This window comes from Dehalococcoidia bacterium (genome assembly GCA_040902535.1).
GTDB lineage: Bacteria > Chloroflexota > Dehalococcoidia > DSTF01 > JACRBR01 > JBBDXD01.
Genome location: JBBDXD010000018.1, coordinates 171,573 through 227,589, shown reverse-complemented (window position 1 = coordinate 227,589; position 56,017 = coordinate 171,573). Strand labels below are relative to the sequence as shown.

58 protein-coding genes (2 of these 58 only partly in view) are annotated in these 56,017 nt (G+C 66.2%); 23 read left to right on the top strand and 35 right to left on the bottom strand.

Features of this window, described 5'->3' with window-relative positions:
* From WEB52_09255 to glnII, 3 genes are all read right to left on the bottom strand, one after another.
* A protein-coding gene (locus WEB52_09255) for an enoyl-CoA hydratase-related protein (protein MEX2226622.1) crosses the window boundary here: on the bottom strand, window positions 1-353 show its 5' portion. It extends 448 nt beyond the left edge of the window; 353 of the gene's 801 nt are visible here — the first part of the coding sequence; it begins with the start codon at window positions 351-353; its stop codon lies beyond the left edge, outside the window.
* 142 nt (window positions 354-495) lie between these two features.
* Complete coding sequence (locus WEB52_09250; GenBank protein MEX2226621.1) at window positions 496-2,157, bottom strand: cation:proton antiporter; 1,662 nt, start codon at window positions 2,155-2,157, stop codon at window positions 496-498.
* Between the two features lie 170 nt (window positions 2,158-2,327).
* Window positions 2,328-3,347 (bottom strand): glutamine synthetase GlnII, encoded by a 1,020-nt coding sequence (gene glnII, locus WEB52_09245; protein ID MEX2226620.1) that lies wholly within the window; start codon window positions 3,345-3,347, stop codon window positions 2,328-2,330.
* 285 nt (window positions 3,348-3,632) lie between these two features.
* On the opposite strand from glnII, the gene WEB52_09240 reads away from it, so the two are divergent.
* Together WEB52_09240 and dapB are read left to right on the top strand one after the other, a co-directional pair.
* Window positions 3,633-4,244 (top strand): hypothetical protein, encoded by a 612-nt coding sequence (locus WEB52_09240; protein MEX2226619.1) that lies wholly within the window; start codon window positions 3,633-3,635, stop codon window positions 4,242-4,244.
* Between the two features lie 113 nt (window positions 4,245-4,357).
* Window positions 4,358-5,146, top strand: a complete 789-nt coding sequence (dapB, locus tag WEB52_09235) for a 4-hydroxy-tetrahydrodipicolinate reductase (protein MEX2226618.1) — start codon at window positions 4,358-4,360, stop codon at window positions 5,144-5,146.
* Between the two features lie 51 nt (window positions 5,147-5,197).
* Here the strand turns inward: dapB and WEB52_09230 are convergent, their stop codons facing one another.
* From WEB52_09230 to WEB52_09220, 3 genes are all read right to left on the bottom strand, one after another.
* Complete coding sequence (locus WEB52_09230) at window positions 5,198-5,743, bottom strand: YfcE family phosphodiesterase (GenBank protein MEX2226617.1); 546 nt, start codon at window positions 5,741-5,743, stop codon at window positions 5,198-5,200.
* A gap of 207 nt (window positions 5,744-5,950) precedes the next feature.
* Window positions 5,951-6,163, bottom strand: coding sequence for a 50S ribosomal protein L28 (gene rpmB, locus WEB52_09225; GenBank protein ID MEX2226616.1), 213 nt, complete (start codon window positions 6,161-6,163; stop codon window positions 5,951-5,953).
* A 154-nt stretch (window positions 6,164-6,317) separates the two neighbouring features.
* Window positions 6,318-6,464, bottom strand: a complete 147-nt coding sequence (locus WEB52_09220) for a hypothetical protein (GenBank protein MEX2226615.1) — start codon at window positions 6,462-6,464, stop codon at window positions 6,318-6,320.
* A gap of 9 nt (window positions 6,465-6,473) precedes the next feature.
* On the opposite strand from WEB52_09220, the gene WEB52_09215 reads away from it, so the two are divergent.
* Entirely contained in the window at window positions 6,474-7,475 is a 1,002-nt protein-coding gene (locus tag WEB52_09215) for an acyl-ACP desaturase (GenBank protein MEX2226614.1), read from the top strand.
* Window positions 7,476-7,490: 15 nt separating this feature from the next.
* Here WEB52_09215 and WEB52_09210 read toward each other — a convergent pair whose 3' ends face one another.
* From WEB52_09210 to WEB52_09145, 14 genes are all read right to left on the bottom strand, one after another.
* Complete coding sequence (locus WEB52_09210) at window positions 7,491-8,507, bottom strand: hypothetical protein (GenBank protein ID MEX2226613.1); 1,017 nt, start codon at window positions 8,505-8,507, stop codon at window positions 7,491-7,493.
* A 99-nt stretch (window positions 8,508-8,606) separates the two neighbouring features.
* Complete coding sequence (locus tag WEB52_09205; protein ID MEX2226612.1) at window positions 8,607-9,020, bottom strand: VOC family protein; 414 nt, start codon at window positions 9,018-9,020, stop codon at window positions 8,607-8,609.
* Window positions 9,021-9,142: 122 nt separating this feature from the next.
* Window positions 9,143-10,264 carry a hypothetical protein gene (locus WEB52_09200; GenBank protein MEX2226611.1) on the bottom strand — a complete coding sequence of 374 codons (1,122 nt, stop codon included), beginning with the start codon at window positions 10,262-10,264 and terminating at the stop codon, window positions 9,143-9,145.
* A gap of 171 nt (window positions 10,265-10,435) precedes the next feature.
* The gene (locus tag WEB52_09195) at window positions 10,436-11,449 is read right to left on the bottom strand and encodes an alpha/beta fold hydrolase (GenBank protein ID MEX2226610.1); all 1,014 of its coding nucleotides are present in this window, start codon (window positions 11,447-11,449) and stop codon (window positions 10,436-10,438) included.
* Between the two features lie 156 nt (window positions 11,450-11,605).
* Window positions 11,606-12,103, bottom strand: coding sequence for a cupin domain-containing protein (locus tag WEB52_09190; protein MEX2226609.1), 498 nt, complete (start codon window positions 12,101-12,103; stop codon window positions 11,606-11,608).
* Window positions 12,104-12,271: 168 nt separating this feature from the next.
* Window positions 12,272-13,327, bottom strand: a complete 1,056-nt coding sequence (locus WEB52_09185) for an alpha/beta fold hydrolase (GenBank protein MEX2226608.1) — start codon at window positions 13,325-13,327, stop codon at window positions 12,272-12,274.
* A gap of 65 nt (window positions 13,328-13,392) precedes the next feature.
* Window positions 13,393-14,328, bottom strand: coding sequence for a cysteine synthase family protein (locus tag WEB52_09180; protein MEX2226607.1), 936 nt, complete (start codon window positions 14,326-14,328; stop codon window positions 13,393-13,395).
* A gap of 1 nt (window position 14,329) precedes the next feature.
* On the bottom strand, window positions 14,330-14,605 hold the full coding sequence (locus tag WEB52_09175; GenBank protein ID MEX2226606.1) for a MoaD family protein: 276 nt from the start codon (window positions 14,603-14,605) through the stop codon (window positions 14,330-14,332).
* 68 nt (window positions 14,606-14,673) lie between these two features.
* Window positions 14,674-15,861 (bottom strand): molybdopterin-synthase adenylyltransferase MoeB, encoded by a 1,188-nt coding sequence (gene moeB, locus WEB52_09170; GenBank protein ID MEX2226605.1) that lies wholly within the window; start codon window positions 15,859-15,861, stop codon window positions 14,674-14,676.
* 123 nt (window positions 15,862-15,984) lie between these two features.
* Window positions 15,985-16,941 (bottom strand): cysteine synthase A, encoded by a 957-nt coding sequence (cysK, locus tag WEB52_09165; protein ID MEX2226604.1) that lies wholly within the window; start codon window positions 16,939-16,941, stop codon window positions 15,985-15,987.
* On the bottom strand, window positions 16,919-17,347 hold the full coding sequence (locus WEB52_09160) for an Rrf2 family transcriptional regulator (protein MEX2226603.1): 429 nt from the start codon (window positions 17,345-17,347) through the stop codon (window positions 16,919-16,921). The genes cysK and WEB52_09160 overlap by 23 nt, the downstream gene beginning before the upstream one ends.
* 138 nt (window positions 17,348-17,485) lie before the next feature.
* A complete protein-coding gene (locus WEB52_09155; protein ID MEX2226602.1) occupies window positions 17,486-20,797 on the bottom strand; it encodes a zinc ribbon domain-containing protein in 3,312 nt (1,103 codons plus the stop codon).
* Between the two features lie 103 nt (window positions 20,798-20,900).
* Complete coding sequence (locus WEB52_09150) at window positions 20,901-21,806, bottom strand: hypothetical protein (protein ID MEX2226601.1); 906 nt, start codon at window positions 21,804-21,806, stop codon at window positions 20,901-20,903.
* A 56-nt stretch (window positions 21,807-21,862) separates the two neighbouring features.
* The gene (locus tag WEB52_09145; GenBank protein ID MEX2226600.1) at window positions 21,863-22,273 is read right to left on the bottom strand and encodes a hypothetical protein; all 411 of its coding nucleotides are present in this window, start codon (window positions 22,271-22,273) and stop codon (window positions 21,863-21,865) included.
* A gap of 206 nt (window positions 22,274-22,479) precedes the next feature.
* On the opposite strand from WEB52_09145, the gene WEB52_09140 reads away from it, so the two are divergent.
* The 9 genes from WEB52_09140 to WEB52_09100 are packed head-to-tail and all read left to right on the top strand — an operon-like array spanning window position 22,480 to window position 28,709.
* Window positions 22,480-23,139 (top strand): helix-turn-helix domain-containing protein, encoded by a 660-nt coding sequence (locus tag WEB52_09140; GenBank protein ID MEX2226599.1) that lies wholly within the window; start codon window positions 22,480-22,482, stop codon window positions 23,137-23,139.
* Window positions 23,140-23,172: 33 nt separating this feature from the next.
* A complete protein-coding gene (locus WEB52_09135) occupies window positions 23,173-23,436 on the top strand; it encodes a hypothetical protein (GenBank protein MEX2226598.1) in 264 nt (87 codons plus the stop codon).
* A complete protein-coding gene (locus WEB52_09130; protein MEX2226597.1) occupies window positions 23,437-24,093 on the top strand; it encodes a bifunctional precorrin-2 dehydrogenase/sirohydrochlorin ferrochelatase in 657 nt (218 codons plus the stop codon).
* The gene (gene hemA / locus WEB52_09125) at window positions 24,093-25,364 is read left to right on the top strand and encodes a glutamyl-tRNA reductase (GenBank protein ID MEX2226596.1); all 1,272 of its coding nucleotides are present in this window, start codon (window positions 24,093-24,095) and stop codon (window positions 25,362-25,364) included. The genes WEB52_09130 and hemA overlap by 1 nt, the downstream gene beginning before the upstream one ends.
* A gap of 6 nt (window positions 25,365-25,370) precedes the next feature.
* Window positions 25,371-26,318 carry a hydroxymethylbilane synthase gene (gene hemC, locus WEB52_09120; GenBank protein ID MEX2226595.1) on the top strand — a complete coding sequence of 316 codons (948 nt, stop codon included), beginning with the start codon at window positions 25,371-25,373 and terminating at the stop codon, window positions 26,316-26,318.
* Window positions 26,315-26,644, top strand: a complete 330-nt coding sequence (locus tag WEB52_09115) for a hypothetical protein (GenBank protein ID MEX2226594.1) — start codon at window positions 26,315-26,317, stop codon at window positions 26,642-26,644. Before hemC ends, WEB52_09115 begins: the two co-directional genes overlap by 4 nt.
* On the top strand, window positions 26,634-28,154 hold the full coding sequence (gene cobA / locus WEB52_09110) for a uroporphyrinogen-III C-methyltransferase (protein ID MEX2226593.1): 1,521 nt from the start codon (window positions 26,634-26,636) through the stop codon (window positions 28,152-28,154). Before WEB52_09115 ends, cobA begins: the two co-directional genes overlap by 11 nt.
* A 21-nt stretch (window positions 28,155-28,175) precedes the next feature.
* Entirely contained in the window at window positions 28,176-28,319 is a 144-nt protein-coding gene (locus WEB52_09105) for a hypothetical protein (protein ID MEX2226592.1), read from the top strand.
* Between the two features lie 18 nt (window positions 28,320-28,337).
* On the top strand, window positions 28,338-28,709 hold the full coding sequence (locus tag WEB52_09100) for a DUF1801 domain-containing protein (protein ID MEX2226591.1): 372 nt from the start codon (window positions 28,338-28,340) through the stop codon (window positions 28,707-28,709).
* A gap of 46 nt (window positions 28,710-28,755) precedes the next feature.
* Here the strand turns inward: WEB52_09100 and WEB52_09095 are convergent, their stop codons facing one another.
* The 4 genes from WEB52_09095 to purF are packed head-to-tail and all read right to left on the bottom strand — an operon-like array spanning window position 28,756 to window position 33,970.
* Window positions 28,756-29,847, bottom strand: a complete 1,092-nt coding sequence (locus WEB52_09095) for a hypothetical protein (GenBank protein ID MEX2226590.1) — start codon at window positions 29,845-29,847, stop codon at window positions 28,756-28,758.
* Between the two features lie 44 nt (window positions 29,848-29,891).
* Window positions 29,892-31,457, bottom strand: a complete 1,566-nt coding sequence (purH, locus tag WEB52_09090; protein ID MEX2226589.1) for a bifunctional phosphoribosylaminoimidazolecarboxamide formyltransferase/IMP cyclohydrolase — start codon at window positions 31,455-31,457, stop codon at window positions 29,892-29,894.
* Window positions 31,458-31,460: 3 nt separating this feature from the next.
* Window positions 31,461-32,537 (bottom strand): phosphoribosylformylglycinamidine cyclo-ligase, encoded by a 1,077-nt coding sequence (purM, locus tag WEB52_09085; protein ID MEX2226588.1) that lies wholly within the window; start codon window positions 32,535-32,537, stop codon window positions 31,461-31,463.
* Window positions 32,534-33,970, bottom strand: a complete 1,437-nt coding sequence (purF, locus tag WEB52_09080; protein MEX2226587.1) for an amidophosphoribosyltransferase — start codon at window positions 33,968-33,970, stop codon at window positions 32,534-32,536. Before purF ends, purM begins: the two co-directional genes overlap by 4 nt.
* A 226-nt stretch (window positions 33,971-34,196) precedes the next feature.
* Between purF and WEB52_09075 the strand changes: the two genes are divergently transcribed.
* The 3 genes from WEB52_09075 to WEB52_09065 all read left to right on the top strand — a co-directional run bounded on the left by WEB52_09075 (window position 34,197) and on the right by WEB52_09065 (window position 38,110).
* Window positions 34,197-35,048, top strand: a complete 852-nt coding sequence (locus WEB52_09075; protein MEX2226586.1) for a GNAT family N-acetyltransferase — start codon at window positions 34,197-34,199, stop codon at window positions 35,046-35,048.
* A gap of 93 nt (window positions 35,049-35,141) precedes the next feature.
* A complete protein-coding gene (locus WEB52_09070) occupies window positions 35,142-36,386 on the top strand; it encodes a glycosyltransferase family 4 protein (GenBank protein ID MEX2226585.1) in 1,245 nt (414 codons plus the stop codon).
* Between the two features lie 206 nt (window positions 36,387-36,592).
* Window positions 36,593-38,110 (top strand): PQQ-dependent sugar dehydrogenase, encoded by a 1,518-nt coding sequence (locus WEB52_09065; GenBank protein MEX2226584.1) that lies wholly within the window; start codon window positions 36,593-36,595, stop codon window positions 38,108-38,110.
* Window positions 38,111-38,206: 96 nt separating this feature from the next.
* Here WEB52_09065 and WEB52_09060 read toward each other — a convergent pair whose 3' ends face one another.
* The 4 genes from WEB52_09060 to WEB52_09045 form a co-directional block, all read right to left on the bottom strand.
* The gene (locus WEB52_09060; protein MEX2226583.1) at window positions 38,207-38,416 is read right to left on the bottom strand and encodes a hypothetical protein; all 210 of its coding nucleotides are present in this window, start codon (window positions 38,414-38,416) and stop codon (window positions 38,207-38,209) included.
* A 228-nt stretch (window positions 38,417-38,644) separates the two neighbouring features.
* The gene (locus WEB52_09055) at window positions 38,645-39,658 is read right to left on the bottom strand and encodes a CAP domain-containing protein (protein ID MEX2226582.1); all 1,014 of its coding nucleotides are present in this window, start codon (window positions 39,656-39,658) and stop codon (window positions 38,645-38,647) included.
* Between the two features lie 292 nt (window positions 39,659-39,950).
* Window positions 39,951-40,706: an anti-sigma factor gene (locus WEB52_09050; protein ID MEX2226581.1), complete on the bottom strand. Its 756-nt coding sequence runs from the start codon at window positions 40,704-40,706 to the stop codon at window positions 39,951-39,953.
* Window positions 40,703-41,236: a sigma-70 family RNA polymerase sigma factor gene (locus WEB52_09045; GenBank protein MEX2226580.1), complete on the bottom strand. Its 534-nt coding sequence runs from the start codon at window positions 41,234-41,236 to the stop codon at window positions 40,703-40,705. Before WEB52_09045 ends, WEB52_09050 begins: the two co-directional genes overlap by 4 nt.
* Window positions 41,237-41,503: 267 nt before the next feature.
* Here WEB52_09045 and fabF point away from each other — a divergent pair, with 267 nt between their 5' ends.
* On the top strand, window positions 41,504-42,757 hold the full coding sequence (gene fabF / locus WEB52_09040; GenBank protein MEX2226579.1) for a beta-ketoacyl-ACP synthase II: 1,254 nt from the start codon (window positions 41,504-41,506) through the stop codon (window positions 42,755-42,757).
* Between the two features lie 39 nt (window positions 42,758-42,796).
* On the opposite strand, the gene WEB52_09035 is transcribed toward fabF, so the two are convergent.
* Both WEB52_09035 and WEB52_09030 read right to left on the bottom strand, forming a co-directional pair.
* On the bottom strand, window positions 42,797-43,606 hold the full coding sequence (locus WEB52_09035) for a hypothetical protein (GenBank protein MEX2226578.1): 810 nt from the start codon (window positions 43,604-43,606) through the stop codon (window positions 42,797-42,799).
* Between the two features lie 15 nt (window positions 43,607-43,621).
* The gene (locus WEB52_09030; protein ID MEX2226577.1) at window positions 43,622-44,233 is read right to left on the bottom strand and encodes a hypothetical protein; all 612 of its coding nucleotides are present in this window, start codon (window positions 44,231-44,233) and stop codon (window positions 43,622-43,624) included.
* 278 nt (window positions 44,234-44,511) lie between these two features.
* Here WEB52_09030 and lon point away from each other — a divergent pair, with 278 nt between their 5' ends.
* Window positions 44,512-46,878 (top strand): endopeptidase La, encoded by a 2,367-nt coding sequence (gene lon, locus WEB52_09025; GenBank protein MEX2226576.1) that lies wholly within the window; start codon window positions 44,512-44,514, stop codon window positions 46,876-46,878.
* Complete coding sequence (locus WEB52_09020) at window positions 46,875-47,396, top strand: CvpA family protein (GenBank protein MEX2226575.1); 522 nt, start codon at window positions 46,875-46,877, stop codon at window positions 47,394-47,396. The genes lon and WEB52_09020 overlap by 4 nt, the downstream gene beginning before the upstream one ends.
* A gap of 187 nt (window positions 47,397-47,583) precedes the next feature.
* Here the strand turns inward: WEB52_09020 and WEB52_09015 are convergent, their stop codons facing one another.
* A complete protein-coding gene (locus WEB52_09015) occupies window positions 47,584-48,216 on the bottom strand; it encodes an MBL fold metallo-hydrolase (GenBank protein ID MEX2226574.1) in 633 nt (210 codons plus the stop codon).
* A 45-nt stretch (window positions 48,217-48,261) separates the two neighbouring features.
* Window positions 48,262-49,176, bottom strand: coding sequence for an A/G-specific adenine glycosylase (locus WEB52_09010; protein ID MEX2226573.1), 915 nt, complete (start codon window positions 49,174-49,176; stop codon window positions 48,262-48,264).
* A gap of 114 nt (window positions 49,177-49,290) precedes the next feature.
* Between WEB52_09010 and WEB52_09005 the strand changes: the two genes are divergently transcribed.
* The gene (locus tag WEB52_09005) at window positions 49,291-49,662 is read left to right on the top strand and encodes a four-helix bundle copper-binding protein (GenBank protein MEX2226572.1); all 372 of its coding nucleotides are present in this window, start codon (window positions 49,291-49,293) and stop codon (window positions 49,660-49,662) included.
* A gap of 1 nt (window position 49,663) precedes the next feature.
* On the opposite strand, the gene WEB52_09000 is transcribed toward WEB52_09005, so the two are convergent.
* Window positions 49,664-50,542 (bottom strand): transmembrane domain-containing protein, encoded by an 879-nt coding sequence (locus tag WEB52_09000; GenBank protein MEX2226571.1) that lies wholly within the window; start codon window positions 50,540-50,542, stop codon window positions 49,664-49,666.
* Window positions 50,543-50,673: 131 nt separating this feature from the next.
* Window positions 50,674-51,051 (bottom strand): hypothetical protein, encoded by a 378-nt coding sequence (locus WEB52_08995; protein ID MEX2226570.1) that lies wholly within the window; start codon window positions 51,049-51,051, stop codon window positions 50,674-50,676.
* Window positions 51,052-51,271: 220 nt separating this feature from the next.
* Between WEB52_08995 and WEB52_08990 the strand changes: the two genes are divergently transcribed.
* Window positions 51,272-52,192 (top strand): MBL fold metallo-hydrolase, encoded by a 921-nt coding sequence (locus WEB52_08990; GenBank protein ID MEX2226569.1) that lies wholly within the window; start codon window positions 51,272-51,274, stop codon window positions 52,190-52,192.
* A gap of 39 nt (window positions 52,193-52,231) precedes the next feature.
* On the opposite strand, the gene larC is transcribed toward WEB52_08990, so the two are convergent.
* On the bottom strand, window positions 52,232-53,413 hold the full coding sequence (larC, locus tag WEB52_08985; GenBank protein MEX2226568.1) for a nickel pincer cofactor biosynthesis protein LarC: 1,182 nt from the start codon (window positions 53,411-53,413) through the stop codon (window positions 52,232-52,234).
* A gap of 332 nt (window positions 53,414-53,745) precedes the next feature.
* On the opposite strand from larC, the gene WEB52_08980 reads away from it, so the two are divergent.
* From WEB52_08980 to hemB, 3 genes are all read left to right on the top strand, one after another.
* Window positions 53,746-54,417, top strand: coding sequence for a flavin reductase family protein (locus WEB52_08980; GenBank protein ID MEX2226567.1), 672 nt, complete (start codon window positions 53,746-53,748; stop codon window positions 54,415-54,417).
* A gap of 256 nt (window positions 54,418-54,673) precedes the next feature.
* A complete protein-coding gene (locus tag WEB52_08975) occupies window positions 54,674-55,651 on the top strand; it encodes a DUF4352 domain-containing protein (protein MEX2226566.1) in 978 nt (325 codons plus the stop codon).
* A gap of 30 nt (window positions 55,652-55,681) precedes the next feature.
* A protein-coding gene (gene hemB / locus WEB52_08970) for a porphobilinogen synthase (protein ID MEX2226565.1) crosses the window boundary here: on the top strand, window positions 55,682-56,017 show its 5' end (the start). 657 nt of this gene lie beyond the right edge of the window; 336 of the gene's 993 nt are visible here — the first part of the coding sequence; the start codon lies at window positions 55,682-55,684; its stop codon lies off the right edge, out of view.

Genomic DNA, 56,017 nt, shown 5'->3' with positions numbered 1-56,017 from the left:
CCGTATCCGGCGGCCGCGCCGTTCAGCGCGCAAATGACGGGCTTGTCCGTCTGATGCAGCACGATCGGCGGGCTGTTGGCCAGGTCGAATTTCGAGATACCCACGGCCGCGCCGTTGACGGTGTTGCCGTTCGAACTGTCGCCCTGCTCTTTCAGGTCGAGCCCAGAACAGAAGCCGCGTCCCGCGCCCGTGAGGATGATCACGCGCACGTTGCGGTCACGATCCGCTTCCCGAAATGCATCCGAGAACGAGGCGAGCATGCCGCCGCTAATCGCGTTGAGACGCTCCGGACGGTTGAGCGTGACCGTCGCGATGTTGTCGCTGACGTCGTAGAGAAGGTCGCGGTACTCCATGATGGTGACTCCTTGAACGATAGTGACGTGCGGTAAGCCTACCCCTTGCGAAGTCTCGTGGCTACGGGGAGCGCATCATTATCGACGCGCGGGCGGAGCACCGGGCCTTGCTCAAGGCTCCACATCTTGGGCGTGCCGGAGACTACCGCTGCCGCATCCGCTGCACGACCGCCAGCGCCTGCCGCTGGTCGACGCCGAACCGATGCAGGCTGTGACGCACCAGCTCGAGCGCCACCTCGCGATCGGCGACGATGGCATCGAAGGCGCCGGCAATCCGCAGCTTCGATGCCTCCTCTTCGTTGATCGCGCGCGAGATCACGTCCAGGTCCGGATACATCATGCGGGCGCGCTCCACCAGGCGCCGCGCCGCGAACGGATCCGGAATCGCGACGACGAGCACGCGGCAGTCATCCAGCCCCATCTCATCGATGATCGCCGGGTTGCTCGCGTCGCCGTTGATCACGCGAATGTTCTCGCCCTCCAACCCGCGCAACGCACGTGCATCCTCATCGACGACGACGACCTCGAACCGTCCGCGCAACGCGTCCACCACGGTCTTGCCGACGGTCCCGTACCCGGCGACGACCGCCTTTCGGCCAACGCGGCGCGGCCGGCGCTCTTCCGGCAGGTCGACCGCGGGCCGCCCTTCGATGGCGCGGTTCACGCGTGTCGCGCCCGCGGTGATCAGCGGCGAGAGGACGATCGACAGCGCTGTGGCCGCGACCACGACCGAGAAGAAGTCAGCACCCACCACGGCGTTGTCGACGCCCAGACCGACGAAGACGAACGTGAACTCACCACCCTGCGCCAGGAACGCTCCGCTCACGAGCGCCGTGTTCTGGCGTTCTCCCGCCAACCGCAATAGCCCAACCGTCAGCACGCCTTTGAACACGATGATCAGCGCCAGCACGACCAACAACGTGCCGATGTTCTCGCCGACCACATCGGGCTCGATCAGCATGCCGACGGACACGAAGAACAGCACGGCGAACACGTCGCGCGCCGGCAGCAGTTCACCCAGCACGCGGTGTGAGAGGTCCGATTCGCTGACCACCATGCCGGCAAGGAATGCGCCCATCGCGAGCGACAACCCCGCCTCCTGCGAAGCCAACGCCGTCCCCAGCGCTATCCCCGCCACGGCCAGCACGAACAGCTCGCGCGAGCCCTGGTCGGCGATGCGCGCGAGCAGCCACGGCACCAGCCGCACGCCGACGATGAGCAGAACGGCGATGAATCCGACGCCCCGCAACGTCGCAAACGCGACGCTCGATCCGACATCGCCCTCTTCCGTCACGGCGATCAACACCGCCACGACGATCAGCGCCGATAAATCCTGCACGATGCTCCAGCCCAGGCTGACGCGCGCGTGCTGCGTGCTCACCTCGCCCCGTTCTGACAGGAGCTTGCTGATCACCGTGCTGCTGCTGGAAGCCAGCGCCACGCCGATGAACAGCGATTCGTCCCACTCCCAGCCCATCGGCCCTGCGATCGCCCACGTGACGCCCACGACGATCAGCACCTGCGCGATCGCAGCCATGCCGATCTTGCCCCCCACCTTCGCCAGGTCGCCAATCGAGAACTGGACGCCGATGCCGAACATGATCAGCACGACGCCGATGTCCGCCAGGAATCGCAACCGGTCGATGTCGCCGACAAAGCCGGGCGTGAAGGGACTGATCACCATCCCGGCGGCCACGTAGCCGGCGATGGAAGACAGCCCGATACGCGATGCGAGCCACCCTCCGGCCAGTGCGACGCCCATCGCCGCTACCAGGTCGAGCAGCAGGCTCGTGTCGTTTTCCATTGTCAGTAATAGTATCCGTCGGCATTCCGCGCACCGTGCGCTTTACATATGTCGTCTACGCCGCCCGCGTCGCGTGCGAACATCCGTCGCGAAGCCGTCTCCCTCGACGGCTGCAACAAGAAGGGCGGCCGTTCGGGCCGCCCTTCGTCGCGTCGTGCTTCGGTGCGGCGCTACTTGGGACTCGATGACTCAAATGAGCTGCACACGGTATCCGTGATCAACCGCGTGACGACGTATGGGTCGCAGTTCGCGTTCGGGCGCCGGTCCTCGATGTAGCCCTTCTGGTCGCGTGCAACCTGCCACGGGATGCGCACCGAGGCGCCCCGGTCCGAGACGCCGTAGCGGAACTCCTTGTACGAGCACGTTTCGTGCAAGCCGGTGAGCCGCTCTTCGATCGCGTAGCCGTAGTTCTCGATGTGCAGGTCGTGTCGCGTGCTCAAGGCTTCGGCGGCCTTCACGCAATAGTCGTAGTTCGACCGCATCTCCTTCGTCGAGAAGTTCGTGTGCGCTCCGGCGCCGTTCCAGTCGCCCTTCACCGGCTTCGGGTAGAGCGTCGCGCTGACGCCGAAGTCCTCGGCGATCCGATAGAGGAGCCATCGCGCCAGCCAGAGCTGGTCGGACGCATCGAGCGGGCCGACGGGGCCCACCTGGAACTCCCACTGCCCCGGCATCACCTCGCCGTTGGTGCCGGAGATTGCGATGCCTGCCTGTAGGCACGCCTCGGTGTGCGCTTCGACGATCTCGCGCCCGAACACCTCGTCCGCGCCGACGCCGCAGTAGTAGCCACCCTGGGGCGCGGGAAAGCCGTTGTCCGGCCACCCGAGCGGCTTCGCGCCCTCGAAGAACGTGTACTCCTGTTCGATGCCGAACCACATGTCGTGCGACTTGTAGCGTTCGGCGATCTCCGACAACGCAGCGCGCGTGTTCGTCGGGTGCGGCGTCATATCGGTCAGAAGCACCTCGGTCATCACCAGCTTGTGGTCGCCGCCGCGCAGGGGATCTGGGCACACGAAGACCGGCTGTAACACGCAGTCGGAGTTGGACCCGGGCGCCTGGTTCGTGCTCGAGCCGTCGAAGCCCCACACCGGCGGCTCTTCGCCCGACGGCACGATCTTCGTCTTCGACCGCAGCTTGGCCGTCGGTTGCGTGCCGTCGATCCAGATGTATTCGGCCTTGTAGAACGATCCCATTGGTGGTCACCCCGCTGGCTGCAGGCGTCCGCCCGGACGCCCCTGCTCCCCTGACAATAGGGCTTGAGCTTACCGAACCTACGTTACATCCATGTTGCGCGGCGGCATAGCATTTCCTGCGCTCGCCCACCGCTGAATCTGCGCCTGAACGTGGAACGGGCGGCGGGCGGCGTGAGTAGGTGGAGCCGCGCGCCCGTATACCGCGAATCCCTCATGGGCACCGGGCGTGGGAACCCGCAAACTTGCCGGTGCATCGAAGGGAAGCGGTGCAGGAGCAGCGGCCTGATGAGACTCCCGGATGACCGACAATCAGAAGTCCGCGTCGAACTGGTGACGGCGTTGTTCGTCGCCGGCGGCACGCCTGAGGGTATCCACGACCTCGGCCGTTTCCTCGAAAACCTGAATAACCCCTCTGTCTCGCGCCAGGTCGAACTGCGCGGGCCCGCCGTCCGCCCGCTCTACCACGCGACGCTGCACGTCGACCTCGATGCGCCACTACTCGTGCGCCGCGAAGACATCGTCTTTGCCACGTTCGATGGCCCTCACTTCGCGCGCGGCGTCGTCAAGGCGCCCTGCGTGCCGGTGCGGGTGCTGCTGATGGCGCCCCCGTTCCAGATCTCCGGGACGCTCGAGATGCCTCCGAACGCCGACCCGACGCAAGCGCTCCGTACGGCCATGCCGCCCTTCTTCGCCCTCAGATTCGCCCGCGTCTTCGATACCGACGGCGTGCAACTCGGCGAGGGTGAGCAGATCATCGTCAATGGCGCCGCCGTGCAGATGCAGAGCGCCACACGCAAGCACATCGAAGCCGCCCATGCGCCCGCCGCACAGGCGAAGCGCGCCGAGCTCGAAGCCCTGCCCGTCGAGGAGACTGAACGGGTGACCCGGGCGGCCTGACACACCAACGCCCCGTTGGATTGTGGTTGTGGAGGAGCGGACGCACGGATGCGGCCGCTTCTTCGCGATCAAACAACTACCCACACGCGAGCTTGGCCCGTTACCCTACGCCTATGATCCGCGTGCTGATCTCCGGCAGTGGCAAGATGGGACGCGCCATCGTTGACGCGGTCGATGCAGAGGCCGACCTCGATCCTGTCGGCGTCGTCGATGGCCTCGTGACGCCCGGGTCGTGGCGTCTTCCTTCCGGCAGCGACATCCCGCTCTTCGCCGACGTCGACGCCGCGTGCACCGGGAGCAAGCCCGACGTCGTCATTGACTTCACGAACGCCGCCTGGACGCCCGTCCTCACCGACGCGGCGCTCGCCCACGGCGTGCGTCCCGTCATCGGCACGTCCGGGCTCGCCGACGACTACGTGGCGCGCCTCACCAAGCAATGCGCCGAACAACGGCTCGGCGGCGTCATCGCCGCGAACTTCGCTATCGGCGCCGTGCTGATGATGCATATGGCGCGCGTCGCGTCGAAGTACTTCGACGCGGCGGAGATCATCGAGTTGCACCACGACCAGAAGGTCGATGCGCCGTCCGGCACGGCGATCGCGACGGCGCGCGGCATGGCGGCGGCGCGCGGCAAGCCCTTCGAGCGCAACGTCCCCGATGCGACGCCGATCGCCGGCGCCCGCGACGCATCCGTCGAAGGCGTGACGGTGCATAGCGTGCGGCTGCGCGGGCTGGTGGCGCACCAGGAGGTGATCTTTGGTGGCCTCGGGCAGACGCTTACGATCCGCCACGATACGACCGGCCGCGAGTCCTTCATGCCCGGCATCATCCTTGCCACCCGTGAAGTGATGCGGCGGCAGGATCTCGTCATCGGCCTCGACCGCCTGATCGGCCTCGACTGACGCTATGGCGTGTTGACAAGCAACCAGCAACCAGCAACCAGCAACAAGCAACTAGCGACCAGCGACAAGCTGGTGGATCGACGCCCGTACCGATCCGGCGTGCACTTCCAGGAAGCCCACCGTACCGAGCCGCCGGGCGTGGTTGCGGGGAAAGGTCGGGCTGCCAGGGTTCACCAGCAGCACGCCGCGCATGTCCTCGACCTGCGTGACATGCGTATGGCCGTGCACGAGCACGTCGACGCGGCCGCCGAAATGATGCTCCATGATCGATTCGAGCGTGCGATGCGGCGGCCACTCCGGCAACGTCGCATCGTGCACGAGTCCGATGCGTACGCCCTCGATGTCCAGCGTTTGCACCGGCTTGAGACGCGGGTCCTCGGCGCACAAGGGACGGCCGCCGCTCCCGTCATCACCGTTGCCGCGGACGCCGATCACCGGCGCGCCACAGCGCTCCTCCAGCCAGTCGAGCACCGCCACGACGTGGAGGTCGCCTGCGTGCAAGATGACGTCGACGCCGCGCAGCGCGTCGTACGCCTCATCCCATAGCGGTCCCGCCTCCGGGTAGTGCGTGTCGCCGATCAGCCCGATCCGGTACATGCCTGAATTCTAGACCGCTCGCCGACCGACGGTCGCACACGAAGGAACCACAGCGTCGTGACTGCGGGTCGTTTACCTTCTTTGCTGTTTGCTGTTTGCTGTTTGCTGTTTGCCGTTTGCCGTTTGCTGTTTGCTGTTTGCCGTAGCGAAGGACAAACCCTCGGCGCATTCACCGAGGGTCAGCTAAGAGACTCCGCCGAAGCGCCCCTACGCCTTGGACTTCGACGTCGTGCGCAGGCAGCGCGTGCAAATCTTCACCCGGATCGGGTCGCCATCGACGAACACGACCTGCTTGTGCAGGTTCGGTCGGAACGTGCGGTTCGTGCGCGGCGCCTTCCGCACCCATCGCCCCGAGTGCTGGTGGCGGATGTTGCGCCCGAACTGGGTACCCTTGCCGCAGACAGCGCAGATCGCCGGCATGTGCTTGCTCCTCGTCTGTGCGGGCGCCTCGCCCGCGAAGAAGCGCGCTGCGAGCGCGCTTCGGATCAGGAATCCCTGCCCGATTTCAGGCTCCGCATTCTATCGAGCCGCCGGAGCCGAAGGCAACGCGGAGACCCTCTTGAATCCGTGACTTCTATTTCTTCGCCCAATTGGCGATACTGAGTGCGTCGTGCGGGAACTCCCGCTCCACGCCGGACATCCGGCGGCCGAGCCCCAACCGACCCAAAACGTCGACCATCGACGCCGCGCCGTCGCGCGCCTGTTCGCGATGTGACGCCAAGGAGTCCGAGTGTCCAAGCTTCCCCTCAAGACCAGTTATCCGTTTACCGGCCACCAGCCGGCCCTCACCGCTCTCGAACGCCGCACCGTCCCCAGTCGCGACGACGTCATCGAGTTCTACAAGACGCACGAGCGCATGAGCTGGAGCCTCACGGAGATGCTCGACGTCTCCCCCTCGCAGATCGCAGTCGACGCGCTGACAGAGGCCGACGTCTACGTCGTCGAGTCGACCATGCTCGTCGAGAGCAACAACCCTGACTACGTCGCCAACCTGCTCGAGTACTTCGCCGCGGACCAGCACGCCTGCGACTTCATAATGATGTGGGCGGTCGAGGAGTGGAAGCACTATTACGCGCTCCGCGACTACCTGGCGAAGGCGCGCGTCGCGCTGCACGAGAGCAACGCGACGAACGGCGCCCCGGCGCGGACGCAGCTCCATCTTCGCGATCTTGTCGAAGCGGCGTTGGCCGAACAGATCGACGACGTCCGCGCGAACAGCGCCGAGAACTGGGGCATTCCGCTGCACTACCTGCCGGTGCAGGTCGTCGCGAACACGACGCTCCAGGAATTCGTGACGGCCGAGTTCTATCGCAACCACGCTCGCCAGACGCGCGAGCCCGTGCTCAAGAAGCTCGAGCATCTCCTCGCCAAGGACGAGTCGCGCCATGAGATGTTCTACGAGCAGAAGATGCACGACGTCCTGAATGCGCAGCCCGAACTCATGTCCGACGCGATCGCCGCGCTCAAGGAGTTCGGCATGCCCGGCGCGTACCTGGTCGACCGCTACGACGAACGCCGCACGGCCATGGAGAACGCCGCGTTCCCGACGGTCAGTGCCAAGCGCGGCGCCTTCGCTCGCCTCTTCGCCAAGCTCGAGCGCATGGTCGGACGCGACCGCGCGATGGAAGTCCTGACCGATGGCAATTACCTGTCGGACGGCGAAAACGATCGGCGCAAGCGTCCCAGCCAGGCGCTGATCTCCCGGCTGATCACGTCGAAGATCGCCGGCTGACCAATCCGCCAACGGTTACCGCACGATGCACTCGCAGATGCGGACCGACCGGAAGATCTGCATGGCGATGGCTTGCTCCGCCGGCGTCAGGTCGTTGCCGGTGACCGTGATCGCCGTCGTGAAGAATCGCCCCTGCCGAATGCGGTCGATGTGGATGCCGGTCACGCCGCCCGCGGACCGCGAAGCGACGATCTTCGCCGTGCGGCCGCCTACGGTCTCGAAGTGCACCCGATAACCCGCGTCGCCGTCGTACGGCATGTCGCTCGAGAATGCGCCGTAGTCGAACTGCAGCGAGACCGCCGGTCCGACGAAGTTGCCGACGAACGAATCGATGCCCTGCAGCGGCTCGTAGCGCCAGTCCGGCGGCAACAAGACGCGAAACTGCCCCAGGTCGTGCGATCTCCACGACGTTGCGCCGAGCGGGCAGCACTCGGTGTACGGCGCGCTCAGCAGTCCTAACGCGTGGTAGCGAATGTCAAACGACCCCGCCGGCAGCGATGCGAAGTGCATCGTCAATTCGATCGAGTCTCCGACGGCAAGCTGTGACGGCAGCGAAGGCCCGTCCGCGCGCCCGACGCCGTGTACATCGCCCTCGGCCGTGCGAATGATCCCGCAGACGGTGTACTCGGCGTACGCGCCCGGGCCGTTGTTCGTGAGGCGGATGCATACCGTCTTTGCCGCGAGGTCCCGCGACAACTCCTCGACGTACAGGCCGTCGCCGCGCGCCTGTCCCGTTCCGATCGGCGGCTCGCCGATGCGGTCGAACTCCGCCCCCAGCGGCAGCATCGGGTCCCTGAGGATGTAATCGGGGGTCATGTCCTCGGTCGGGACGAACAGCGCGAACGCCCCACGTTCGCCCGGCAGCAGCTTCGAAGGACAGGAGAACACGCCGATGCGCCCCGGGTAGACCTCGCGGTCGAGCGCGTCGAACACGCGCGCGGCGGCGATGACCGCATAGACGGCCTGGTCGCCGGTGTTGACGACCTCGCCGACCCATGGCCCCTCGTCGCCGCGCTGCGGCACGTTCGACACCACGTGCCGCCAAGCAGCACCGTCGCGGCGACGAGCAGGGTCAGGCTTCGGACGAGGTTCACGACATGAAGAACGCCGCCAGGTGAAGAAGGTTAACCCTCAACCGGACGGCTGCATCTGCCAGGCGCCGATGACGTTACCGGCCGGGTCGCGGATCGTCGCCACCCAGAGGCCGCCTTCGTCGTAGCGCGGCCGGACGATCTTGGCGCCGTTGGCGGTCGCCTTCGCGAGTGTCGCGTCGACGCTATCGACGTACACGAACGGCAGGATGCCCGGCTCGCGGGAGATCCGGCGCCCGGCGACGAACGCGCCGATCACGTAACCGCTGGCGTCGCCGAAGCTCACGTGGTCGCCTTCGCCGCGCTTTGACCAGCCGAAGACGCTGGCATAGAAGCTGGCGACGGCGCTCGGATCGTCCGCGGGGATCTGGATGTACGTGATGCTGTTCGGGCGGGCGATCTGTGGCTCGACGCCGCCGTCATCCTGTATCCCCGGTTCGTTGTTCTGGGCCATGAAGGACTAACCTCCGCGGTAAGGGCAGTCTGGATCAGAAGGTTTACGGTCATCAAGATTACCAGCAGCAAGGTGCCGGCGGCGCTAGACTCACGCCGCGGGAAGCGCTGCGCAGCAAGCAGTCACCGTGATTGGCTTGCGAGTGGGTGCTGCATCCAAAAGTCCCAGAGCAAGCGTGTGGCGTCGATCTCTTGTGTGGGCTGGATGCCCGTGGACCTACAGTTCGGACACGCCTCGTTGAATGTCGCCAGATTTGCACCAGGCCACGCGTGTTGCCCGTCGCTAATCACGTAAAACTCGACGGCTGACCCTTCGGCGCACCCGAGGAACGTTCGCAGCTCAACGTGCTCCGAGACCTGCGTAGTTTCCGGCTCGGGCGTGCAGCCATCTGCCGCGGCCCACTGGGCGACGACTGTCTCGACAGGCTGAAAGCCCTGTGTGTCGGCGGGCGGAGCAGTCGGCGGAGGCGGTGCGAGCTCGGCAGGGTGGGTGAAGTTGTAGCCGATGCCGCCATAGTATTGCACCGAAGTATCGAGCTTCCCGTGAAAGACCATGACCGGCAGCGGACGCGAGAGCTGGCAGGTGGCATCGTAGGCAATGCCGGACACCGCACCGATGGCCGCGATCCGATCGGCGAGGTGACACCCCACTGTCGAGGCAACTCGGCCGCCCCACGAGATCCCTCCCGCGAAGACGCGCGCCATGTCGATACACAAGCGCTGCTCGCTTGCATCAAGCACCGCCTTGAGGAACGCCGGGTTCGTGTTGTTACCCGGCGCTGAGGCGGGCCCAATCCCGTTGGGGGTCAAGATGTACGCGCCTTGCTGCTCGCCCAACGTCTCAAAGCCGTGGACCAACGCCACTCTCTCAACCGCGGCACCGAAGCCCGGGACGTCGATGATCAGCGGCAACGGCTCGTTCTCGACGGCCGCCGATGGAACCATCTCACGGTACGTACCCGCGTCTGCCCCAACCCCGATTGTCTGCTGTGATATGCCGGCGGGCGGAGCGGCCTGACTGCATCCTGGCGATGGTCGCGGTGCGACTACAGCGGCTGACGCGCCGCCCGCATCCTTCGGCGACTCAGTCGCACTGCTGGTAGTCCCGCCTCGATCGGTCCGGTCGCCGTCACTGCTGCAGGCGATGACAAGGATCGTGTAGACGAGTGCGGTGGCGAACGACACTGAACGGATCCTGGGCACGCGGGCAACGTTCGGCACCGCGCGAACTGTCATCAGCTTCATGGTCGCGTCTCCTGCCAGGGCCGCTTCTTCGGACCGGGCTTCCGCCGGGTCGACCTCGCTGGAAGATCCGGCGAATTGCCCGGCAATGCGGAGGCTATCGCCATGTGAACGAGATGGCTTCCGTCAAACTACGGATCTTCGCGATGGCGGAAAGTACGCAGCGGGCGGCGCCTAGACGAGACTTCGACGCAGGGCAAAGCCCGTGAGCTGGGCTCTCCCGTGTGTGTCCGTTTTCCGGTAAATGTTCGCGACGTGCCGCTCAACCGTGCGCGGACTGAGGATCAATGCAGTTGCAATCTCGCGGCTGCTCTTTCCCACCACGATCAGCCGCAGTACTTCCATTTCGCGAGCCGTAAGGCCCGCGGTGCCGGAAGCATGCGGCTGACCCACGCCGAGGAAGTCTTCCACCACCCGCGTCTCCTCCTCTGTCCATCTGTGGCTCGCGATGGTCACGAAGTGCGCATCTGGAATCGCCGACGCCAGCTCGCGCGACCATTCCAGCTGCGGCATGTTGCTCGGCAGCGCAACCTGCATCACAAGCGTCGGTGCGGCGACCAGCGGGAGGAGCGCGGTCACGTCGATGGTGATCTGCGATTCGAGGAACGCGCGTACCGAATCCGGTGTCATCGATTCGCGGTAGAGGGCGGCAAGCTTCCTCCCCCGCTCGCTATCTGTGAAGAACGTGTTGGAGTTGGCGATAGTGAGCGTGTAGGTCGTCCAATGTTCGTGAGCCCTCTCTACCCACGAGTCAAAGTGTCGAAAGGCGTGCCGGTTATCGCTTCCGCGGGCGTAGGAACCTAACAGGATGAGGTGGGATACGCGCTCCGGGTGGCGCACCGCATATGCAATAGCCGCGGGCCCGCCATGCAACGGCCCAAGGATCGCGAATCGCTTCAGCTTCAACCGCTCCACGACGGCTTCAAGGTCGCGTACGCGCGCGTCGAGGCTGAAATCGAGGGAATCCCGGCCGGACAGCCCGGTGCCACGCGCGTCATAGCGCACGATCTCCAGACCGCACCCGAGCCCTTCGGGGTTGTCGGTCGGGTGATACTCGGCGAAGGGTGGCAACTGCAGGTGACTCCAGAGCACGGTGGAAGTCACTACGAGGGGTTCGCCCTCGCCCAGCGTGTAATAGGCGATGCTGCCGCCGTCGCCCGTCGTGCAGTACTGGATGTCGTGTTCCATCGCCCAGAGTATAGGCGCCATGGGCAGGGCACAGTGGGTGGCCCGCCCCAGAGGCGCACGCGTGCCCCGGAAGAGCGTTGGCGGCGCGGGGACGCGGAAAGGGGGCCCGGGTGGCATCTGCAACCGGGCCCCCACCCCACCCTTGAACGCGTGCTTTCAGAGAGGGCACTCCGGCCCCGGCGAGGGTGCGTCGAGACGGATGGGGAGCGGCGGCGTCGTCTTCGGCATGAAGTACGTTGCGAAGAAGACCAGCGTGTCCGTCCCATTGTTCCTCGCCAGGTGGACCTGATCGGGATACGTCGGAAACGACGATCCCTGGCCATAAGCGATGCCGTGCTCGCAGTGCTCGGCGTGATAGAGCGTCAGCGTGCCTCGCGAGATGACGTTCACGTTGGGGCCGGGATGCGTGTGCCAGCCCGTCGTACCGCCGGGCGGGATTTCCACCCGCTGTGTAACGACCTCGGTCGGTCCGCGCGTCTTGATCTTCACGCTCGCGCCGTGGCCGAACCTGGCGTTCACGTTCAGCGAGCCGTCGAGTTCACCGCGTGCCGTCTCGACGGTGAGCGGGCTGCCCGGCGTAGCGAGCGCCGTGGTGACGAACACCCCGAGGATGCCGGCGAGCGCCAGTACTGCGATGCCGATCCTGAGCTTCATGGTTGTGCCTCCTATTCCGGTTTCCTGCGAAACCGGGCTCCGCCGGGTCGACCTCGCTGGCGGATCCGGCGAATTACCCGGCACCCAGAGGCTAGAGCCAAATTGTGCGGCGTGGCTTCCGTCAAACTACGGATTTTGAGCGTGGCATAAAGTGCGCACCCGGGATGCCTACACGAGGTTCCGGCGCACGGCAAACCCGACGAGTTCGGCTCGTCCATGCGTGTTCGTCTTGCGGAACAGGTGCGCGACGTGGCGCTCAACCGTACGCGGGCTGAGCACCAGTTCGTCAGCGATCTCGCGTCCGCTTTTGCCGGCAACGATCAACCGCAGCACTTGCAACTCGCGGGGAGTCACGGACACCCGTGCTCCCGTCCCGAGCGTCACCATGCGTGCTTCTGCCGCGCGCGGCGTCTCGTACAGGAATTCTTCGACCGCATCAATCGTCTCACGGCTAGTGTCCTCCGTCGCGAAGACGAGCCCTTCCCGGTCGAGGATGCGCAAGCGGCTATTGGCGATGTTCGCCGCGACCTCCCGCGCGACATCCGTCGTGACGAGACGGTCGCGCTGGGCGTGAAGGATCAGCGTCGGCGCTGCTACCCGTTGCAGCAAGCTGGCGACGCTCGTCTTGCTCAGAGCTTCGATGAAGCGGGCGCACATCTCGCCGTTTGTTGACTCCAGGTTCCATTCGCCCGCCATGTGAAGGCCACGCACATGCTCTCGGGGCCAGCGACTCCCGGCGCCGGCGATCGCGTGAGCCGCCGCGCGCCAGTCGGAGCGTGCGAGCGCGGCGAATCCGGTCATGGCCTCTGGCGCAAAGACGCCGGAACCCGATGCATGCGCTTCGTGGAGGACGAGCTTGCGCACACGCTGCGGCCGCTCGGCCGCATACCCAATCGCCCGCATGACGCTCCCCAACGGCGCCCAGACGTCGATTGACTCGATCCCCGTGGCCGTCACCACCGCGTCCAGGTCGCGAATCAAGCCTGCAAGGGAAAAGTCTGCGACGTTGCGGTCCGAGAGACCGGTGCCTCGCATGTCGAAACGGACCAACCGCGTGTTGCGTCCCAGTGCGTGCATGAACTGTTCAAAGGCCGGCACCATGTGGTCGAGCGCGAATGACTCGATGAACAGGGGGCACGCGAGGAGCGGCGGGCCCTCTCCCGTAACGGCGTAGGCGATGCTGACGCCGTCCTCCGTCGTGCAGTACCGGACGTCGTGTTCCATGTCCCGAAGTATGGGCCATTGCCCGGCGCCCTGCACTCCGAAGGGGCCGCGTGCGCGGCCGGCGGTCACCACCAGATCTTGTCTTCGATATCCTCCGGCAGGTCTTCGTAGTTCGTCGTCCATAACTGCGTTGAGAGGTATTTCCAGCCGGCGTCCGCGAACAGACAGACGATATTACCGGCGTCGAGGCGCTCGGCGACCCGCTGCGCCGTCTTCAGCACGGCGCCGGCCGAGATGCCGGCGAAGATGCCCTCGACCTGCGTCAACTCCTTCGCCGAAGCGAACGACGTGTGCGAGTCGATCACGATCTTGCCATCCAGCAGACTCTCGTCCAGCACGGGAGGGATGAATCCCTCGTCGAGGCTGCGCAGCCCTTGCACGAGGTCGCCCGGATGCGGCACCGCCGCGACGATCTTCACGCCGGGCTTCTGCTCCTTGAGGTAGCGCCCGACGCCCGTCAGCGTGCCGCCCGTGCCCATGCCCGCGACGAACACGTCGATCTCCGGCAGGTCGCGCAGGATCTCCGGCCCCGTCGTCTCGTAGTGCGCGCGCGGGTTCATCTCGTTGCCGTACTGGTACGGCATGAAATACGCCGGATCCTCGGCCGCGATCTGCTGCGCCACTTCGATCGACCCGTTGGTGCCACGCGCGCCGTCCGAGTACACAATCTCGGCGCCGAACGCGCGCAACAACTCGGTCCGCTCCGAGCTAACGCTTTCCGGGATGACGACCTTGAGCTTGTAGCCCTTGAGCCGGCAGATCATCGCCAGCGAGATGCCCGTGTTGCCCGACGTCGGCTCGAGTACGGTGCGATCCTTCGTCAGCACGCCGCGACGCTCGGCGTCCTCGATCATGTACTTCGCGATGCGGTCTTTGACGCTGCCGCTCGGGTTCTGACCTTCGAGCTTCGCGTACAGCCGCACCGACGCCTTCGGGCTCATGCGCGGCATCTCGACGAGCGGCGTATTGCCGATGGCGTCGATCATGCTTTCGTACAGCACGTCAGCTCCGGCCGCCGGCAAGCGCGGGCAGGATCGACACCGAGTCGCCTTCCTTCACGCGCGTGTCGAGTTGATCGAGATACCGGATGTCCTCGTCGTTGAGGTAGATGTTCACGAATCGGTGCAGGCTGCCGTCCTGCATGATCTGGTTCTTGAACCCCGGATATTGCGTATCGAGGTTCGAGAGCAGTTCCGAGACCGTGCCCCCTTCACCCCGCACGACCTTCGCGCCGGTGATCTTCTGCAGCACGGATGTGACTTTCACTTCCACGGCCATACGTCGTTTCTTCCCCGCCCCTGTGAATTCGTGACGGCCCGGCCGCGCGCGACGACCCGCGCCGTCTGCTACGCGTTCATCGAAGCGGCGGATTTCTCGCGCAGCTTCGCCGCGGCCTCGGCGGCCTTCTGCTCTTCTTCGTTGGTATGTTCGAACGCGCCGCCGCACCACGCGTCGTAATCGATCAATTCCGTGACGGTCGGATTCTCGCCGCAAAGCACGCAGTTGGGGTCCTTGCGGATGCGCACCTGCCGAAACTCCATCGCGAGTGCGTCGTAGAGCAGCAAGCGTCCGTGCAGCGAGTCCCCGACGCCCAGGATGAGCTTCACCACCTCCGTCGCCTGGATCGTGCCGACGGTGCCGCAGAGCGCGCCCAGCACGCCTGCCTCAGCGCAACTCGGCACCATGCCGGGCGGCGGCGGCGACGGGTAGAGGCAGCGGTAGCAGCCCTTGTCGGGCAGGTACACCGTCACCTGCCCGTCGAACAGCAGGATCGAGCCATCGATAAGCGGCTTCTTCAGGAAGAAGCACGCGTCGTTCACCAGGTACCGCGCCGCGAAGTTGTCGGCGCCGTTGATCACGTAGTCGTACTGCTCGATGATCTCCAGCGCGTTATCCGACGTGATCGGCACGTCGTGTACCACCACGTCGACATCCGGGTTGTACGCGTTGATCGTCTCCTTCGCCGACACGGCCTTCGACTTGCCGATGTCGTCGTTCTGGTGCAGGATCTGCCGCTGCAGGTTCGACAGGTCGACGGTGTCGAAGTCGACGATGCCGATCTTCCCGATGCCCGCGAGCGCCAGGTACACGGCGATCGGCGAGCCGAGGCCGCCGGCGCCGATGATCAGGATGCTCGACTCCATGATCTTGCGCTGACCGGAAGGCCCCACCTGCGGCATGATGATGTGCCGTGAATAGCGGTTCACCTGGTCCGGCGTCAGCGCGCCTGCCGTGCGCTTCGCCGGCTGCGCGGCGTCTGCGCCGCCGGCCATCGCCGGGATCACCGCCACTTCGTCGCCGTCCTTCACCTTCGTCGCGATCCCTTCGAGCGACGCGATCTCCTGCTTGTTCAGGTAAATGTTGATGTGCGCCGGCACTTCCTGGCCGCTGCCGAACACGAGCTGATGAAAGCCCGGGTACTGCTTGTCGACGTTCGCCAGCACTTCGGCGACGTCCTTGCCCTCCGCCTCGACGTTCTGCCGGTTGCCGGTGAGCTTGCGGAACGGCGTCGGGATGTAGACGGATACAGGCATGCGCCCTCCTCCGCGGTATGCGGGTTGCGGGAGATGCGACGCCGGACTCACGACGCCCGTCGCGCGGTCGATGTGCAGATGTCCGTGGTCCATGCGAATCTCTCGCTTTCTCGTTTCGTCTACTTAAAGGCTAACACTCAGATATCGCTCGCCGGTATCGCACAGCATCGTCACGATGCGCTTGCCCGGGCCGAGCCGCTTTGCCACCTGCAGCGACGCAAATACGTTCGCACCCGAGGAGATGCCGACGAGCAGCCCCTCCTCACGCGTCAGCCGCGACGTCATCGCAAACGCGTCTTCGTCCTTCACCGCGATCAGCTCGTCGTATATCTGGCGGTTCAGCACGCTCGGGACGAAGCTCGCGCCGATGCCCTGGATGCCGTGGATGCCCGCCTTGCCGCCCGCGAGCACGGGCGACTTCTGCGGCTCGACGGCCACGACCAGGAGGCCCGCGTGCTCCTTCTTCAGCACTTCGCCGATGCCCGTGATCGAGCCGCCCGTCCCCACCCCCGCCACCAGCGCATCGACGCGCCCTTCGGTCTGCTGCAGGATCTCGCGCGCCGTCGTGCGGCGGTGGATCTCCGGGTTCGCGGCGTTGTTGAACTGCTGCGGCATGAAGTGCGACTCGTTCTTCTCGACCAGTTCCTGCGCGGCGTACACGGCGCCCGTCATGCCCTCGATGGCCGGCGTCAGCACAAGCTGCGCCCCGAAGCGCGTCAGCAGCCGCCGCCGCTCGACGCTCATGTCCTCCGGCATCGTCAGCACGAGCTTGTAACCCTTCACCGCCGCCACCATCGCCAGCCCGATGCCCGTGTTGCCCGACGTCGGTTCGACGATCGTATCGCCGGGCTTCAGTTCGCCCGCTGCTTCCGCCGCCTCGATCATCGAAAGCGCGATGCGATCCTTGACGCTGCCCGCCGGGTTCAGCGACTCCAGCTTGCCCAGGATCTCGGCCCCGTCGGGCGGCGCGATGCGCTTCAGGCGCACCATCGGCGTGTTGCCGATCAGCTCGAGCACGCTGTCCGCGATGCCGCCGGTGACGATCGCCCGCGCCGGGCTAGATGACGTAGCGTCCGCCATTGCGGTCGTACTCCAATTCTCGAGCGGCCAGATCGCCGATCGTTACGCCGTCCAGGATCTTCTCGGTTGCGGTTTCGACGGTGTGCCAAACCTCGTGCGCGGCGCGGCACTGGTATCCCTCGTCGTGCAGGTGCGATACCGGCGAGAGCGAGCCCTCGAGCGTGCGGATCACCTCGCTCAGACGCACCTCCTCTGGCCGGTGGATCAGCGCATGGCCGCCCTGCGGCCCCCGGACGCTCCGGATGAATCCCGCCTTCCGCAGCGTCGTGAGGAGCTGGTCCAGGTACGGCTCCGGGATCCGCTGGCGGGCGGCAATCTCCGCGCTCTGGATCGGCCCCTCACCATAATGATGAGACAACTCGATGAGGGCGCGGACGCCGTAGTCACCTTTGGTCGAAATACGCATAATTGAATCTGGAGCGGGGATAGTCCCTAAAGTTAAGCGATTACATCAACAATTGTAGATCGCCCGCCGCGAGGCGTGCAAGCGCGGCAGGGCGCCGCCGCGTGGAGGCCGCCCAGAGGATCCTAACCCACCCGCCGCCTATGCGGCGCCGTCGTTTGTACGTGGGCCGCCGCCCTCGCTCGTCCACCACCCCAGCACCGTCTCCTGCCACTGCATCCAGCGGTCGCGGGCGATCAGCACCGCCATACCGGCGCCCAGCAGCAGCGCGCCGCCGAGCATCGCGACGATCCAGTTCGGCAGCGCGTTGACCGTGTCGAAGACCGCTCGCCCCGCCACCAGCACCAGCGCCCCGAGCGCCGCCGCAAGCATGCCTTGGCGCCGGAACGCGACGCTCAACACGACGAACGCGATCGCCTCGGCGAACAGGATCAGCTGGTACGTCCAGCCGCCGTCGAGCGACTGTACGAACGACGGGAACATGATCGTCGCGGCGCCGAGCGCTTCGAGATACGTGCCGGATGACTCCATGCCCGGGACCAGGCGATAGCGGCTGAGTCCCACCGCCCCCAGCAGCACCACGTACGCGCCGATGACCAGCGTGTACGCCTGCACGTTCTCCGGCTCGAAGCGCGCGATCTGCAGCAGCAACGACAGGACGAGCGTCGCGCTCGCCGGTACGACGATCCAGCGCCGCCCCGAGAGCGCCGCTTCGACGATCGCCAGGGCCCCCGCGACGGCGACGGCGAGCGTCGTCCACTGGTACAGCGCCGTCTGTCCAACGTTGGCGTCGCCCTGTTCGATCGTCATCGCCGCGAAGCCCGCTATCGGTGCGATCAGCGCGTATGTGGCGCCGCCGGTCCGCAGGGCGACGCTCCACTCGTGTTGCACCTTCCGTATCGCGATCGCCGCGGCGAACGCCGCCACACCGATCGCCGAGAATGCGATAGGAAGCAGTTCCGTCGATGCATCGAATTGCTCGCGCCACGCCAGCACCGCCAGCACGCCCAGGACCGCCGTCGGCGTCGCGACGATCGGCGCATCCTCGTACAACGCCAGCGCGGCGTATAGCGCGACGAACGTCGTGAGAAGCCATGCGAGCGCCAGCGCATCGGGCGCCATGGAAAGCGACACCAGCGCGACGAGCAGCGACATGATGTACACGTGACCCCGCACCGCCGGCCGCCAGCGTCGCAGACCCGCGCCTGCGAACGCGAAGCCCGCCGCGAGCACCGCGAACGGGATCGCGAGCGTGCCCGCCTCCGCGTTTTCCGCCGCCGGCATGCTGCGCAGCGCGAACACGTAGCCGACGGTCAACGCCAGGCCCGACGCGTAGAGCCACACACTGTTGGGCGTGAAGCTGAATCGCAGCGCATCCGACCCGTCGCGAGGCGCGCGGGAGATCGCCGCCAGCGCAAACACAAGCGCCGCTACGAAGTGCACGGCCGCGCCGATGCGGGGGTCGCCATCGGCGTACGCAACCTCGAACGGCACGGTCGCAAGCACGAGTGCCACGACGGCCACGCCGTCACGTACGCGCGCGTCTAACCATGTGACGTTTACCGCGCGCAGCGCAGCCAGGGCGACCGCCGCCGCCGCCAGCGCCGCCCCGTAATGCGTAGCCGGCGCGTCGTACACGTACGGCACGCTCGCGATCGTCGCCGCAACCAGCGCGCAGGACGCGATCGACGTCTCGACGCGAGGCAGCCGCGACGCGTCGATGGCGGCGACCAGCGCGGCGAGCGCGAGCGCGACGGGTAGGAACGTCGAGAATTGCGGTTCGTACGCCGTGTCCGGCAACATCGACTCAACCGCGGCGCCGAGCGCGATCGCAGCACCCGCTGCCGCCGCCGCGCGCGGCGCCCACGACGCGTCGTCGCGCCACTCGTTGTGTAGCTTGCCGGTCACGTCGCCGTCAGCCGCCCAGCGCACGAACGCGATGAGCGCGCCCGCCGGGACCAGGAAGAAGAACGCGTAGTACTCCGCCCGCGCGTCGAGCGCCCACGCCAGCGACGGCAGCAGCACGCCCACGCTCACGAACGTCCCGGCAAGTCCCGCACGCGACCGCACTGCGAACGCATCGATCGCGTAGAACGCCGCGACGAGCGCAGCCGCCGATGGCAGGTACCACCGCGTCGACAACTCGTACGTCGAAGCTTCGTCCAGCGCCGTCTGCAGCACCAGGAATGCCGCCAGCGCCGCGATCACCGTCGCGCCGATGCCGAATCCGTACAGCACTTCGTCGAACGCGCGCGGCAGCACGCGGGCGATGTCGGCGCGCCGTGCGGCAAGCCGCGCCACGCCGAACGACGTCGCGACCGCCGCCAACGCGACGGCGTAGGCTTCGGCGGGCAGGTCGAACGGGTACAGCGCGGCAAGCGCTATGCCTCCGGCACCCGCGATCGCCTCAACGCCAAACTCGGTGCGCCGTGTACGCAGCATGGGCGCGGCGGCGAATGCCGTGAATGCAACGAGCGTCGCGGGCAGGAACCAGCGTGTCGAGATCTCGAACGAAGGATCGTCAGCGGCCCACCCTGCGACGCCCAGCGCCCATGCGACGGCGCCGATCGCCGCGGCATGCGCGTGGAACTGCCAGATCTCGCCGATACGCCGTTTGGTGACGTCGTCCGCGAAGAGCAGCGGCGCAACCAGCAACGCAGCTGTCGCGATGCCGACGAGCGGCGCCCACTCGCTGGGCACGTCGAATGCGACAATCGCAGCGATCGCGGCGGAGATCAGCGCGACACCCGCGGCGACGGCATAGCCGCGCCCCAGGCCGATGCGCGCGATGGCCGTGTAGAACGCGGCGGAAACGACCGAACCGGCGAACCACATGGATTCCGCGCCGAGGTCGCCGCCGCCGAAGATTGATCGCGCGGCGGCGAAGTTCATCGGCACGAGCACCGCGCCGACGCCCAAAAAGACGTGACCCGCCATGACGACGCGCGGGGAACGCAGGCACGCGGCGCCGGCGGCGATGAACGCCAGCGTGTAGCCGGCGAGCAGCGTCATCTTCAGCGCGCCGCTCACCGCCTGCTCTGAGTAGCCGACGTAGATTAGCGCCGCGACGATCGTCAGGAACGCCCCCGCGAAGAGCAGCAGGTTCGCCTGCTGATCGGCGAGCCAACTCCAGTCCATCGGCTCTCGTGGCTTCGCCGCCACCGCCACCGTACGACGCGCAGGCGCAGTGCTCTGCCGCTGCGGTGTACTTCGCGGCGCGACGAACGTCTCCAACTCGACCGTGTAGTGCGCCTCCAGGCCGGCGTGTGCCTCCGCAGGAATAGCGCTGCGCATCGTTGGCGCGCTCAGTTCGTTGAGGATCGTCGCGACCTGCCGCACGCGCTCCTTAGGCCCGGCGACGGCCGGCCAACCGCACTGATTGCAGTACGGGCTGCCAACCGGGACACCGCGCCCGCAGTTCGTGCAGTAGTGAATAGGGTCGATCTGGCTCATCGCGACAACCTCCGTCTGGGGTTAGTGTCGTCGGATGGCCGTCAAGCCGGGCAGGTACGGATGTACCACAACCCGTCGGCGGAGGGACTATCTTTCGCGCGGCCTACGAAGCCGTGGCCGCCACCTCCGTAGCTTCGGCCGCGGGCTCGGATTCGGTCATCTGTACGATCTCGTACGCCGCCGTGACGTCTGCATCGAGGCGCTCCGGCGGCGGCCGAAAGCCCGCAAACTGTACCGCGTCGCACTGCTCCAGCAGGTTCGCCGTCACGCGCGCGACGAAGCGGTCGATGCCCGCCCGTGCCATGCCGCGCTCCATCTCCCGCCGCGTCATCGCGTAGCCCGGAAACCCGAAGCGCTCGCTCAGGTAGGCGCGCACGATCTCCGCCAGCCGCGCGTAGTGCTCACGTACGTCGCGGACCGCGACGCCCGACGCGGCGAGTTCGTCGAGCGCTGCGCGGCCGCGCTCGGCAGGCGTTAGTTCGCGTTCGAGGGCCGCCGGTGCAGCGGGGCGCGCGCCGATCGCTCGCCGCATCAGCCAGTACCCGAATGCCGTCAGCACAACAAACGCCACGATGAACGCGACCGGCACGATCGCGGGCGGCGCTTCGTCGGCGAGCGAGAGCTGCGGCTTCAGTGGGCGCAGGTCCTCGTCGCCCGGCGCCAACACCGACTGCACCTGTACGGTGCGGGGCTCCGTCATCAACGACCCGGCGCCGCCTTCGCCGCGCCAGCGCACTTCAAGCGCCGGAAGCACGATCTCGCCGGTCTCGAACGCCGCGAGCGTGTACTCGATCGTCGTGCTCGTGTCGGCGCGCAGCGGCGGCGGCGCGTGGACGATCTCGAATCCGCCGAAGCTGTCGCCAAACCGTGGACCTTCAATGGTGATGCCCTGCGCGTGCTCCACGACGATGCGCAGGACCAGGTGATCGCCCACGGTGGCCGTCGCCGGCGTCAGCGACGTTTCGGTGATGCGCGGCTCCGCGTCCTGCGTCGCTCCGGCAGGCAGCATCACCGTGGACGATAGTGCAAGCGCTGTCAGGATCGCTGCTATCAGTCGCACCGCGGTCAGACGGAGGCGCCGCCCGCGTCGGCGCGTTCGAGCAGAAGTTCCGTCAACTGCGAAAGGGCGTTGGACGCCAGGATGATGTAGTCGCGCGGGTGCAGGTCTTCGAGTTTCTTCAGCGTCTCGTCGCGCGCCTGGACGATGTCGACAGCGTCGCTGAAGTCGTCGCCGAAGTCGATCTGCAGTTCCAACTCGTACAGTTCGCCGTCTTCGCCAACGACGATGCAGCCCAGGTCCGGCCGCTCGACGCCTTCGAGGTTCACCTCGACGCCATACGTGAAGAACGCCCCGGGGAAGGGTGGAAACGGGCGCAACTCCAGCGCGGCCTCCTTGAGCAAGATACCGAGTTGCTGCGCCGCCCGTTCGATGATCAGGTCAGCCTGAGTCTTGCGCGCAAAGGGGTCGGACTTCATGCGACCACTGTAGCAACGCAACGGCTGCTGGTCGCCGCGGCGGATGGCGGCCGGCCGCCGCGCGCCCGCGCGCCCGCCCCGAAACACGCCGCGGCCACCTATCGATCGCAAAAACCTTCACAAATCGCGCCCACCACGGTTGACCGTCATTCCCGCGGCTTCTAGAATCTAGGTGGTTGCATCTCACTTAGCGGGATTACCAAGATTTGCCCACGTTTGTACCCTCGAAGCAGGCCCAGCCCAACGGCGCCGCCGTTCCAGAACAAGACCGCTGGCTCACGCTCGGGCAGGCCTGCAAGCTCCTGAACGTCGATGAGTCGACGCTTCGCCGCTGGGCCGACGCCGGCCAGGTGCGCACGTTCCGCACCCCCGGGGGCCATCGCCGCTTCGCCGAGACCGACGTGCGGTCGATCGTCGAGGGCCGGTCGGCGCGATCGTACTCCGACGTCGGCGACCTCGCCACACGGCGCATTCGCCAGCAGTTAGGTCGCAGCCACAATGCCGATTGGTACAACACGGTCGATGAATCGCATCGCGAGAAGTTGCGGCCGCTCGGACGTCGCCTCATGGCGCTCGTCGCTGACTACCTGAGCAAGAAGCGCCGCAAGAACTCGCTGCTCGAAGAAGCGCGCGTGACCGGCGCCGAGTACGGTTTCGAACTCATGGAGACAGGCATGTCCTTGTCGCAGGCCATGCACGCCTTCACGTTCTTTCGCCGCAGTCTCGATCAGTCGGCCAAGCAGGCGCTCGCGAAGAGCGGCACACCACACGGCGATGCGGTCGAGGTGTGCGAACAGATCATGGCGCTCGCCGACGAGGTGCTTCTCGGCATCGCCGGCGCCTACGAACGTCCGGGCGCGAAGTGAGAGTGCGACGTGGCGGACCGAACGGAAACCCGCGTGAGTGACGAACGCCTGAGACAACCCGGCCGCATCGGTCCGTGGCGCTTGCTCGACATCGTGCAGGCGACGATGCCATTTCGCGGGGCGATGTGGGGTGGCGGCATGACGGTGCCGGAGTTCGGACCGGCCGATGCCCCGCACATTCCCGAGCCGGGCGATGAGTTACCCGGGTCCAACATCAGCGAGAGTGAACGGGATGCGGCCGTACAGCGCGAGCGTGCACGCCGCTTTGTGCGCGCGCGGAGCCACGGCGGAGGTTAGATGGCGCTGTATCCGATCTTCGTGGAGTGCAAGGGACGCCGCGTACTCGTTATCGGCGGCGGGCACGTCGGCGCCGAAAAAGTGCGCGGACTGATGAACGCCGAGGCCGACATCACGGTGGTCGCGCCGCAACTCAACGAGGAAATGCAGGGCTACAAGTCAGACGGGCGCTTTGCGCACATCGAGCGCGAGTACCGCGAGTCCGACCTGGACGCTGACTGGCACTTCATCATGGTCGCCACCGACGATGGCGCCGTGAACCGCGAGGTGCGCGAGGCGGGGAACCGCCGTCGCATCTGGGTGAACGCCGCCGACGATCCGGCGAACTGTGACTTCATCCTTCCGTCGGTCGTGCGCAAGGGAAAGATCACCCTCGCCGCATCGACGTCCGGTACGAGTCCGGCGCTGGCGCGTCGCCTCCGCGAGGAACTCGACGCGTACCTCACCGAAGACATGCCGGCGCTCGCGGACCTGCTCGCCGAGGTGCGACAGGAAGTGCGGAAGCGCGGCATCAACGTCGAGAACGACACCTGGCAGGAAGCCATCGATGCACCGCTGCGCGTGCTGCTCGCCCAGCGGCGATACGACGAGGCGCGCGCGAGGCTTGTCGAGCGCCTCGGCATCGACCTGGCGCCGGTTGCGGAAGCGGAAGCGTGATGCAGATCTCGCTCGTCGGTATCTCGCACAAGACGGCGCCGGTGGCGGTGCGCGAGCACTTCGCGTTCGTCCCCGACGAGATGCCCGAGTTGCTGTCGAGGCTCGGTGAACGCTTTGCCGGTGCCGCCGTCGTCTCGACGTGCAACCGTACGGAGGTATACGTAGCCGGTGCGCGCGGCATCAGCGACCCGCGGCCCATCGTCGCCTTGCTGAGCGAATTCAAGGGCGAGCTGGCCGTCGAAGGGGCGCCGTTCTTCGTCCTGCCCGAGAAGGAAGCCTCGCGGCATTTGTTCCGCGTCGCAGCCGGCATCGACTCAATGGTCATCGGCGAGTCGGAAATTCTCGGGCAGGTGCGCCACGCCTTCACGCTGGCGACCGCCGCGGGCACGCACACACCGGCGCTCTCGCGCCTCTTCCACACCGCGATTCGCGTCGGACGCAAGGTGCGCACGCAGACCGCGATCGGCCGGCACGCCGTCTCCGTGAGTTCGACGGCCGTCGCGCTCGCGAAGAACACGCTCGGCGACCTGGTCGACAAGACCGTCTTCGTGATCGGCGCCGGTGAGGCGGGCGAACTCACGGCGCGCAATCTCGCCGGCATCGGCGTCGCGCGCATCATCGTGACGAGCCGGCGCACCGAACGCGCGGCGGCGCTTGCGACGGACCTCGGCGGCACGCCCGTCGCGTTCGAAGACCGCGAGCGCGCGATCGAGGATGCCGACATCGTGATCAGTTCGACCGCCGCCAACGACTGCGTCATCGACCGCGCGATGGTCGAACGCGTGATGGCGCGGCGGAATGGACGCCGGCTGCTTGTCATCGACATCGCTGTCCCGCGCGACGTTGATGCGGACGTCGCAGGCGTGCCCGGCGTGCACCTGTACGACATCGATGCGATGCAGGCCGTCGCGCAGCAGAACATGCATCTGCGCCGCAAGGAGTTGGCCCAGGCCGACGCCATCGTCGACGAAGCCGTCGTCAAGTTCGCCGAGTGGCTCGGCTCGCTCGAAGTCGTGCCGACCGTCACGGCCATGCGTGCGCGTGCCGAAGCCGTGCGGCTCGAAGAGCTTAGGCGCACGCTCTCAAAGACGAACATGAGCGATGCCGACCGCAAGCGCGTCGAGGCGATGAGCGCGGCGCTCGTGAAAAAACTGCTGCACGCGCCCATCAACAAGCTCAAGTCGTCCGGCGGCGGCGAGCGCTACGTCGAGTCCGCGCGCGCGCTCTTCGGGCTGGACGATGACGGCGTCGACGCGCCTGAAGCGGACTGACCCGCCATGAGTCGCACCTATGTCATCGGCACGCGCGGCAGCCGGCTCGCGCTGCGCCAGGTGGAGATGGTCGTCGAGGTGCTGCGCGCCGCCGCCCCCGACGTTGCGATCGAGGTGCGCGAGATCAAGACCGAAGGTGACGGGTCGAACGCCCCGCTCAGCGAGATCGGCGGCCTCGGCGTCTTCACCAAGGCGATCGAAGACGCGCTGCTCGCAGGCACGGTCGACATCGCCGTCCACAGCCTCAAAGACCTGCCACCCGATCTGCCGCAGGGCCTGACCATCGGCGCCGTGCCGCCCCGTGGCGACGTGCGGGATGCGCTCGTCACGCGCGGTGGTGCGAAGCTCGCTGACCTGCCTGCCGGTGCGCGCATCGGCACCGGCTCCGGCCGCCGCGCCGTCATGTTGCGCGCGCTGCGCTCCGACGTGCAGCCCGTCGAGATCCGCGGCAACGTCGACACGCGTATCCGTAAAGTCGAGTCCGGCGACTACGACGCCGCCGTGCTGGCGATGGCCGGCCTCGAGCGGCTCGGACTGCTCGAGAAAGCCGCTCAGATCTTCGAGGCCGACGAGATGACGCCCGCCGTCGGCCAGGCTGCGCTCGCGATCGAAGTGCGCGCCGACGACGCGGATGCGCTCACGCTCGTGGGCACGATCGATCACTGGCAGACGCGCGCCGCCGTGGAAGCCGAACGCGGCTTCCTGCGTCGCCTTGGCGCCGGCTGTCGCCTGCCTGTCGGCGCTTACGCGTGGATCGACGGCGAATCCCTCTTCATGCAGGGCATGCTCGCGACGGACGGCGCCGAACCGATCGTCGCCGACTACCAGTCGTCGTTCGTCGCCACGCAGCGGATCGACGACTACAAGCGCGTCATGTTGCGCGAAGCAGCGCAGGTCGGCGCCGACTTCGCGGACTACATGCTCGCGCAAGTGGCGGAGCAGGCGCAGGCATGAGCGCCGAGCTTGGCCTCTACCTGTACCCCCACGACGATAGACGCGGTGTGAGTTTCACCTCCGAGCCCTTGTTCGTGCCCGAGGAACTCGTGAGCGACTGGCGGGCTGCACCGAGGACGGGCCGCATACAAGACATCCTTTCGACGGAGCGATATCTCGTCGTCCCGTGCGACGAGGTGCACGAACTGCAAGCAGATCTCGACGCCTTGCGATCATCCGTGACCGCGGAGCCAGCGGCGGCAGCCGCGGCGAGCGCCATCGACTTCTGTGAAAGTGTGAAGCAGCGACATCTTGGTGTCAGCCTGAGGAGAGAAGATGGCTTCTAGCGGCTTCGTATCGCTCGTCGGCGCCGGCCCCGGCGATCCCGAGTTGATCACTGTCGGCGGCGCCGCGCGCATCGCTGAAGCCGACGTCATCGTCTACGACCGGCTCGCCAATCCCGCGTTGCTGCAGCACGCGCGCGCAGATGCAGAGCTGATCTATGCCGGCAAGCTCCCCGACCGCCACACGCTGTCCCAGGACGAGATCAACGCGCTGCTCGTCGAGCACGGGCGCGCCGGCAAGCGCGTCGTGCGACTGAAGGGCGGCGACCCGTTCGTGTTCGGGCGCGGCGGCGAAGAAGCCGAGGCGCTCGTCGCCGCCGGCATCCCGTTCGAAGTGCTCCCAGGCGTTACGTCGGCCATCGCCGCTGCGGCATACGCCGGAGTGCCTCTCACGCACCGCGCGATGGCGTCGTCGTTCGCAGTCGTCACTGGCCACGAGGATCCGGCGAAGGACGACACCAGCATCGATTGGGCGAAGCTGTCGACGGGCGTCGATACGCTCGTCTTCCTGATGGGCGTCGGCCGCCTGCGCGAAATCGTCGCGCGCCTCGTCGAACATGGACGCGCCCGCTCGACGCCCGTCGCCGTCGTCGAGTGGGGCACGCTGCCGCGCCAGCGCACGCTGACCGGCACGCTCGCGACGATCGTCGATGAAGTGGCGAAGGCCGAGATTGGCGCTCCCGCCGTGACCGTCGTCGGCGAGGTGGCCGGGCTGCGCGATGAGCTGCGCTGGTTCGACCGCAAGCCGCTGTTCGGCAAGCGCGTGCTGGTGACGCGCGCACGTCAGCAGGCCAGCGAACTGTCACGCGCGCTAGCCGCGCAGGGCGCCGAGCCCGTCGAACTGCCAACGATCGAGATCGTGCCGTGCGCAGACCAGCGCGAAGTCGACGCCGCCCTCGCAACACTTCGCACCGCGGGCTACGACTGGGCGATCTTCACGAGCGCCAATGCGGTCGACTCATTCTTCGGACAGCTGCACGCTGCATCGCTCGATGCGCGAGCGTTCACGTCGGTGCAACTCGCCGCGATCGGCTCCGGCACGTCGGCGGCGCTCGAACGTCATGGCCTGCGCGCCGACATCGTGCCGAAGCGCTACGTTGACGAGGGCCTGCTCGAGGCGCTCGCGGGTCGCAACCTGCGCGGCCAACGCATCCTGCTGCCCCGCGCCGCCGACGAGCGTGAGACGCTTGTCGAAGGCCTCATCGCGAAGGGCGCGCGCGTCGACGAGTTGAAGCTGTACCGCTCCGACATCCCGCGCGACTCGGGCGCCGAAGGCCTGCGCCGACTCCGCGACGGCGAGATCGATATCGTCACGTTCGCCAGTTCCTCATCCGTGCGCAACCTGATCGAGATGCTGAACGGCGATGCATCACCCCTCCGCGACGCGACGATCGCCGCGATCGGCCCCATCACCGCGCAAGCCGTCCGCGAGGCGGGCCTCGAACCCGCGGTCGTCGCAGCGACGTACACGATCGACGGACTCGTACGGGCGCTCATCGAAGCGTCATCCTGAGCGAACGCGAAGGATCCCGTCGTGCAACGCACATCATCTCGCGGCCCGCCCGCCCGCATTGCCGTCATCCTGAGCGAACGCGAGGATGCCGTCGTGCAACGCGCCTACCGTATCAACGCGTATCGCGCCTATTGCTCGCGACCAATCGCCGGCCATACGCTCTAGCGCCAGCAGGAGGACATCATGGCCACGAAGCCAACCGACACCGACGCGTACCTCTCGAACGTACCGGAAGACGCACGCACAACGCTCAAGGAGGTGCGACGGCGGATCAAGGCCGTCGCACCCGACGCAGTCGAATCCATCGCCTACGGCCTGCCGGCGTTCAAGTACAAGGGTCGGCCGCTGGTGTACTTTGGTGCCGCCAAGAACCACTGTGCGCTCTACGGACTCATGACCGACCGGAAGGATGACGCACTCGCCCGCTACGACACTTCGAAGGGCACCATACGTTTTCCGACGGGAAAGCCGTTGCCGAAGTCACTGGTGAAAACGCTGGTCAGCGAGCGGATGGCCGCGATCGATGCTGCGGCGGCCAGCAAGCGTAAGAAGTAGCACGGCCAGATCCCGCTTCCCGCGTCTCGCATTCCGCTTCCGGCAGCTACGCCTGCATGTGATCCCGCAGCGCGCGCGACAGTGCGAATGGATCGCTCGACACGACGCTCGCCGCGTACAGCTCCATCGCGCCGAAGTCCGCCGTGCGGCTGCTCGGGTCGCCGCGGTCGACGATGCGCACGATCACCGGGAATCCCTCCCAGTTCTCGGGCGTCTGCGACCACGGCGGTGTGTACATCACCAGATTGAATGAACTGACGCCCATGCGGTCGCGCAGGCACTCCAGCGTCTCGAAGATGCGGTCCTTCAACGAATCGTTGACGAACGGCGCGAAGAGGAGCACTTCGTTCTCCTTCTTCGGCGCAATGTTCGCCAGGACGCGCGTGCCCTCTTTCTCGAACGCGCAGCCGATCGATTCGTGCGCCAGGAACAGGTCGCTGAAGTAATTCGTCCGATGATGGGCCTGGTAGACGGCGGCGCAGCGTCGCAGGTACTCGACCGCCGCGTAGTGCATCCCGTGGCCCATGATCACCTGCGCGTGCCCGTGAAGCAGCGATGCGCCGGCCCGCCACAAACAGTTCCACAGGAACATGTAGTACTTGGCTTCGGGGTCGGACGCGTGGGCCAGGTCGCCCCAGCGCCCGCCGGTGTCGATGTAGTCATGCAGCATCTCGCGCGTGAAGCGCAGCGGGTGCCGCTCGTTGAAGACGACCAGCCCGTGGAACCCATCGAACTTGGCGATGTTGCTGGCGGTGACGCAATACTTCCCGCGCACCCGCCCGAAGAGGTCCTCCGGTGTGCTGTTGAACGGGTCGGCCAGCGGGTCACCGTTCGTCGTGTCCAACTCGTCGTCGAGGGCTATCTCCTGGCGCCACATCGGCCGGCTCGAACGCAGCCAGTTGAAGAGCACGCCCTCCAGCGTGACGACGTTCGTCACCTTGATGATCTTCTGCTCCAGCGTCGCCTCGACGCTGCCGAACTGCTTTTCGATCCACGGCTTCATCGCATCCGGCGGCACGATGCGCCCGTAGGTGCTCGTCACTTCGAACAGGCGGTGGAAGCGCGAATGCTCCTTGTGATCGAGCGCGTTGATCGCGTCTTCGATCTGAACGATGTTCAGGTCGTGTTGTACTGCCATATCCCTTGCTCCCGCACGAAGCGGAAGCGCTCTCCTCCACTCCTCTAATGCCTGAAGTGCCGCACACCCGTCGCGACCATGGCCATGTCGTGCTGGTCGCAGACGGCAACGGAGTCTTCATCACGAATCGAGCCGCCGGTCTGGATGATGGCGGTGACGCCTGCCCGGGCGCACGTCTCGACCGTGTCGGGGAATGGTATCAGTGCGTCCGATGCGGACACCGCCCCTCTTGACTTTTCCCCGGCCGACTCGACTGCCAGCCGGGCGCTCGTGACGCGATTCGGCTGCCCTGCCCCCATCCCGACGAGCGCGCGGTCCTTCACCAGTACAACGGCGTTCGACTTCACATGCTTCACGCAGCGCCAGGCGTACCGCATATCTGTCAGTTCAGCTTCGGTCGGCTGCCGCTTCGTCAGGACCCGCATCTCACGTGGATCGTCAGCGATCCGGTCCATCTCCTGTATGAGCATTCCCCCGACGATCCCGTGATGCTCGAAGCTCCGCGACGCCATATCCACCGGCGGCGCCTCAAGGATCCGCAGGTCCTTCGATTTCACGAGCAGCTCGATGGCCCCGACCGAGAACTCAGGCGCCACGATGATCTCGACGAACAGGCGCTGGCCGCTGGTCGGGTGCTTCGTGCCGCGGATCGCTTTCGCCAGCCTCTCGTCGACCGGGCGGTTGATGGCGATGATGCCGCCGAAGGCCGAGATCGGGTCGGCCTCGAACGCGAGCGCAAACGCAGCGGAAAGATCGTCCCTGCTGGCGATCCCGCACGGAGTCATGTGCTTGACGATGACGATCGTCGGCTCGGCAAAGTCGCACGCGGCGACCCACGCCGCGTCGGCATCGAGAATGTTGACGTACGAGAGCGCCTTGCCGTGCAACTGGCGCGCGTTGACGACGCCCTGCGGCGGCCCCGCGTTTGGGTCCACCGCGCGATAGAGCGCCGCGCCCTGGTGCGGGTTCTCGCCGTACCGCAAATCGCTCGTCTTCGCGTACGCCAGCGTAATCGCGTCAGGGAAGGGCTCTTCGGCGCCGCGCAGCCACGTCGCGATCGCCGTGTCGTACGTCGCGACGTGCTGGAATGCCTTGACAGCGAGCTTACGCCGCCACGCGAGCGGCATCGAGCCGTTGCGCAACGCGTCGAGCAGGTCGTTGTAGTCCGCCGGATCGACGATCGGCAGCACGTGCCGGAAGTTCTTCGCCGCCGCGCGCAGCATCGTCGGCCCGCCGATGTCGATGTTCTCCAGCGCCTCATCGAGCGTCACGCCGGGGCGGGCGACCGTCTCCTGGAACGGGTACAGTCCGCCGACGACGATGTCGATCGTCGCCAGCCCGTGTTCCTCGAGTTCTGCCATGTGCGCCGGCTTGTCGCGCCGCGCGAGGATGCCGCCATGCACCCCCGGGTGCAGCGTCTTCACGCGCCCATCCAGGATCTCCGGAAAGCCGGTGAGGTCGCTGACCTGCCGCACCGGCACGTCGTCTTCGCGCAGGATGCGAAACGTGTTGCCCGTCGCGTACAGCTCGACCTGCAGGCCGGCGAGGCCGCGGGCCAGTTCTACGAGTCCGGTCTTGTCATAAGGAGCCAGGATGGCGCGAAGAGGCATAGGTCAGCCGACGATCACCCTTCGTCCGTCCGCCTGCTTCACGATGCGGCCGACGGGCTTCGCCTCGCGAAGCTGCGCGCCGATCGCGTCGGCGTCGGACGGCGCGACGATCAGCACGATGCCCAAGCCCATGTTGAACGTGTGATACATGTCGGCGTCGGAGACGGCGCCCTTCTCCTGGATCAGCGAGAACAACGGCGGCACGCGCCACGAGCCCAGCTCGAACCGTGCCGCCAGCCCTTCGGGCAGCACGCGTGGCACGTTGTCGGTGATCCCGCCGCCGGTAATGTGCGCGATCCCGTGCAGCCGCGTCAGCACCGGCTTGAGGTCTCCGTAGTACGAACGGTGTACCGCCAGCAGCGCCTCGCCAAGCGGCTCTTCGAGCGGCGGATACGTCCGTTGAAGTGCCGCGCGATCCGCCTCGATGTCACCGCCCGTGCCGATGCCGAAGATTGTCCGCACGAGCGAATAACCATTTGTGTGCAGTCCGCTTGAAGGCAACGCGAGCATCACGTCGCCTTCCCGCACGCGCGCCGGATCTATGACGTGCTCGCGTTCCACCACGCCGACGATAAACCCGACCAGGTCGAAGTCGCCCGGCGCGTAGGTCCCGGGCATGTCGGCCGTCTCGCCGCCGATGAGCGCGCATCCGTGCGCTTCGCATGCCCGCGCCATGCCGTCGATCACTTCGAGCTTGCGATCGTCGCTGAGGTCAGACGATCCGATGTAGTCGAGAAAGAACAACGGGTGCGCGCCCGACGTCAGGATGTCGTTCACGCAGTGGTTCACCAGGTCCTGCCCGACCGTATCGTACCGGCCCATGATCTGGGCGATCCGTAGCTTCGTCCCCACGCCGTCCGTGCTTGAAACCAGCACTGGCTGCCGGTAGCGCGCCAACTCGAACGCCGCACCGAAGCCGCCGACCCCGCTCAGTATCTCCGGCCGGGAAGCCCGCTCCGTGACCTTCTTGATCCGCTCGACGAGGTCGTTTCGCGCCGACAGATTCACGCCGGCGCGCGCGTACGCGTCGGGCACTTGTTCGTTGCGTCCTGCCGATTGTGCGGACACGCTTCCCGTCATCGAGGCAAGTATTCGAGTTCGTGCCGGTCGAGGGCGCCCTGCGCGGGTTCCAGCGCAAGCTTCTCCATCTGCAGCGGCACCGGCCCCGGGTACTCGCCGCTGAAGCACGCGAGACAGAGCCTGCTCTTTGGCATCGTCGTGGCGGTCTCCAGGCCTTCCTTGCTGAGATAGCCAAGTGAGTCCGCGCCGATGTGCTCGCAGATCTCATCCACCGTCTTTTTCGCCGCGATCAGCTCCCAGCGCGTGCCCATGTCGATGCCATAAAAGCATGGGTGCGTGATCGGCGGCGATGTCACCCGCATGTGTACCTCGCGCGCGCCTGCCTTCCGCAGCATCTGGATCACCCGCGTCGACGTCGTGTCGCGGACGATGCTGTCATCGACGAGCACCACGCGCTTGTCGTGAAGCATCTCTCGCAGCGGGTTGTACTTCAGGTGCACGCCGACTTCGCGCAGACGCTGGTCCGGCTTGATGAACGTACGCCCGACGTAGCGGTTCTTCACCAACCCTTCGACGAACGGGATCCCCGATGCCTGCGAATAGCCGATCGCCGCCGCGGTCGCCGAGTCCGGCACGCCGATGACGATATCACCGGATGGCGCCGGGTGCTCCTTCGCCAGTTCGCGGCCCAGGTTCAGCCGTACCGAGTACAGGAGCTTGCCATCGAGCACGCTGTCCGGCCGCGCGAAGTAGATGTACTCGAACACGCAGAACGCCTCGCGCTGCGGCACGTCTTCGACCGGCTTGAAGCTTTGCAGCCCTTCCGCGTCGATGTAGATCACCTCGCCGGGCTCGACCTCGCGGATGAACGTCGCGCCCAGGTGGTCGAAGGCACAGCTCTCGGACGCGGCGACCCAGCCGCTGTCCAGCTTCCCGAGACACAGCGGCCGGTTACCCATCGGGTCGCGCGCCATCATCAGCGCGTCGGGCGTGATCACGGCGAGCGAGTACGCGCCGTTGAGCTTGCGCATGACGTGGCCCCAGCGCTCCTTCCAGTCCAGCCCGGGAGCATTGGCGAGCATCTGCGCGATCACTTCGGAGTCGCTGCCAGTCGCGCAGGCGATGCCATCGCGCTTCAGTTCGTCGCGCAGGACCGCCGCGTTGACGATGTTGCCGTTGTGGCCCAGCGCCAGTTCGCCGTTCTGGCCGCTGACGCGGAATGGCTGCGCGTTATCGAGCCGGCTTGCGCCCGTCGTCGAGTATCGCGTGTGGCCGATGGCAAACGTACCGGGGAGATAGCTGAGGTCGTCTTCGTCGAAGACCTGCGAGACCAGACCCATGCCGGTCTTGAGATAGAGGGTGCGGGAGTTGGATGTGGCGATACCTGCGCTCTCTTGGCCCCGATGCTGCAGGGCGTAGAGGCCGAAGAAGGTGATCCTTGCGACATCTTCACCCGGTGCATACACACCGAAGACGCCGCAGGCCTCGCGCAAGGTTGGGAGCACGCATACCTCCTGCCCAAAGGACAGTGCTCCTCAGACGGGTCGTGGACAGGGGAATGGAAGCTCGCGCCGCTACCCCTCGCCTCGGCCCCTCTGGGTAGGCATCTTAACAGGCGACCGGCCGCGATGGCGAGAGTGAACCGAAAATCAGCGATTGCGGCGCACAACGCCTGTGAAGATGCGGCCGTAGTACACTCCGCGAGCAAGGAGGCCCCCGATGCCGATCGAGCTCCGCCCCGCAACTTCTGACCACGTCCCCGAGATGGGCCGCATCCTCTACGAAGCCTTCTACGACATCGCCACGAGGCACGGATTCCCGCCTGACTTCCCCTCCACCGAATTCGCGACGCAGGTCGCCGGCCTGTTCGTCCAGATCGAGGACATCTACAGCGTCGCGGCGATCGACGGCGGCGCGGTCAAGGGCTCGAACCACATCACGCAGTTCGACGATGTGGCCGGCGTCGGCCCCATCACCGTCGATGTCGCGGCGCAGGGCGAAGGCATCGGCCGACAGCTCATGCTCGATGTCATGCGCAACGCTCGCGAAGCCGGCTTCGAGATGATCCGCCTGCAGCAGGACGCCTTCAACATGCAGTCCCTCGCGCTCTACGCGTCGGTCGGCTTCGACGTGCGCGAACCAACGGCGGTCATGGCCCTCTCCGGCGAGGCCGCCCCCGCGCCAAACATCCGCACGGCGACGACCGAAGACGTCGACGCGATGGATGCGATCTGCCGCGAGGTCTATGGGATCAGCCGCCGCAACGAAACCGCGGCGTTCGTAGGCAACGGCTTCCCAGCCGTCGTGCTCGATCGCGGCGGCATCAGGGGCTACCTGATCGGATCTATGCTCGGGCACGGCGTCGCCGAGTCCGATGACGACCTCGTGGCGCTCATGACGGCCATCGGCGCGTCCGCCGCGAATTCCCAGGGTTTCGCGCCGCTTCGCAATGCCGAGCTGTATCGCAAGGCGCTCGCCGCCGGCCATCGCAACGTCAAGGTGATGAATCTCATGTCCGCCGGCCCCTACGAAGAGCCGCGCGGCGCCTACGCCCCCAGCGTGCTGTACTGACATCCAGGTTCTTGGTTCGAGGTTCAAAGTTCTCCGTCCCCGCTACACTCCTTCGATGAAACGCCTCTCGCCAGCTAACCGTCCGTCTCCCGCATGAAAATCCTCTTCCTCCTCCACCAGGGGAACATGTACTCCGGCGGCCAGGGCGTCTACACGACGGAGGTCACGCGCGAGTTAGCCGCCCTCGGCCATGACGTGCATCTCGCCGTCGGCCCTCCCTGGCCCGATGCCGATCCCGCGGTCACCCTCCACAAGGTGCCGTCGTACAGCGTCTACCGCCTGCTCGAGAAGGAGGAGATGTGGTTCTACGGCCGCGAGCCGCGCAGCTTCTTCCACCCGCTCAACTTCTATGAGCTCGCGACGAGCCGCGTCGGCCAGTTCTCCGTCATGTCGGCGTTTAGCTGGCGCGCGTACATGAAATGGCGCGAGTTGCAGCGCGAGCATCGCTTCGACATCGTCCACGACGTGCAGGTCCTCGGCTACGGCTCGCTGATGATCCACGCCTCCGGCATGCCGGTGGTGGCGAACATCCACCACCCGCTGTCGATTGACCGCATGAACCAGATCCAGCAGGCGCGCGGCACCCGCATGAAGATCCGCAAGGCGATGTTCTATCCGTTCTTCATGCAGGAACTCGTCGCGCGCCGCATGGACCGCATCATCACCGGATCGCACAACTCGCGTGCCTCCGTCGCCGGTGCGTTCTCCCTGCGCCGCGACCGGATCACCACGATCCACGATGGCGTGGACACGCGTATCTTCCGGCCGCTCGAGATCGCGAAGCGCCCGAACGAGATCCTCTTCGTCGGCAACTCCGACGACCAGAACAAGGGCGCGCGCTATCTCATCGAAGCAGCGAAGATCCTCGACGATCGCGGCGTCGACTTCCACCTCACGTTCAAGGACCGGACGAACGCGCAGATGGTGCCGCCGATGCTCCGCAGGCTGGGCCTCGAGCACCGGGTGACGTTTCTCGGCAGGCAGTCGGTCGACGATCTCGTGCGGCTGTACAACGAGGCGCAGATCGTCGTCTCGCCGTCGCTGTACGAGGGCTTCGGCCTGCCGGCGGCCGAAGCGATGGCCTGCGGCACGCCAGTCATCGCCACGACGGCCGGCGCGTTCCCGGAGACCGTCGTCCACGACGAGACGGGGGTGCTCGTGCCGCCGGGCGATGCGCCAGCCCTCGCCGACGCGATGACCGCGCTGCTCCGCGACCCTGTCCGGCGTGCGGAAATGGGCGCGGCGGGCGTCCGGCGCATCAGCGAGCAGTTCTCGTGGCGCGCCTGCGCATTGCGTACCGCAGACCTGTACGAGGACGTGCTTCGCCAGCGGCGCTGACCTGACCCGCTGGTCGCTCGCGATTGGACGACAGTTCGCCGCGCGCGTCGCAAACGGCGCAAGCATCATGATCGGTGACGCGTTTTTACATGCGCGTCACGTCATGGGGCCACACCTATAGCGTTTTGTCGCCGTGAAGCGGCGCCCCTTCACGGCTTATGCCGGCGCGATTGCGCACAATCTCAGCGCAAGGAAAGGAGCGGATGATGGCGAAGGAATCCATATGGCCGCGCTGGCCGCAACTGGCGCTATTCGTATCGCTGGCGCTCGTCGCGGCCCTCACACTCAGCGCCTGCGACGACGATGACGACAACGGAGACGACGCCGCCGGCACAACTGCAGTCGCGACTTCAGACGGCGGTCTGGCCGGCGGTGGAGAAGACACAGGCACGCCCACCGCCGAGGCCGAGCCCACCGAGCCACCCGCGGCCGGCCTCACCGACGCAAACCTGCGACTCGAAGAAGTCACCGGGATCAACCAACCTACACAGATGATCTTCCTCGCGCCCAACGACATCCTTGTCTGCGAGAAGACCGGCAACATCGTGCGCGTGACTGATGGCCAGGTCGTCGGCCCGGTCGCGGAACTTGCCGCCAATTACCACGATGAACGCGGCGTCCTCGGCATCACGAGGCACCCTGACTTCGAGCAGAACAACTACGTCTACGTGTATTGGACGTGGAGCGGCCAGGGCGCCGTCCCTGAAGGACTGTTCGGCGAGGCCACCGACGACCCGCGCCTCGTCGCCGGCTACGGCAACCGCGTCGACCGCTTCGTCTGGGACGGTCAGCAACTCACGTTCGACCAGAATATCGTCGAACTGCCCGCGCTTACCACGACTGTCACCACGAACACGGTGCGTGGAAACCACAACGCCGGCGTCATCAAGTTCGGCCCCGATGGCAAGCTCTACGTCGTGATGGGCGACCAGAACTTCCGCGGCGACCTCGCCAACATCGAAGAGGGTCCGGACATCGACGAGTCAGGCCTGCTCGGCGTCGTCCTGCGCCTCAACGACGACGGCAGCGTGCCCGATGACAATCCCTTCGTCGCCGAAGGAGATCTGGCATCGCAGATCTTCATGTACGGCGTGCGCAACAGCTTCGGCTTCGACTTCGATCCGCAGTCCGGCGCGTTCTGGCTGCAATCGAACGGCCAGGCTTCGTACGACGAGATCGGCATGTACGACGCCGGCGACAACTCGGGCTGGATCCAGCTCCGCGGACCGAACGACCGATTCGACGACTACAAGAGCATCGAGCTCGACACCGAACGCCTCCTCGACAACCCGTCGTTCCCGCCGAGCAAGCTCGCGGAGACAGCCGAGGAGGCACAGGCTCGCCTCGTCATGCTCCCCGGCGCGCAGTACAAGGAACCACTGTTCTCCTGGCGCTATGCGGTTGCGCCGACCGATGTCGAGTTCGTCGAGGGCACCGCGCTTGGCGCTGACTACGACGGCAACATGCTCGTCGGCGATGTCAACACCGGCACCATCTATCGCTTCCGCCTGACGGACGACCGCACGGACCTGGTGCTTGAGGGCGGACTCGATGACCGTGTGAACGACAACGCCGAGGGCGACCCTATCGGCGAGCTGTCCGACGCGTACATCTTCGCCCGCGGGATCATGGTCGCGACTGACATCGAGACCAGCCCCGACGGCTCGCTCTGGATCTCGTCGCTGGCCGGCAACACGCTGTACCACATCACCGCCGCGCAGTAGCGGAGCGACTCGGCATCTTCTGGTGCCGTGCTGGAGGCGGAGAAGAGGAAGGACGCTCGACAGAGCGTCCTTCCTTCGTTTCCTGCACAACCGGTGCTAGTCGTCGGATGGCGGCTCGATCGGCGTCGTGATCAGCGCGCGGCCGATCCAGAAGGCGATGTACAGCGCGCCGAAGAATCCGCCCGCGACCGGCAGCGCAAGCGCGTAATACGACTTCCTCATCACGCCGATACCGAAGATCAACGCCAGGAACGCGCTCATGGCGCAGATGACCATGCCGTAGGTGTGCGAGCGCTCAGCTCCCATGGATCCCTCCGAACTGCGGGTTCGGCTGAGGTTATAGCAGCGAGGCTACGGGGCGGCAAGCAACCGCGCGTCCCGCTTCCAGTTCGACCGGTTTGCTCAAACGCCGCTAAGACGCGATTCGACGCGAATGCCGTATCGTCGTAGACGCTTTCGGACGTGATAGGGGCAGCCGGAAGGGACATAACACGTGCGAAGCCACGCGATGCCGCGCTCGCTACGTCGCAGCAGCTAACCCGAAAAGTCCATCACGCAGCGCACGCCCGTGTGCGGTTCTTCGACGCGGAAGTAGCAGCCGACGCCCGCGCGCCAGTACATCGGCTCCAGCAGTTGATCGCGATGCCCCGGGCTGTCCATCCAGGCCTGCACGATGCCCTCCGGCGACCAGTCCGCGCCCCAGGCGAGCACTTCGCCGAGTTGCGACTCGAACGGGAAGCCGGCCGCGGTCACCCGGTCGACGATCGTCGAGCCGTCAGGGCCGACGTGCGAGAACCAGTCTTGCAGCGTCATCACGTGCGCGTAACTCTGTGCCGCCTGCGTCAGCCGCGGCTCATATGACACCGGCTGCAGGCCACGTGACGTGCGCTCGACGTTCACCAGCTCCATGACGCGTGCATCGAACGCGGCGTCGAACCAGCCGCCGTCGCTCGGGGGCGGCGGTGGTGGCGGGACAGGCGTCGATGTCGGCGCCGGAGGTGGAGGCGGTGGCGGGGGAGGCGGCTCCGCAGCGCGCACGGCGGGCTGCTCGATCGGCGCCGCGGGTGGCGCCGCCGGTTCCAACTGCCCCGCGTCGATCAGCATCGATACGGCTTGCAGCACTTCGCCCAGCGCCGGCTCCGGCGGTGGCAGTGCGCCGGCGCGCTGCAGCGCGTCCGCCGCCAGCAGGATCTCACGCATGGAAGGCTCGGGCGCCTCGATGACGCCTGCCTGCACCAGCGCGTCGGCCGCGAGCAGGATGTCACGCATCGTCGGCACTTCGGGCCGCACCATGATCGATGAACTCGTCGCCCAGATCGTCTCGATGAGCGTCGGCGGTTCTTGTTCCTGGTACGTGCCGCCGAGCGGACGCGCCAGCACGACGGTCGCATCCGTACCCGCGGGAACGACGATCGCTTCGCAGCAGTCGTCAGATCCGCCAAAGACCAACGCGAACGTCGCGGCGACCGCGCCCACCGCGCACATCGCCGAGATCGACATGAGGATCGCAAGCTTCCAGATCGAGGTGATGTTGTTTGCGCCCGGCACCCGCTTCTCCTAACAACACGGTCCCAACGAACGGCCTCGCAGACCGGAGCGGCAACGTGCTGATCATGACTTCGTGGCGCGGGCTCGGTAATCGAACGAAACCCTCAGGCGCTGGCGGTACGCAGGAGCATTGAGGCGGGAGGATCTGCGTACGTGATCACCCTACGTTCACGTTCAAGCGGAGTGCGAAACAGGAAGGAAATGGCAACGCCGGACGAGTGCGACGATCAAAACCACCAACATCAAGGAGCTGTGGCGTCGGAGCACGGCAGCGGACATCAAGGATCGACGGCTAGAGTTCCGCGATAAACACCGGGTCGCTCGTCGGTTGCGCGCTGCCGTCGCGTGGCTCGATCGTGATCGCGAGCGCATCGGCAGCCAGTGCGTCGTACGGGATCGCCATCGATGCGCGGCCGGACTCGTCGATGTTCATCAGCCCCAGGCTCACCGCTTGCCCATCGCGCATGGACCACAGTTGATACGCCTGCCGCGACGCGTCGAGCGGGCTGATGCCGTGCGCTATCACAACGGCTTCGTCCGTCTCGCCGAAGTAGACGACCATGCCGGAGTTCTCGCCGTTGGCCGACTGCAACGGCGCCCACGTCGTGATCGCCGAGGCGAACTCGCTAACGCCGTCGTCGTCCAACCTGTTCATCAGCACGACGTTCCAGGCGAGCAGCCCTCCGATCGCCGCCACCAGCACCGCAGCCACCGCGCCCCAGGCATAGCGCCAGCCGCGCGACGTATCCCGTGCCGCGCGCACGGCACGACGCGGTCCGCGCACGATCGACCGCGGCGCCGCTGCGTTCCTCGTTTGTGCTTGCGGTGCTTCGCGCACCGCCTCGAGGATGCGCGCACGCAAGCCCTCAGGCGGCTGCATCGGTTCGACGAGCGCCGGCATGCGCGCCGCGAGCGCCCGCATCTCGACGGCTTGCGCCGCGTGATTCGCACACGTCGCGATGTGCGCGCGCAACTCCGCCGCCTCCGCATCGGGAAGCGCGTCCAGCGCGTACGCGCCGATCAGCTCGTCGGCCTGCTGGCAGTTCAATCCAACACCCTCGGTCGCAGGTGGTCGCGCATCTTCTCCATCGCGATGCGCAGCCTGCTCTTCACCGTGCCCAGCGGGACGCCCATCTCCTCCGCGATCTCGACGTGCGTCAGCCCGCGAAAGTACGCCGCTTCGACGGTCAGGCGCTGGTCCTCCGGGATCTGACGCACCGCCTCACGCACTGCTTCTGCCTCCAATGCCCACTCCGCCAGCGCTTCTGGCTGTCCCTCTGTGCCGATCATGAACTCTTCGGCGCCTTCGGGCATCTGGCGCTCCGGACGGTTACTGCGTCGCCGCACGAGGTCGATCGCCTTGTGATGGACGATCGTAAGCAGCCAGGAACGTACTTGCCCGCGCTCCGGATCGAACCGGGGCGCCTGCCTCCACATCGAGACGAACGCTTCTTGCACGGCGTCTTCCGCCATACCCGCGTCACCGGCGATCCGGTACGCCAGCCCGTACGCGATGCCTCCGTAGCGGTCGTACAGGGCCGCCAGCGCACCGTCGTCGCCCGATTGGACGCAACGCAAGAGGGCGGCATCGTCCCGTTCTTCAGTAGTGTTTCGCTCGCGCTGCCGTTCCAGATCACGCTCCCTGTGCGGCAAGGTTCCTTGCAGGCATCGCACTCCGCTGCAGTTTACGCGCGGTCTGCCCCACCGTCGCCTGGTCGTGGCAGGCGCTCCTCGTTTGCCGAAGCACCGCCTCCCACTGCCCAGGTTGCCTTCGTCCGGCGCTCGACGGCCGGTTCGCGGTACTGTGTAGGCACAATCGACATAGCTACCGCAATGGGAGACCCCGTGACCGATACCAGCAGGCAGATGCGGCGCGTCGTCATCACGGGCGTCGGCGCCATCACGCCCGTCGGCAACGACGTCGAGACGTTCTGGGCGAACCTGCTCGCTGGCAAGAGCGGCATCGGCCCGATCACCCACTTCGACGCTTCGAAGCACGCCGTCCAGGTCGCCGGCGAGATCAAGGGCTTCGACCCCGCCGAGGTCATGGACCACAAGACCGCCCGGCGCTCCGGCCGCTTCGCGCAGATCGCGCTGAAAGCGGCGAAAGAGGCGCTCGTTTCGGCGAAACTCGAGCCCGATGCCGCGCTCGCGACCGAGATGGGCGTCATCCTCGCCAGCACCGGCGGCGTCTTCGAGATGGGCCGCCAGGAGACCATCATCGAAGAGCGCGGCCCGCAGCGCGTCGACCCCCTGATCATCCCGAAGTGGGGGCCGCACATGTCGGCCGGCCGCGTCGGTCGCCAGCTCGGCTTCCGTGGTCCCAACTCGTCGATTAACAGCGCCTGCGCCTCCGCGACGGACGCGCTCGGGCACGCGTTCAACATGATCCGCACGGGTTCGGCCGACATCCTGCTCGCAGGCGGCACCGAAGCGATTATCACGCCCGTGGCCGTCGCCACCATGGGGCTGATGGGCGCCCTCTCGAAGGGCTACAACGCTACGCCGGAGAAGGCGTCGCGGCCGTTCGACGCGAAGCGTGACGGCTTCGTGCTGGGCGAAGCCGCCGCCGTGCTCGTCCTCGAATCGGAGGAGCACGCGGCGTCCCGCGGCGCCACGATCCTCGCCGAGTACATCGGCCAAGGTTGGTCGTTCGACGCCGCCGATGACGCCGCACCCGACGCCGAGGGCCAGTCGCTGGCGATGATCCGCGCGTTGAAGTCGGCGGCCATCGACCCCGCCGACGTGTCGTGGATCAACGCCCACGGCACCGGAACGCCGTACAACGACAAGACGGAGACCGCCGCCATCAAGCTCGCGTTCGGCGACGTCGCGTATAAGCTGCCGATCAGCTCCATCAAGTCGATGACCGGGCACTCCGCCGCCGCCGCCGGCGCCGTCGAGGCCGTGGCGTCGATCATGGCGATCCGCGACAACAAGATCCCGCCCACGATCAACTACGAGTTCCCCGACCCCGAATGCGACCTCGACTACGTGCCCAACGTCATGCGCGAAGCCCTGGTCGACACCGTCCTCAGCAGCTCCTTCGGCATGGGCGGCCAGAATGCCACGCTCGTGCTGCGGCGGTGGCGGGGATGAAGGCAGTCTCCGTGATGGCGGGCAGAGAGACACGGCTACTCATTTCGCAGCGCTCTGAACAACCTCCCGCGCTACCGCCTTGCTCACCTCCCAGAACATGCGGGCGTCATCAATCGTCAAGCGTTTCGCATGGCGCAGCTGTTTGGACGGGTGGATGTAGTTGCGATAATCGCGCAGTACTTCGCCGACGTCTTTCGCGGATTCAGATATCCACCCCAATTCGTGGACGACGTTGATATAGTCCTTGAGCCCCCAAGCTGACAGCGGTAACGTCTTACGCTGATGGTCCAGCGGAGCCGCCTTCGCCTTAAAGATGGGTGCTTGATTTGATTCGCGCGTGATGCGGGCTAGTAAAAGCCCTTCAATGAGCCCGCCCATCATAACCGTCGCGGCCAAAGAGGCTCCGGCATCAAGGCACGCAACGCATTCTCGCCACCGGTCGACGAGGATATTCCGCATCTCTGGGTCTGCGATGAGCGGCGAGAACGACGGGGGGTCGTCAGCGGTGGGAGTTGACCCACTGGAGCGCGCCGCGACGCCGGCGACCCGAAGTTTCGCTAATGCGCCGCGTATCTCTTTGAGCGTCTCGTCATAGCTTGCGCGGCCAGTGGCGCGATCAGTACTGCTCAACAACTGGCGGTAGAAGTCGTCCGCCGCTTGGAACGCCTCCATCTGCGCCAGCTGAGCAAGGTCTTTACTGTGGCCGTTGAACCATGCGAGGGCGTACGCCTTGGCGGTGCTCCTTTCTTCGCCGGATCTAACCTGACGGTTGGTTCCTCGTTTGAGCAGCTTGCGGAGTGTGTCTACTTCGGCAATCGCGCTGTCGATGACATCGGAAGGAGACGGCATGTCTGCACCAGCGCCTTATCGTGCGCGCTTCTTGGTGGCGGTTCGCCGTTTCACCTGCTTGCTGCCTTTGGTCTTCGTGGCCGTTGTAGCGCGTCCGCTCCGCTTTCTGGTTCGTCCCGAGAGGGCTGCCGCGTTATCCGAAGGCAGAGCCATGGCTACGAGGTTTTCGCCAACCGTGTTGATTGCGTACGCGCCGCGCTCGCCGCGATCGAGAAACCCTTGGCGATGCGCGTTCACGAGCGTCTGTGCGGGATATTTGAGCCGCTTACGCCCGACCTGTCGGCATGCTTCCTGCAGGTCCTCCTTGGTAATGCTGTCCTTCTGAGCGTCGGGGACGGCTTCGAAGCGATAGTAGTAGGCCACCACCGCAGCGAACTGCGTATCCGACGACGGCTTCTTTGTTTCATGGAACGTTCGAATGTCGGGAGTCTGAGCCGGAGTTGGTGGTTCATCGGGCGAAGGTGGAGAATGTGCCGCGGTACGGGGTCGCGGTGGTGGTTCTGAAAGGCCGACCAACTCGCGCGCCCAACGAAGGATCAGCTCCTGGTCTTCGGCTTCAAACCCCGCCAAGGCTTCTGCGACCTTGCGCACGGTGTCCAACTTGTCAGGCTTCTGCCCACCGCTCATAGACGAGACTCCCCATGCTTAAGCGAGACGCGGTCTGTCGGATCAACGCGCTGTTTAGTGTCCGAACGAATGATCTATTGATCGATCTACTCGATCAATCCAAATCGTGTCAAGCGGTGTCCTCCGCCCAGATCTGATCGATCTCCTGATCGATATGCCATAATCTGCCCCGGCTGAGGCCGGATCGCGTGATACACTCGCCCCTGCCGATACTGATCGTGGGCCAGATCAGTTTCTGCCGGACCCGTGCGAGCCCGCACGTTTGGGAGGCCGCGAGCGTGCCACGTCAGCGAAGGCGCAAGCCATCGGCGATTGAACTGCCGCTCCTGCCGAGACGGCGCGGCATCCTCTTCCCCAACACCTCCGGCCCCATCCTGGTCGGCCGCAAAACCTCCCTCCGCGCCATCGATGAGGCGTCTGGCGCCGACGGAATCGTCGCCGTGGTCACCCAGCGCGACCCGTCGATGTCCGACCTGGCCGAGCGCGATGTCTTTCCCATCGCCACGGAGTCGGTGATCAACCGCGCGCTGCGCCTTCCCGATGGCACCACGCAGGTCTGGGTGCAGGGCTTGCGCCGCCTCCGCGTCCTGGAATTTACCGGCAGCGACCCGTTCTACCGCGTCGTCGTCGAGCCGATCGATGAGGACGAAGACGCCACGTTGCAGACGGAAGCGCTGAAGCGCGCCGTCCTCGCGCTGTTCGAAAAAGTGTGCAAGCTCGCGCCGAGCGTCCCCGAAGACGCTTACGTCATGGCGCTGAACATCGAGCGCGTCGGCTGGTTCGCTGACTACGTCGCTTCGTGCCTGAACCTCGACGACTTCGAGGCGGAAGACCTGCTCAGCACGCTTGAAGCGCGCGAGCGGCTCGAAAAGCTGAGCATCCACCTCGCGAAAGAACTCGACGTGCTTGAGCTGCAGACGAAGATCCATTCGCGCGTCCAGGAAGAACTCGACCGCACGCAACGGGAGTACTTCCTCCGCGAGCAGATGAAGGCCATCCAGAAGGAACTCGGCGAAAACGACCCGAACGCGCGCGACATGTACGACATCCGTGACCGCATCACGGCGGCCGGCATGCCGGAGCCCGTCCAGAAGAAGGCGGAAGACGAGTTGCGGCGCATGGAGCAGATCCCGTCGGCGTCGCCGGAAGTCGGCATCATCCGCACCTACCTTGAATGGCTGATCAGCGTGCCCTGGTCCGTCGCCACGGAAGACCACCTCGAACTGCGCGAGGCCGCGAAGATCCTCGACAAGCACCACTACGGCCTCGAAAAAGTGAAGGAGCGCATCCTCGAATACATGGCCGTGCGCTCGCTCGCCAAAGAGACGATGCGCAGCCCCGTGCTCTGCTTCGTCGGGCCGCCCGGCGTCGGCAAGACAAGCCTCGGGCGCTCGATCGCCGAGGCGCTCGGCCGCCGCTTCGTGCGCGTCAGCCTCGGCGGCATCCGCGACGAGGCGGAGATCCGCGGCCACCGGCGCACCTACGTGGGCGCGCTGCCCGGCCGCATCGTCCACGGCATGCGACAGGGTGGCACGATCAACCCGCTGTTCATGCTCGATGAAGTGGACAAGCTCGGCACCGACTTCCGCGGCGATCCCTCATCGGCGCTGCTCGAAGTGCTGGACCCGGAGCAGAACAACGCCTTCTCCGACCACTACCTGGACGTCGACTACAGCTTGTCGAGCGTCTTGTTCATCGCGACGGCGAACATCCTGGATCCAATGATCCCGGCGCTGCGCGACCGCATGGAGGTCATCGAACTTCCCGGCTATATCGAAGAAGAGAAGCTGCATATCGCACAGCGCTTCCTGGTGCCGAAGCAGTTGCAGGAGCACGGACTCTCGCAGTACCAGCTCTCGTTCACCGGTGGTGCTCTTAAGCGGATCATCCGCGAGCATACGCGCGAGGCGGGCGTGCGCGGGCTGGAGCGCGAAATCAGCGGCATCTGCCGGAAGGTCGCCCGTCAGTTCGCCGAGGATACGGCGACCAAGGTGCATGTAAACACCTCGATGGTCGCCCGGTACCTGGGGCCGCAGAAGTTCTTCTGGGGCGCCGCCGAAGAGCGCGATCAGGTCGGCGTCGCGACGGGCGTTGCGCGCACGGAACTGGGCGGTGACGTGCTCGGCGTCGAGGTGACGTTGATGCCCGGCAAGGGCGGACTCACGCTCACCGGCCAGCTGGGCGAGGTGATGCGCGAGTCAGCGCAGGCCGCGCTCTCGTACGCACGGTCGCGGGCGTTCGACCTCGCGATCCCGCTGGAGCTGTTCGAGAAGACGGACATTCACATCCACGTCCCGGCCGGCGCCGTCCCGAAGGAAGGCCCCTCGGCCGGCATCACGATCGCGACAGCGCTCATTTCTGCGCTTACTAAGCGTCCGATCAGCCGCCAGGTCGCGATGACCGGCGAGATCACGCTGCGCGGCCGCGTGCTGCCGGTTGGCGGACTGAAGGAGAAGGTTTTGGCTGCGCACCGCGCCGGCATCAAGACGTTCGTGCTTCCGAAGCGAAACGAGAAAGACCTGGACGATGTCCCGGCGGCGGTGCGGCGTGAGTTGCACTTCGTCTTCGCCGGCGACATGACGGATGTGCTGCGCGTTGCGTTGAACGACGCACGCCGGGCCGAAACCGAAGCGAGGCACCCATGAACTGGATTGACGCGGCTATCGTCATTATCTTCCTCTTCTTCATCGTCACCGCGTTCCAGGCCGGCCTCATTCGCGAAGTCATCGGCATCACGAGCGTCGTGCTGGGGGTCGTGCTTGCAGGCCTCTTCTACGATGACGTGGCGGATTCCGTGCTCTCGCCCATCGATAACGAGACCACGGCAGCGGTGATCGGGTTCCTGGTGATTTTCATCGGCATCGGCCTCGCAGGGCAGTTGGTGGCGATGCTCATCCATCCGGCGGTGGTGATCATGCAGCTCGGCATCGCCGATCAGCTGCTCGGCGCCGCATTCGGTGCGGCCAAGGCCTTCGTCATCATCGAAGCGCTCCTGATTCTCTTCATCACGTACCCGCGTTACGACATGGAAAAACGGATCGACGATTCTGAATTCGCGACAGCCATGCTCGACGCGGCGCGACCGGTGTTGCGCATCCTGCCGGACGAGTTCACGACCAACCTCGATCGCTTCGAGGAGCGCGAGATCGACCCGCTGCAGTAGGCGAGTCGTAAGTAATAAGTGGTCAGTTGCAAGTGGTATGCGGCCGAGCGCAAGCTCTACTTGCAACTGAGGACTTACGACTCCTGCGTCACATCGCCGTGCAGAGTTGCAGTAGGCGAGGGGTAAGTGATAAGTCGTCAGGCGTAAGTGATTGCGCAACCCCTACTGACAACTTACAACTGAGAACTCACGCCTCCCACGTCACATCGCCCCGCAGATCGTCGCCGTGTGGCTTCGATGCGAAGACAGCGTACTCGCGCTTCGAGTCGGCGATCGTCGTGTTGTCGCCGTGGCCCGGCAGCACGTCCGTGTTGTCCGGGAGCGGATGAAGCCGCGACGTGATCGAAGCGATCATCTCCCTGAGCGCGGCATTGCTGTCGGAGCGACCCGGGCCGCCGGGAAAGAGCGTGTCGCCGCTGATCAGCACGTCATGGTCGGACGTCGGCGCGAGCAGGCAAATGCTGCCCGGCGTGTGGCCCGGCGTGTGCAGCACGCGCACCACAGTGTCGCCGAGGGCGATCTCCTCGTTGTCCGTGACGGTGCCATCGACCTTGGTCGCGTATGGCTGCCGGTCCGCTTCGTGGCAGAACACCGGCACGCCCAGGCGTTGCTTCACAAGGTCGATATTCGCCCAGTGGTCGCCGTGCCGGTGCGTGACGATGATGCGCTGGACGTCGTAGCCCTTCGCCGCTTCGAGAGCTTTTTCGCTCTCCAGCGGCGCATCGACGAAGATCGCCTGCTTCGTCCCCTCGTCGGCGAGGATGTACGCGTTGTTGGCGTACGGCCCCAGTGGCCCGATCTTGATCACCTCGATAGGCATCGTGTACCTCCGGTGCTGCAGTCCTGCGTCGATCGTATCGCAGGCTCAGCCGGGAAGCGACACACGGCGCCGGCTCACCGTTAGGAGGCCATGTCGCTCGAGCGCGGCTACCAGCGCCTGCGTATCCGCGATCGTAGGCGCTGCTGCGCCGCCGGCGATCAGCGCCGGCAGGCGCGCCACGTTGATCGAATCGCCCGGCGGCAACGCCCGCAATACGTCGATGATGCGGCCGCGGTAGTAGCGCGTCGAGCGTTCATACGGCGCTTCGTGCTTTCGCACGACGCCGGCGCGATAGACCGGGCGCGGCTCGGCGACCTGCCGCGACGTCCCAGCGTAACGTTCGCGTGACGCACACCATTGCGCCACGACGCACTCACCGCATTTCGGGCGCACGCCGCATACGCGCGCCCCGTAGTCCATCAGCGCCTGGTTCCACCGCGCCGGGTCCTTCCGCGCGACCATCGCATCGGCCAGCGTCTGCAGCGGCTTGCCGTCGATCGCCTCGCCGCCGCTGAGGCGCCCGAGGACGCGACGCACATTCGTATCGACGCAGCCCGCGGCTTCTCCGAAGGCAAACGATGCGATGATCGCCGCCGTGAACGGGCCGATGCCGTCGATCGCCGCGAGATCCGCTCGCCGCCGCGGCCAGCCGCTCGTTGCGATCTGCCGGGCTGCGCGATGCAACCGCACGGCGCGCAGGTTGTAGCCCATGCCGGCCCACACGCGTATCACTTCGCCCGTCGATGCGCCCGCGAGCGCTTCGACCGTGGGGAACGCCGCGACGAAACGCTCGTACGAAGGCATGACGCGGCTCATCTGCGTCTGTTGCGCCATCACCGCCGCCACCAGACACTCGTACGGGTCGCGAGTCTCGCGCCAGGGGGCGCGCAGCCCGTGCTTCGCGTGCCATTTGAGCAGCGCGCGCTGCACAGCCGCCAGGTTCGCCACAGCCTGAGTCACGGGCGGAGTATAGGGCTGTTCCGCGATCGACACCTATCCGCGATCCCCGCGAACGCGGGCGATACCGCTCGCGATCTAGGCTCAATCGAAGCGCCACATCAAGGAGGCATACGGATGAACGAGTTTTCGGACGACGACGAGACGCCGACGGCCATGGACGATTGCATCGACTGGTGCGCGAGGTGCCACGATATCTGCCTCCAGACAGTCAACTACTGTCTCGGCATGGGTGGCGAGCACGCATCGCAGGACCACATCCGCCTTCTGCTTGACTGCGCGCAGATCTGCCGCACGAGCGCCGACTTCATGCTGCGCGAATCAAGCGTGCACGGAGCGACGTGCGCCGCGTGTGCAGCCGTCTGCGACCGCTGCGCAGAGGACTGCGAGCGGTTCGAGGGCGACGAGATCATGCAGGCATGTGCCGAGACGTGCCGCGGCTGCGCGGAGGCGTGCAGGGAGATGGCCCGGCTCGCGAAGGCCGCGTGACTTAGTCCCGCGCCGACTCGAAGGCTTCACGGGCGCCATCATAGCCGCGACGCGCGGCGTCTTTCACGACGCCCGCCGCTTGGCTCGCCGCATCTTTCGCGCGCCGGTCGAGCGTGTGGTTCCGGCGACGGCGCATCATCCACAGAAAGCCCAGTCCGGCAAGGCTCACCGCCGCCACAGCGCCCACCGTCCCGCCTGCGATCCGCCTGCGCTTCGCCGCCGGATCGTAGTCGGCGCTCCGTGTTGGCACCGAGTACTCGAATTCGCCGGATCGTGAGTCAGCCATCTGGAACTCCGGCGGATCACTCCGCTGCGTGGACGCGCGTCCCTCGTCGGCGAGGCTTCCGGTGTCCGTGAGTTCCTCGACGTCATGGCCGCGCTCCGCCGACAGTGCCGCGTCACGCATCGGGTCCACGCCGTAGCTGCGCAGTTCCTCTTCGACCGGTTCTCCCACGGTGCCGCCGGTATCCGGCGGTGTGTACTGCGAGCCCTCAGGATGCGTGTGCGGCAATTGCTGACGCTGTTCCGCGAGTTGCTGCTCCATGCGCAGGCGCTGCTCCCTCTGCTGCTCCCGCGGGACGGCGGCATCCACGAGCGCTTCCTGCGTCGTGTCCTTCTCGGCATCCAGGCCGGGCTGCCCCAGCTTGTACGCGTCGATCTCCCGGCGCTCGAAGCTCATCGAAACGCGCTCCGCCGTCGCGTCCGTGACGTAGTCGCGTCCCAGCCAGATGTCCGGCGCGCGCGGCACATCGACCTTGAACGACACCTCGCCGACCTCCGCGACGGTGCCGATCGATGCGTCATCGGCCGTGAACACGTTTGCCCCGCTCGTGATCTCCGGCAGGCGTGCCCGCTTCAGGGGATCCTTTCTGAGAAACATACCAGTCCTCCCAACTCCGATCTCATCGAGAGCGTACGTGGGATGGCGTGTACGGATGGCAACCTTGCACCGACCACGATTTCAGTTTCATGCAGGTTGCGCCGAGAAGGCGCCGGTTGTGAGCTGGGACGCTATCCGCCGGCGTCGTCGTCACGCGGCAGGTCGCGTCGCTGCCTCGCCAGCTGTTCCTCCATCCGGCGACGCTGCGCGATCTGTTCGTCTTCGGGCAGCACGTTATCGGCGAGCGCTTCCTGCGCCGGATCAGCCGCGGCCGTTGCGCCCGGATGAGGGAGCTTGTACGCCTTCAGGTCGGATTTCGTGAAGCTCATCTCGACGCGTTGCTCTGACGTCCCGATCACGTAGGCGCGGCCCAGCCAGTAGTCCGGCTGCATGCGGACATCTACCTTGAACGAAGCATCCGCCACGTCGGCGACCATGCCCAGCGACGCCCCGTCCGACGTCACGACCTCAGCGCCTGGAATCACGTCCGGGAAATTCGTCGTCGCCATCGCGTCCTCCTTGACCGCCCCGAAATGAGGTGCATCACCTTGAGCGTACGCCGCGCCGTGTATAAGGACGCCATCCATCGCGGCCAGAGTAACGTTGCAACTGGGTGAAAAAACGACCGGACTCGACCGACATGGCCCTGTAACGTACGATCTCGTCGCAGCGGACAGGTCTCCGCCCCGTGGTCGCGCTGCGAGCAGAGCCGCGCCCGGAGGGTGATACTTGGCGATCGAGATCACACCGCACGTCACAAGCCTTCACGTCGACCTGTCCTGGTTTCCGCAGCCGTACCCGCCCAACGTGTTCCTCGTCCGCGACGGCAACGCAGCCGCCATCATCGACTCGGGATTCAGCGACGACGAGTCGTTCAACAGTCGCATGGAGGTGCTCGGAAACCTCGGCGAAGCGAAGCTCAAGTACATCATCATCACGCACCACCACTACGACCACTCGAGCGGCGCCCACCGTCTGCGAGACGCGACGGGCGCGCAGATCGTCGTGCACAAGGACGAGGAGACGCTCCTCCTCAACCCCGACGAAGGCAGTGGCGATGTCGAGATTCCGGAGGAACACAAGGAAGCGCGCGAACAGGCGAAGAAATGGCGCGCCGAAGCCGCGAAGGCCACGCCCGACGTCCGCGTGAACGACAATGACGTGCTGAACGTCGGCTCGCTGCGCCTGCGATGCGTGCACGCACCGGGCCACACCGCCGGTCATCTCTGCATCCTCCTCGAAGATGACAACGTGCTGTTTGCCGGCGATAACGTGCTCGGCGTCGGTACCGCCGCGATCTCGCCGCCGCCGCACGGCGACATGGCCGAATACATCCGCTCGCTTCGCAAGATGCAGTCGCTCGATGCGCAGATGCTGGCGCCCGGTCACGGCCCGGCGGTCAAAGACCCGAATCGCAAGATCCAGGAGTTGATCGACCACCGGCAGCAGCGCGAGGACCAGATCGTCGGCCTGCTCGCAAGCGGCAAGGACAGCGTGAAGTCGCTACTGAAGTCGATCTACCCGGAGCTCGACAAGCGGCTCATGGGCATGGCGCAGGGCCAGGTGCTCGCGCACCTGCACAAGCTCCAGTCCGAAGGCAAGGTCACGCTCGAAGGCAAGGGCGCAGAGACGAAGATCATCGCGAAGTAGACCGGTTCTCGCTCAGCCTTCTAACCTCCAACTTCCAGCTTACGACAACCGCTCGAGCGCCTCGCGCTCGACGATGCGATACACCTCCGAGAGCGGCATGGCGTGCGTCTCCGCGAGCCTGCGGCACGCTTCGTACTCCGGTGCGGCCCGAGGTGGCTCGCCCGGCAGCCGCTTCACCTTCACCGCCGCCGGCCCAAGCGTCGAGTCGAACTCGAGCACCTCACGCTGCGCCTCGTGCCGCCGCACCGGCGTGACACGCATCCCCAGCGTCGAAGTCTCGCGCAGGATGATGCGCGCGATCGCATCTTCGCGTTCGACCGAACAGATCACCGAGAGCAACATGCCGGGCCGGTTCTTCTTCATCTGTATGGGCTGGATCCATGCGTCGGCGGCGCCTGCCTCGAACAGCTTCTCCTGCACGTAGCCCAGAATCTCGGGGTTCATGTCGTCGATGTTCGTTTCGAACAGCAACGTGCCGCCGGACGGCGCCTCGACGACCTCGCCGACCCAGAGCCGGAGCACGTTCGGCCAGCCCTCCGGATCGCGCCCGCCTGCGCCGTAGCCGACGCCGTCGACCCGCATCGCCGGCCGTTCGAACGTCGCAAGCTCCGTCACGAGCGCCGCACCGGTCGGCGTCACAAGCTCCATCGGCCGGTCGCCGCTCGACGCAGCGACCGGCGCCTTTGCCATTGCGATCAACTCGAGTGTTGCCGGCGCCGGCACCGGCAACACGCCGTGCGCCGCGCGTACCGTGCCTCCGCCCGCCGGCAATGCCGAGCAGTACAGCGCGTCGATGCCGAGCAGCCGGAGCCCGATCGCGCCGCCGACGATATCGACGATCGAATCGAGCGCACCGACTTCGTGAAAATCGACCTCTTCCGGCGCAATGCCGTGTACGCGCGCTTCGGCGTCCGCAAGGCGGCGGAAGACCTTCGACGCCCGCTCGCGATCGTCCGCGTGCAACGACGACGCGTCGAAAAGGGCGAGCACGTCCGGCAGCCGGCGGTGGGGCTGTGGCGACTCCACCAGGTCGACGTGCGCCCGTGTGGCGGCGATCCCGGCGCGCGTCACGCGCTCGGCACGCAGACTCCACCCGGCGACGTTGAGCCTCGCCAGCTCGGCGTCTAGCTCCGCGAGCGGCACGCCCGCGTCGAGCAACGCCCCGAGGAGCATGTCGCCGCTGATGCCGGAGAAGCAATCGAGATAGCCGGCACGAGTCAAGTCAGCCTCCGCGCCCCAAGCGTACCGCGCGCGATGAGATCGTCCGCGCCCAAGCTTGACGCGATCGGATTCGAGCGCGGGCTTTCAGCCCGCGCGGCATAGCAGCACACGCATCGACCGGGGAAACGCAGCGCCATCGGCGCGCGGTCGGATCGGGCGCGCCTCCGGCGGCTCCGCTTTTCCCTGCCAACCGACCCTTCCGCCGCGGGTTCCCACCGCGGTTAATCGAGCGCGGGCTTTCAGCCCGCGCGGCACAGCAGCACACGCATTCGACCCGCCCGCCGACGCGCTTTACGCGCCGTTGACTCCCCGCCGCGGTGTACGATGGGCCGATGCGACATCAAATCGACGAGCGAGAAGCACGGCGGTTACTCAGCGGCGGCCCCGTCGTCCTGGTAACCACGTCCTGGCGAGGCAATCCGAACATCATGCCGGCCGTCTTCGTGTCGCCGCTGAGCATCGACCCGCCGCTGATCGGGATTGCCGTGCACCCTGCCCGGCACACGCACGACATGATCAAGTTCAGCGAAGAATTCGCGCTCAATGTTCCCACGCGCCAACTCCTCCATCACGTCCAGTACGTCGGCAGCGTCAGCGGTGTGGAACTCAACAAGATGGAACTCACGCGCCTGCCGGCCTTCGCCGCGCGCAAGATCGATGCACCGCTCCTCGAAGGTTGCGTCGGCTGGATCGAGTGCGGCGTCCACGACGCGTTCACCATTGGCGACCACACGCTGTTCGTCGGCAAAGTCGTTGCTGCGCAGGCGGAGAAGGACGCGTTCGGCGAGACGTGGCTCCTGGGCGATCCCGAAGAACGGCCGCTTCACTATCTCGGCATGAACTTCTACGCGACCCTCGGCGAGCGCCTGGAAGCGCGCATCCCCGAGTCCGCCGACATTAAACGCGACGTCGAAGAAGGCGTCGCGACGCTCGGCGATGAAGAAGACGTGGAGCAGCGGCGCGAGCAGGCGGAACACGATGCCGAGCGCAAGGAACGCGGTTGATCGCGCGCCCCGTCCAGGCATCAATGAGAGAAGCCGGACGTCCCCGCGACCGCCCGGCTTCTCCGATCAGCCGATACGCTGATCCTGGTGCACCGGCTGGGGTTTTTGTGTCCGCCCCCACGCCGATGGACGCAGCATAGGCTCGCCCTGTTAACGCACCATTAGCGCCGATTAATGCCCCTCGCAGATTGCCCCGGTTCCCGGGCCGAATGGCGGCTTCCCGCGGCCCTGCCGATACTCCTTCGAGGAGGAAGTCATGCGTCTCGTCGTTTTGGCGACTGTGCTCGCGCTCACGTTCACCGCCTGCCTCGGCGACGGTGGCTCCGACGGCGGGGTCGTGGTCAACGACCGTGCCGAACTCGAACGCCGCGACGCTGACCTGCGCCGAACCTTCGAAGACGCCATCGAAACGTTCCTCGATGGCGACGTCGAGGGCTTCTACGAACACTTCAGCTCGGACTTCCAGTCGCGCTGCGAACGCAACGACTTTCGCGCCATCCTCGCGTTTGCAACGGTCTTCATCGGCGACCTGAGCGACCGCGATGCCACGGTGGACATCACCGACGTGCGGTTCGAGGACGACCGTGCCTTCGTCCAGGCGAAGATCGACGTCGAAGGCACGGAGTTCGATGATGCCGAAGGCGAAGGCTCGTTCTCAGACTTCTGGGTGCTCGAGGACGGCGAGTGGAAGGCCGACACCGACGAAGAGGACCCCTGCGATCTCGGCGATGGACTGTTCGGCGAGGCCACCATCACCGCCGGCACGGACGACGATGACGATGACGCGCCCTCCGGCCCTGGCCGGTCTCGCGGCGAAGCCGTCGCCATCGGCGAGTCGGTCATCACCAACGATCTCCAGTTGACGGTGCTCAACGTCAACCCCGACGCGGCCGCCGAGGTCATCGCAGAGGACGACTTCGTCGCCCCGCCGTCCGCCGGCAACCGCTACGTGCTGATACGCCTCCGCGCCGAGCACGCCGGTGAGGGCGAGGAGACGCGTTCCGTCTCAGGCAGCGACTTCTCGCTGACCGGATCGCGCGACCTTGTGTATGACAACTTCGAACACGGCTGCGGCTTCTACTCCGGCGAGATCAACGGCGAAATGTTCCCCGGCGGCTCGCTCGAAGGAGCGGTCTGCTTCGAAGTCCCGGCCGATGAGACGAACCTCATCCTCATCGCCGCGCCCTTCTTCTCGTTCGACGATGGCGACAAGCGGTTCCTGGCCCTGGAATGAGCCCCTGCGCCGTCGCGCTACAATGAGGTCATGCTCGATCTGACCACGCGAGGCGACTTTGCCCGGCACCGCCGGTTGCGGCAGTCCGAGGGACTGCGGCGGCTCACCGCGGAGACGCGCCTTTCGCCCTCCGATTTCGTCTATCCGCTCTTCGTCACCCACGGCGCCGGCATCCGCGATGAGATCCCGTCGATGCCCGGCCAGTATCGGATCTCGCTGGACATGGTCCGCCACGAGGCCGACGACCTGCAGCAGCTCCGCATCCCGGCGGTGCTCCTCTTCGGGCTCCCGGCTTCGAAGGACCCTGAGGGCAGCGAGGCCTACCACGACGCCGGCATCGTCCAGGAGGCCGTGCGCGCGTTTAAA

Excerpts from the sequence above, each read along its gene's own strand:
- WEB52_09250 (MEX2226621.1), bottom strand. The coding sequence starts at position 2,157 with ATGGAAAACGACACGAGCCTGCTGCTCGACCTGGTAGCGGCGATGGGC.
- glnII (MEX2226620.1), bottom strand. The coding sequence starts at position 3,347 with ATGGGATCGTTCTACAAGGCCGAATACATCTGGATCGACGGCACGCAA.
- WEB52_09240 (MEX2226619.1), top strand. The coding sequence starts at position 3,633 with ATGAGACTCCCGGATGACCGACAATCAGAAGTCCGCGTCGAACTGGTG.
- dapB (MEX2226618.1), top strand. The coding sequence starts at position 4,358 with ATGATCCGCGTGCTGATCTCCGGCAGTGGCAAGATGGGACGCGCCATC.
- WEB52_09230 (MEX2226617.1), bottom strand. The coding sequence starts at position 5,743 with ATGTACCGGATCGGGCTGATCGGCGACACGCACTACCCGGAGGCGGGA.
- rpmB (MEX2226616.1), bottom strand. The coding sequence starts at position 6,163 with ATGCCGGCGATCTGCGCTGTCTGCGGCAAGGGTACCCAGTTCGGGCGC.
- WEB52_09205 (MEX2226612.1), bottom strand. The coding sequence starts at position 9,020 with ATGGCCCAGAACAACGAACCGGGGATACAGGATGACGGCGGCGTCGAG.
- WEB52_09200 (MEX2226611.1), bottom strand. The coding sequence starts at position 10,264 with ATGAAGCTGATGACAGTTCGCGCGGTGCCGAACGTTGCCCGCGTGCCC.
- WEB52_09195 (MEX2226610.1), bottom strand. The coding sequence starts at position 11,449 with ATGGAACACGACATCCAGTACTGCACGACGGGCGACGGCGGCAGCATC.
- WEB52_09190 (MEX2226609.1), bottom strand. The coding sequence starts at position 12,103 with ATGAAGCTCAGGATCGGCATCGCAGTACTGGCGCTCGCCGGCATCCTC.
- WEB52_09185 (MEX2226608.1), bottom strand. The coding sequence starts at position 13,327 with ATGGAACACGACGTCCGGTACTGCACGACGGAGGACGGCGTCAGCATC.
- WEB52_09175 (MEX2226606.1), bottom strand. The coding sequence starts at position 14,605 with ATGGCCGTGGAAGTGAAAGTCACATCCGTGCTGCAGAAGATCACCGGC.
- moeB (MEX2226605.1), bottom strand. The coding sequence starts at position 15,861 with ATGCCTGTATCCGTCTACATCCCGACGCCGTTCCGCAAGCTCACCGGC.
- cysK (MEX2226604.1), bottom strand. The coding sequence starts at position 16,941 with ATGGCGGACGCTACGTCATCTAGCCCGGCGCGGGCGATCGTCACCGGC.
- WEB52_09160 (MEX2226603.1), bottom strand. The coding sequence starts at position 17,347 with ATGCGTATTTCGACCAAAGGTGACTACGGCGTCCGCGCCCTCATCGAG.
- WEB52_09155 (MEX2226602.1), bottom strand. The coding sequence starts at position 20,797 with ATGAGCCAGATCGACCCTATTCACTACTGCACGAACTGCGGGCGCGGT.
- WEB52_09150 (MEX2226601.1), bottom strand. The coding sequence starts at position 21,806 with ATGCTGCCTGCCGGAGCGACGCAGGACGCGGAGCCGCGCATCACCGAA.
- WEB52_09145 (MEX2226600.1), bottom strand. The coding sequence starts at position 22,273 with ATGAAGTCCGACCCCTTTGCGCGCAAGACTCAGGCTGACCTGATCATC.
- WEB52_09130 (MEX2226597.1), top strand. The coding sequence starts at position 23,437 with ATGGCGCTGTATCCGATCTTCGTGGAGTGCAAGGGACGCCGCGTACTC.
- hemA (MEX2226596.1), top strand. The coding sequence starts at position 24,093 with ATGCAGATCTCGCTCGTCGGTATCTCGCACAAGACGGCGCCGGTGGCG.
- hemC (MEX2226595.1), top strand. The coding sequence starts at position 25,371 with ATGAGTCGCACCTATGTCATCGGCACGCGCGGCAGCCGGCTCGCGCTG.
- WEB52_09115 (MEX2226594.1), top strand. The coding sequence starts at position 26,315 with ATGAGCGCCGAGCTTGGCCTCTACCTGTACCCCCACGACGATAGACGC.
- cobA (MEX2226593.1), top strand. The coding sequence starts at position 26,634 with ATGGCTTCTAGCGGCTTCGTATCGCTCGTCGGCGCCGGCCCCGGCGAT.
- WEB52_09100 (MEX2226591.1), top strand. The coding sequence starts at position 28,338 with ATGGCCACGAAGCCAACCGACACCGACGCGTACCTCTCGAACGTACCG.
- WEB52_09095 (MEX2226590.1), bottom strand. The coding sequence starts at position 29,847 with ATGGCAGTACAACACGACCTGAACATCGTTCAGATCGAAGACGCGATC.
- purH (MEX2226589.1), bottom strand. The coding sequence starts at position 31,457 with ATGCCTCTTCGCGCCATCCTGGCTCCTTATGACAAGACCGGACTCGTA.
- purM (MEX2226588.1), bottom strand. The coding sequence starts at position 32,537 with ATGACGGGAAGCGTGTCCGCACAATCGGCAGGACGCAACGAACAAGTG.
- WEB52_09075 (MEX2226586.1), top strand. The coding sequence starts at position 34,197 with ATGCCGATCGAGCTCCGCCCCGCAACTTCTGACCACGTCCCCGAGATG.
- WEB52_09070 (MEX2226585.1), top strand. The coding sequence starts at position 35,142 with ATGAAAATCCTCTTCCTCCTCCACCAGGGGAACATGTACTCCGGCGGC.
- WEB52_09065 (MEX2226584.1), top strand. The coding sequence starts at position 36,593 with ATGGCGAAGGAATCCATATGGCCGCGCTGGCCGCAACTGGCGCTATTC.
- WEB52_09060 (MEX2226583.1), bottom strand. The coding sequence starts at position 38,416 with ATGGGAGCTGAGCGCTCGCACACCTACGGCATGGTCATCTGCGCCATG.
- WEB52_09035 (MEX2226578.1), bottom strand. The coding sequence starts at position 43,606 with ATGCCGTCTCCTTCCGATGTCATCGACAGCGCGATTGCCGAAGTAGAC.
- WEB52_09030 (MEX2226577.1), bottom strand. The coding sequence starts at position 44,233 with ATGAGCGGTGGGCAGAAGCCTGACAAGTTGGACACCGTGCGCAAGGTC.
- WEB52_09020 (MEX2226575.1), top strand. The coding sequence starts at position 46,875 with ATGAACTGGATTGACGCGGCTATCGTCATTATCTTCCTCTTCTTCATC.
- WEB52_09015 (MEX2226574.1), bottom strand. The coding sequence starts at position 48,216 with ATGCCTATCGAGGTGATCAAGATCGGGCCACTGGGGCCGTACGCCAAC.
- WEB52_09005 (MEX2226572.1), top strand. The coding sequence starts at position 49,291 with ATGAACGAGTTTTCGGACGACGACGAGACGCCGACGGCCATGGACGAT.
- WEB52_09000 (MEX2226571.1), bottom strand. The coding sequence starts at position 50,542 with ATGTTTCTCAGAAAGGATCCCCTGAAGCGGGCACGCCTGCCGGAGATC.
- WEB52_08995 (MEX2226570.1), bottom strand. The coding sequence starts at position 51,051 with ATGGCGACGACGAATTTCCCGGACGTGATTCCAGGCGCTGAGGTCGTG.
- WEB52_08980 (MEX2226567.1), top strand. The coding sequence starts at position 53,746 with ATGCGACATCAAATCGACGAGCGAGAAGCACGGCGGTTACTCAGCGGC.
- WEB52_08975 (MEX2226566.1), top strand. The coding sequence starts at position 54,674 with ATGCGTCTCGTCGTTTTGGCGACTGTGCTCGCGCTCACGTTCACCGCC.